51 protein-coding genes and 2 tRNA genes (2 of these 53 running past the window's edge) are annotated in these 57,671 nt (G+C 43.0%); 12 read left to right on the top strand and 41 right to left on the bottom strand.

Going from position 1 to position 57,671, the window contains the following annotated elements:
• From proB to B9A91_RS16855, 4 genes are all read right to left on the bottom strand, one after another.
• Positions 1 to 232: the 5' portion of a glutamate 5-kinase gene (proB, locus tag B9A91_RS16870; RefSeq protein WP_084240179.1), read on the bottom strand. Its footprint begins 803 nt before the window's first position; the window shows 232 of its 1,035 coding nt (coding positions 1-232); the start codon lies at positions 230 to 232; its stop codon lies off the left edge, out of view.
• 109 nt (positions 233 to 341) lie between these two features.
• Positions 342 to 752 (bottom strand): OsmC family protein, encoded by a 411-nt coding sequence (locus B9A91_RS16865; protein ID WP_084240178.1) that lies wholly within the window; start codon positions 750 to 752, stop codon positions 342 to 344.
• Positions 753 to 804: 52 nt separating this feature from the next.
• Positions 805 to 3,249, bottom strand: a complete 2,445-nt coding sequence (locus tag B9A91_RS16860; protein WP_235012586.1) for an AsmA family protein — start codon at positions 3,247 to 3,249, stop codon at positions 805 to 807.
• 174 nt (positions 3,250 to 3,423) lie between these two features.
• Positions 3,424 to 4,917 (bottom strand): malate:quinone oxidoreductase, encoded by a 1,494-nt coding sequence (locus tag B9A91_RS16855; protein ID WP_084240177.1) that lies wholly within the window; start codon positions 4,915 to 4,917, stop codon positions 3,424 to 3,426.
• Positions 4,918 to 5,157: 240 nt separating this feature from the next.
• Between B9A91_RS16855 and B9A91_RS16850 the strand changes: the two genes are divergently transcribed.
• The 4 genes from B9A91_RS16850 to B9A91_RS16835 all read left to right on the top strand — a co-directional run bounded on the left by B9A91_RS16850 (position 5,158) and on the right by B9A91_RS16835 (position 7,135).
• Complete coding sequence (locus B9A91_RS16850; RefSeq protein ID WP_084240176.1) at positions 5,158 to 5,787, top strand: M23 family metallopeptidase; 630 nt, start codon at positions 5,158 to 5,160, stop codon at positions 5,785 to 5,787.
• A gap of 74 nt (positions 5,788 to 5,861) precedes the next feature.
• Positions 5,862 to 6,353 carry a GNAT family N-acetyltransferase gene (locus tag B9A91_RS16845; protein ID WP_084240175.1) on the top strand — a complete coding sequence of 164 codons (492 nt, stop codon included), beginning with the start codon at positions 5,862 to 5,864 and terminating at the stop codon, positions 6,351 to 6,353.
• Positions 6,350 to 6,814 carry a MarR family transcriptional regulator gene (locus tag B9A91_RS16840; RefSeq protein WP_084240174.1) on the top strand — a complete coding sequence of 155 codons (465 nt, stop codon included), beginning with the start codon at positions 6,350 to 6,352 and terminating at the stop codon, positions 6,812 to 6,814. The genes B9A91_RS16845 and B9A91_RS16840 overlap by 4 nt, the downstream gene beginning before the upstream one ends.
• A gap of 248 nt (positions 6,815 to 7,062) precedes the next feature.
• A tRNA-Thr gene (locus tag B9A91_RS16835) sits at positions 7,063 to 7,135 on the top strand.
• Positions 7,136 to 7,196: 61 nt separating this feature from the next.
• Here B9A91_RS16835 and B9A91_RS16830 read toward each other — a convergent pair.
• The 12 genes from B9A91_RS16830 to B9A91_RS16775 form a co-directional block, all read right to left on the bottom strand.
• Positions 7,197 to 8,657, bottom strand: a complete 1,461-nt coding sequence (locus tag B9A91_RS16830) for a RagB/SusD family nutrient uptake outer membrane protein (RefSeq protein WP_084240173.1) — start codon at positions 8,655 to 8,657, stop codon at positions 7,197 to 7,199.
• A 17-nt stretch (positions 8,658 to 8,674) separates the two neighbouring features.
• Positions 8,675 to 11,848, bottom strand: a complete 3,174-nt coding sequence (locus B9A91_RS16825; RefSeq protein WP_084240172.1) for a SusC/RagA family TonB-linked outer membrane protein — start codon at positions 11,846 to 11,848, stop codon at positions 8,675 to 8,677.
• Between the two features lie 397 nt (positions 11,849 to 12,245).
• A tRNA-Glu gene (locus tag B9A91_RS16820) sits at positions 12,246 to 12,317 on the bottom strand.
• Between the two features lie 134 nt (positions 12,318 to 12,451).
• Positions 12,452 to 13,882: a chromosomal replication initiator protein DnaA gene (dnaA, locus tag B9A91_RS16815; RefSeq protein ID WP_084240171.1), complete on the bottom strand. Its 1,431-nt coding sequence runs from the start codon at positions 13,880 to 13,882 to the stop codon at positions 12,452 to 12,454.
• Positions 13,883 to 14,078: 196 nt separating this feature from the next.
• On the bottom strand, positions 14,079 to 14,756 hold the full coding sequence (locus tag B9A91_RS16810) for a pseudouridine synthase (protein WP_084240170.1): 678 nt from the start codon (positions 14,754 to 14,756) through the stop codon (positions 14,079 to 14,081).
• Positions 14,756 to 16,009 (bottom strand): murein hydrolase activator EnvC family protein, encoded by a 1,254-nt coding sequence (locus B9A91_RS16805; protein WP_084240169.1) that lies wholly within the window; start codon positions 16,007 to 16,009, stop codon positions 14,756 to 14,758. The genes B9A91_RS16810 and B9A91_RS16805 overlap by 1 nt, the downstream gene beginning before the upstream one ends.
• Positions 16,010 to 16,036: 27 nt before the next feature.
• Complete coding sequence (gene cysM, locus B9A91_RS16800; protein WP_084240168.1) at positions 16,037 to 16,909, bottom strand: cysteine synthase CysM; 873 nt, start codon at positions 16,907 to 16,909, stop codon at positions 16,037 to 16,039.
• A gap of 3 nt (positions 16,910 to 16,912) precedes the next feature.
• On the bottom strand, positions 16,913 to 17,725 hold the full coding sequence (gene epsC / locus B9A91_RS16795; RefSeq protein WP_084240167.1) for a serine O-acetyltransferase EpsC: 813 nt from the start codon (positions 17,723 to 17,725) through the stop codon (positions 16,913 to 16,915).
• Between the two features lie 55 nt (positions 17,726 to 17,780).
• Positions 17,781 to 19,235, bottom strand: coding sequence for an aminoacyl-histidine dipeptidase (locus B9A91_RS16790; RefSeq protein WP_084240166.1), 1,455 nt, complete (start codon positions 19,233 to 19,235; stop codon positions 17,781 to 17,783).
• A gap of 93 nt (positions 19,236 to 19,328) precedes the next feature.
• The gene (locus B9A91_RS16785; RefSeq protein WP_084240165.1) at positions 19,329 to 20,672 is read right to left on the bottom strand and encodes a deoxyguanosinetriphosphate triphosphohydrolase; all 1,344 of its coding nucleotides are present in this window, start codon (positions 20,670 to 20,672) and stop codon (positions 19,329 to 19,331) included.
• A 256-nt stretch (positions 20,673 to 20,928) separates the two neighbouring features.
• On the bottom strand, positions 20,929 to 21,531 hold the full coding sequence (locus B9A91_RS16780) for a phosphatase PAP2 family protein (protein ID WP_084240164.1): 603 nt from the start codon (positions 21,529 to 21,531) through the stop codon (positions 20,929 to 20,931).
• Positions 21,532 to 21,615: 84 nt separating this feature from the next.
• Positions 21,616 to 22,626, bottom strand: a complete 1,011-nt coding sequence (locus tag B9A91_RS16775; RefSeq protein WP_317043339.1) for an LLM class flavin-dependent oxidoreductase — start codon at positions 22,624 to 22,626, stop codon at positions 21,616 to 21,618.
• A 146-nt stretch (positions 22,627 to 22,772) separates the two neighbouring features.
• Between B9A91_RS16775 and B9A91_RS16770 the strand changes: the two genes are divergently transcribed.
• The 3 genes from B9A91_RS16770 (at position 22,773) to B9A91_RS16760 (ending at position 25,293) form a co-directional block, all read left to right on the top strand.
• Positions 22,773 to 23,816, top strand: a complete 1,044-nt coding sequence (locus tag B9A91_RS16770; protein ID WP_084240162.1) for a hypothetical protein — start codon at positions 22,773 to 22,775, stop codon at positions 23,814 to 23,816.
• A gap of 189 nt (positions 23,817 to 24,005) precedes the next feature.
• Complete coding sequence (locus B9A91_RS16765) at positions 24,006 to 24,365, top strand: hypothetical protein (RefSeq protein ID WP_144008974.1); 360 nt, start codon at positions 24,006 to 24,008, stop codon at positions 24,363 to 24,365.
• A 175-nt stretch (positions 24,366 to 24,540) separates the two neighbouring features.
• Complete coding sequence (locus B9A91_RS16760; RefSeq protein WP_084240160.1) at positions 24,541 to 25,293, top strand: murein L,D-transpeptidase catalytic domain family protein; 753 nt, start codon at positions 24,541 to 24,543, stop codon at positions 25,291 to 25,293.
• Positions 25,294 to 25,297: 4 nt separating this feature from the next.
• Here the strand turns inward: B9A91_RS16760 and B9A91_RS16755 are convergent, their stop codons facing one another.
• The 7 genes from B9A91_RS16755 to B9A91_RS16725 form a co-directional block, all read right to left on the bottom strand.
• Complete coding sequence (locus B9A91_RS16755) at positions 25,298 to 26,194, bottom strand: NAD(P)/FAD-dependent oxidoreductase (protein ID WP_084240159.1); 897 nt, start codon at positions 26,192 to 26,194, stop codon at positions 25,298 to 25,300.
• 101 nt (positions 26,195 to 26,295) lie between these two features.
• On the bottom strand, positions 26,296 to 26,535 hold the full coding sequence (locus tag B9A91_RS16750; RefSeq protein ID WP_084240158.1) for a hypothetical protein: 240 nt from the start codon (positions 26,533 to 26,535) through the stop codon (positions 26,296 to 26,298).
• Between the two features lie 89 nt (positions 26,536 to 26,624).
• Positions 26,625 to 27,437: a DUF4249 domain-containing protein gene (locus tag B9A91_RS16745; RefSeq protein WP_084240157.1), complete on the bottom strand. Its 813-nt coding sequence runs from the start codon at positions 27,435 to 27,437 to the stop codon at positions 26,625 to 26,627.
• Positions 27,438 to 27,442: 5 nt separating this feature from the next.
• Positions 27,443 to 29,767, bottom strand: a complete 2,325-nt coding sequence (locus B9A91_RS16740; RefSeq protein WP_084240156.1) for a TonB-dependent receptor — start codon at positions 29,765 to 29,767, stop codon at positions 27,443 to 27,445.
• Positions 29,768 to 29,937: 170 nt separating this feature from the next.
• Positions 29,938 to 30,669 (bottom strand): hypothetical protein, encoded by a 732-nt coding sequence (locus B9A91_RS16735; RefSeq protein WP_084240155.1) that lies wholly within the window; start codon positions 30,667 to 30,669, stop codon positions 29,938 to 29,940.
• A gap of 123 nt (positions 30,670 to 30,792) precedes the next feature.
• Positions 30,793 to 31,302 (bottom strand): DinB family protein, encoded by a 510-nt coding sequence (locus B9A91_RS16730; protein WP_084240154.1) that lies wholly within the window; start codon positions 31,300 to 31,302, stop codon positions 30,793 to 30,795.
• A gap of 71 nt (positions 31,303 to 31,373) precedes the next feature.
• Complete coding sequence (locus B9A91_RS16725; protein WP_084240153.1) at positions 31,374 to 31,931, bottom strand: NADPH-dependent FMN reductase; 558 nt, start codon at positions 31,929 to 31,931, stop codon at positions 31,374 to 31,376.
• A gap of 114 nt (positions 31,932 to 32,045) precedes the next feature.
• On the opposite strand from B9A91_RS16725, the gene B9A91_RS16720 reads away from it, so the two are divergent.
• A complete protein-coding gene (locus tag B9A91_RS16720; protein WP_084240152.1) occupies positions 32,046 to 32,237 on the top strand; it encodes a cold-shock protein in 192 nt (63 codons plus the stop codon).
• Between the two features lie 254 nt (positions 32,238 to 32,491).
• On the opposite strand, the gene B9A91_RS16715 is transcribed toward B9A91_RS16720, so the two are convergent.
• The 6 genes from B9A91_RS16715 to B9A91_RS16690 all read right to left on the bottom strand — a co-directional run bounded on the left by B9A91_RS16715 (position 32,492) and on the right by B9A91_RS16690 (position 42,009).
• A complete protein-coding gene (locus B9A91_RS16715) occupies positions 32,492 to 34,528 on the bottom strand; it encodes a BACON domain-containing protein (protein ID WP_084240151.1) in 2,037 nt (678 codons plus the stop codon).
• Positions 34,529 to 34,537: 9 nt separating this feature from the next.
• A complete protein-coding gene (locus B9A91_RS16710) occupies positions 34,538 to 35,368 on the bottom strand; it encodes an endonuclease/exonuclease/phosphatase family protein (protein ID WP_084240150.1) in 831 nt (276 codons plus the stop codon).
• Positions 35,369 to 35,383: 15 nt separating this feature from the next.
• Positions 35,384 to 36,889 carry a RagB/SusD family nutrient uptake outer membrane protein gene (locus tag B9A91_RS16705; RefSeq protein ID WP_084240149.1) on the bottom strand — a complete coding sequence of 502 codons (1,506 nt, stop codon included), beginning with the start codon at positions 36,887 to 36,889 and terminating at the stop codon, positions 35,384 to 35,386.
• A 22-nt stretch (positions 36,890 to 36,911) separates the two neighbouring features.
• Positions 36,912 to 40,310 carry a SusC/RagA family TonB-linked outer membrane protein gene (locus B9A91_RS16700; protein ID WP_084240148.1) on the bottom strand — a complete coding sequence of 1,133 codons (3,399 nt, stop codon included), beginning with the start codon at positions 40,308 to 40,310 and terminating at the stop codon, positions 36,912 to 36,914.
• Between the two features lie 48 nt (positions 40,311 to 40,358).
• Complete coding sequence (locus tag B9A91_RS16695; RefSeq protein WP_144008973.1) at positions 40,359 to 41,330, bottom strand: FecR family protein; 972 nt, start codon at positions 41,328 to 41,330, stop codon at positions 40,359 to 40,361.
• A gap of 97 nt (positions 41,331 to 41,427) precedes the next feature.
• Positions 41,428 to 42,009 carry an RNA polymerase sigma factor gene (locus B9A91_RS16690; RefSeq protein WP_084240146.1) on the bottom strand — a complete coding sequence of 194 codons (582 nt, stop codon included), beginning with the start codon at positions 42,007 to 42,009 and terminating at the stop codon, positions 41,428 to 41,430.
• A gap of 267 nt (positions 42,010 to 42,276) precedes the next feature.
• On the opposite strand from B9A91_RS16690, the gene B9A91_RS16685 reads away from it, so the two are divergent.
• The 3 genes from B9A91_RS16685 to B9A91_RS16675 are packed head-to-tail and all read left to right on the top strand — an operon-like array spanning position 42,277 to position 44,343.
• On the top strand, positions 42,277 to 42,657 hold the full coding sequence (locus tag B9A91_RS16685; RefSeq protein WP_084240145.1) for a hypothetical protein: 381 nt from the start codon (positions 42,277 to 42,279) through the stop codon (positions 42,655 to 42,657).
• A 26-nt stretch (positions 42,658 to 42,683) separates the two neighbouring features.
• Positions 42,684 to 44,099, top strand: a complete 1,416-nt coding sequence (locus tag B9A91_RS16680) for an aminotransferase-like domain-containing protein (protein ID WP_084240144.1) — start codon at positions 42,684 to 42,686, stop codon at positions 44,097 to 44,099.
• A gap of 25 nt (positions 44,100 to 44,124) precedes the next feature.
• Complete coding sequence (locus tag B9A91_RS16675) at positions 44,125 to 44,343, top strand: DUF6965 family protein (RefSeq protein ID WP_084240143.1); 219 nt, start codon at positions 44,125 to 44,127, stop codon at positions 44,341 to 44,343.
• Between the two features lie 5 nt (positions 44,344 to 44,348).
• Here the strand turns inward: B9A91_RS16675 and B9A91_RS16670 are convergent, their stop codons facing one another.
• The 6 genes from B9A91_RS16670 to B9A91_RS16645 form a co-directional block, all read right to left on the bottom strand.
• Entirely contained in the window at positions 44,349 to 44,672 is a 324-nt protein-coding gene (locus tag B9A91_RS16670; RefSeq protein WP_084240142.1) for a hypothetical protein, read from the bottom strand.
• Positions 44,673 to 44,754: 82 nt separating this feature from the next.
• On the bottom strand, positions 44,755 to 45,744 hold the full coding sequence (locus tag B9A91_RS16665) for a hypothetical protein (protein ID WP_084240141.1): 990 nt from the start codon (positions 45,742 to 45,744) through the stop codon (positions 44,755 to 44,757).
• Between the two features lie 5 nt (positions 45,745 to 45,749).
• Complete coding sequence (locus B9A91_RS16660; protein WP_084240140.1) at positions 45,750 to 46,907, bottom strand: hypothetical protein; 1,158 nt, start codon at positions 46,905 to 46,907, stop codon at positions 45,750 to 45,752.
• A 4-nt stretch (positions 46,908 to 46,911) separates the two neighbouring features.
• Positions 46,912 to 47,952 carry an NAD(P)-dependent alcohol dehydrogenase gene (locus tag B9A91_RS16655; protein WP_084240139.1) on the bottom strand — a complete coding sequence of 347 codons (1,041 nt, stop codon included), beginning with the start codon at positions 47,950 to 47,952 and terminating at the stop codon, positions 46,912 to 46,914.
• Positions 47,953 to 47,983: 31 nt separating this feature from the next.
• Positions 47,984 to 48,646, bottom strand: coding sequence for an NAD-dependent epimerase/dehydratase family protein (locus B9A91_RS16650; protein WP_084240138.1), 663 nt, complete (start codon positions 48,644 to 48,646; stop codon positions 47,984 to 47,986).
• Between the two features lie 41 nt (positions 48,647 to 48,687).
• On the bottom strand, positions 48,688 to 49,206 hold the full coding sequence (locus tag B9A91_RS16645) for a hypothetical protein (RefSeq protein ID WP_084240137.1): 519 nt from the start codon (positions 49,204 to 49,206) through the stop codon (positions 48,688 to 48,690).
• Between the two features lie 102 nt (positions 49,207 to 49,308).
• Here B9A91_RS16645 and B9A91_RS16640 point away from each other — a divergent pair, with 102 nt between their 5' ends.
• Positions 49,309 to 49,695, top strand: coding sequence for a VOC family protein (locus B9A91_RS16640; RefSeq protein ID WP_084240136.1), 387 nt, complete (start codon positions 49,309 to 49,311; stop codon positions 49,693 to 49,695).
• Between the two features lie 51 nt (positions 49,696 to 49,746).
• Here B9A91_RS16640 and B9A91_RS16635 read toward each other — a convergent pair whose 3' ends face one another.
• The 6 genes from B9A91_RS16635 to B9A91_RS16610 form a co-directional block, all read right to left on the bottom strand.
• Entirely contained in the window at positions 49,747 to 53,148 is a 3,402-nt protein-coding gene (locus B9A91_RS16635; protein ID WP_084240135.1) for an ATP-binding protein, read from the bottom strand.
• Positions 53,141 to 53,713 (bottom strand): DUF4194 domain-containing protein, encoded by a 573-nt coding sequence (locus B9A91_RS16630; protein ID WP_084240134.1) that lies wholly within the window; start codon positions 53,711 to 53,713, stop codon positions 53,141 to 53,143. Before B9A91_RS16630 ends, B9A91_RS16635 begins: the two co-directional genes overlap by 8 nt.
• Positions 53,710 to 55,170 carry a DUF3375 domain-containing protein gene (locus B9A91_RS16625; RefSeq protein ID WP_159451731.1) on the bottom strand — a complete coding sequence of 487 codons (1,461 nt, stop codon included), beginning with the start codon at positions 55,168 to 55,170 and terminating at the stop codon, positions 53,710 to 53,712. The genes B9A91_RS16630 and B9A91_RS16625 overlap by 4 nt, the downstream gene beginning before the upstream one ends.
• 162 nt (positions 55,171 to 55,332) lie before the next feature.
• Positions 55,333 to 56,424: an acyltransferase family protein gene (locus B9A91_RS16620; RefSeq protein ID WP_084240132.1), complete on the bottom strand. Its 1,092-nt coding sequence runs from the start codon at positions 56,422 to 56,424 to the stop codon at positions 55,333 to 55,335.
• A gap of 87 nt (positions 56,425 to 56,511) precedes the next feature.
• A complete protein-coding gene (locus B9A91_RS16615; RefSeq protein WP_084240131.1) occupies positions 56,512 to 57,477 on the bottom strand; it encodes an ABC transporter permease in 966 nt (321 codons plus the stop codon).
• A gap of 5 nt (positions 57,478 to 57,482) precedes the next feature.
• A protein-coding gene (locus tag B9A91_RS16610; RefSeq protein ID WP_084240130.1) for an ABC transporter ATP-binding protein crosses the window boundary here: on the bottom strand, positions 57,483 to 57,671 show its 3' end. It continues 759 nt past the right edge of the window; 189 of the gene's 948 nt are visible here — the last part of the coding sequence; its start codon lies off the right edge, out of view; it ends in the stop codon at positions 57,483 to 57,485.

Below are 57,671 nucleotides of genomic sequence, written 5' to 3'. Positions count from 1 at the left end.
AGGGGTTTCCTATCGAAGCAGCCGCTTTACGCTCAGCGATTTTGCCTTTATAGTTTTTAATATACTTCTTACCTGCGGCAACGGCTCCTGAAGAGACAATTATCAATCTGTAATCTTTTGCAATTTCAGCTACTTGTCGGGTAACATCAGCAATTACCTGTTCGTCCAGCTCTCCTTTTGTGGTGGTAATGGAAGCAGTACCTAATTTCAAAACAAGTATGGGCTTGTTCATTTATTTGTTCGGGTTATTAAGTCGGTTATGAAAACCCGAAAATAGGCAAAAATCCTCCTATCTATGAAATAAACAGGAGGATAATTGATAGATTTTGTATAATTTATGACTAAACCAGGGTGGCCTCCAGTGAAATCTCTACACTATAAGCCCGGCTAACCGGACAGGTAGCTTTTGCTCCCGCTGCTATTTCCTGGAACTGCGCATCACTGATGCCCGGAATACTGGCTTTCAATACCAGGTTAGAGCTGGTAATGGTACCATTGTCCAATGTAACAGTGCCTGTCGTTTCTAATGTTTCAGGGTTAAAGCCGGCTTCTGTTAAATCAAGACTCAGTTTCATGGTAAAACAGCCGGCATGTGCCGCTGCCATAAGCTCTTCGGGATTGGTACCTATACCATCAGCAAATCTGCTGTTAAAAGAGTACTGGGTCTGATCAAGTACTTTACTCCCTGTGGTAAGGTGACCTGAACCTTCTTTGATTGTGCCATTCCAAACGGCCGTTGCATTACGTTTCATGTTCTTGTTTTAAGATGGGTTAAGGGTTATTATTCTTATCAAATATAACTGTTTACTTGCTCTGTTCCCTATTCCGGTTTAGTTTAATCTTGATCTTCCCGTCCTCCCCGTCGGTTGCCAGCAGATGCAATACAATCCCTTTCATTCTCCTGGCCTTTTTCTCTTCTTTATCTGTAATGTCCGCATCCTTCTTAGGATTTCTTAAAGGGACATCCACCGCTATATTGGTGCCTTTCCCCATGGAATAGACCCCTGCCACGTCCATATTCAGCAAGCTGGTATTGATCTGCATAGGATTGATGGTTACCTTTTGACCGCGGACATCAAATTTGCCATTTAGATTGCTAAAAGTAATGTTGTTCAGGTCTCTGAAAGGAAAGGCGAACTTTCCAACACTAATGATCGGGTCAAAATTTAGCAAAGCCCCCTTCTTGAGATCAAAGGCCACACTTCCATTCAAAGAGTTGGCCACCAGTTTACCCTGATCAGTTATACCGCCTGAAATATTGGTTTTAGCAAATAAATAACCTTTCAGGTTCCTGGAAGTGAGACTGGTCAACCCGAAATTATTAAAAGAATAAAAGAAGTTTTTGATATCTACATTACTTAAAACCGTGTTCACTGCAAACCTGTTAAGCCCACTCCTTTGTGTGATATTTCCGTTTAATTTAAGCGTGCCGCCTGCATGTTTTACACTGACATTTTTAATGGCGATCCCTGCCTCTGAAAGCAGTAGCTCTGCAGTGGCGTTGGTAGCCAGAAAACGATTGTAATAAACCTTGTCAACGCTCAAATGCATATTCACATTACTTCTCTCAAACACCTCGTTCAGGTCCTCTGAAAAACTGGTCCTGTGATTATTTTTCTTTCTGGCTTTTGGCGCAGGCTTTCTGCTGCCCAGGAATCCAATAAACTCTCCCAAATGAATCTGAGGGCTCCTGATTTTCCAGTTCAGCAAAATCTTTTCCGGCGCCGTATAATAGAGATTTAAAAAATTACGGATGGTTCCATCCATAAACACAACACTTTTACCACTCTGTAAACGGATGTTCTGAATGAACAGGTCGTTATTGGTAAAATTAAGTAAAATAGCCGTATTGCTAAAGTTCAGTTTTCTGGGTACATAGCTGATGTCCGCATCCTTTATGTCAATATCGCCTGATACCAGGGGCTTGGTCAGTTTAAAATCTACAATATCTGCGGCATAGGCCAGGTTTACATTTGCAGTACCTTTCGTAAACTTCAAAGTTTCTGTGCCTATTGCATTGTTTAATTTAGTAATGTCAAACCGGGATTTGAAGATGCCCCGGGCAATTGGCCGCTCCAGGTTTTCTATTAAGGCAGTATCAATAGAGAAAGGAATCTCTTTATAGCTGCCGCTGAAGTTATACAATTTAATCACCGAGTTTGCATCGGTAAAGCCGCTGCCATTTAAATGATTGTTGGTAAAAACTCCATTGAAATTGCAGCTTTCTATTACTCCACCTGGTGTAGTAAGTACATTGTTTTTAATAAATGCTTCTACATATATTTCCGGCTCACCGCCTGGCCCCATATTTCCTTTAAGTCTGCATTTGGCATGGATGGGCCTGTCCAGATTAAACATGTTTAGCCTGGAACTGATGTTGGGTGCCAGCAGTGCCGATGCATTTCTCCAGCGTATTTCGGGGGCTTCTATATTAATGGTAAATTCCGTATTTTCTTTATCTGTATCAAACTTAGCGCCTATAATAAAAGGGTCATTTCCAATGTTGAGTTTATTTGGTGCCACTTCTACCAGCCCGGTTTCATCGTCATAACTCACTTTAAAAGGCCCCTCCAATAACTTATCCTTTATAAAACTTCCCTTACGTGTATTAAATGCCAGACTTTTGGCCAGGGTCTTTAGCTTAATATCTGCATCCCATCCTCCTAAAAGATGGTAATCCATTTTTGCTTTAAGCTCATCAACCACAAATTGGAATAATTTATGACCTTTTTTATTGTCGACCACAAAGTTTACGTTGTTTAAGGTTATTTTTCCAATCTCTGCCGGAGATGATCCTCCTTCCTTGCTCTTCTCCTGCTGTTTTTTCTTTTTAAACACCGCTGTGTTCGTATAGCCATTGCTATCGGTATATAAATAAATGGTGGCATTATTTATTCCTAATTTTTCAATGTCTATGGTACCTTTCAACAGGCCCATAATGTTTATGGCAATATCAAAATCTTTGGCTTCAATCAGGTTGTGCTGGTGATTACGCCATAAGCTATCGCGCAAAATCACATTCCTCAGATTCAAAGAAACACCAGGGAAACCTTTTAGAAAAGTTGGGTCCATACTTTCGATGGTCATTTTACCGTTCAGGTTTTTATTCAGTTTCTCAGTAACAGATGCAAGTAATTTCTTCTTATTAAAATGTACATAAGCCGCCAACCCAATATATATAATCAGAATCAAGGCAACAATTGACGCAAATATGATAAGGGTGATTTTAGACCAGCGAGCTATTTTCATCTGTTAAAGGGTTAATTCTGAATTGATTTCTGCGCAATTTGCATAAGTACATTTGTTCAATTATTATACCAAATGATTTCTACAAAATGGCTTCCCTTAAATGTACAAATAAAAGCCGCTTAAACGAAAAAAGGCCATTCCATTCAGAATAGCCCTTTAAATGTATTTTAACAATTACAAACCTAAAGCATGGCTGGTCTGCGTTCTGATATTCTCTGTCAACTGAGGATTACCATTTAAGGTCTGTCCATACGAAGGGATCATTTGTTTAAGCTTTTGCTGCCATTCAGCGGTCTTGAGCTGATTACTGAAGCAACGTTCCATTAAAGTAATCATAATAGAAACCGCAGTGGAAGCGCCCGGCGATGCGCCTAAAAGGGCGGCAATTGAACCATCTGCCGCTGTAACCACCTCGGTACCAAATTCCAGGATACCACCGTGTTCTTCATCTTTTTTAATCACCTGCACACGTTGTCCGGCCGTCTCCAGCTCCCAGTCTTCCATTTTTGCCGTTGGCAGATACTCTCTTAACGCGGCCATACGGTCTTCGGGCGACTGCCGTACCTGGTCAATCAGGTACTTTGTAAGCGGCAAATTATCCAGGCCCGCTGATATCATTGGCCGGATGTTGTTTATTTTGATTGATTTAGGTAAGTCGAGTAAAGAACCGTGCTTCAAAAACCGGGTAGAAAAACCTGCATAAGGACCAAACAACAAGGCCTTTTTACCATCTATCATTCTGGTATCCAAATGCGGTACCGACATTGGCGGTGCGCCTACAGAGGCTTTGCCGTAAACTTTTGCATTGTGCTGCTCAATAACTTCCGGATTTACACATTTCAGCCATTGTCCGCTCACGGGGAAACCACCAAAACCTCTTCCTTCAGGAATATCCGCTTTTTCCAATAGTGGTAAAGAGCCACCTCCTGCACCGATAAATACAAATTTGGCCTTTATTATTCTTTTCTGTCCTGTACTTTCGTCTTTAACCTTTACTTCCCATAAACCATTCTTTTGTTTCAGCTTTTTCACATCATGATGAAAATGAAGTTTCACCTCCGGTCTTGATTGAAGTTTATTAAACATCATTCTGGTTAAAGCACCAAAATTAACATCCGTTCCAAGTTCCATCCTGGTGGCGGCTACTTTATCGGCTGGGTTTCGGTCTCTCATCACCAAAGGCATCCAATCGGCCAGTTGTCCGGCATCCTCAGAATACACCATTCCTTTAAAAAGATCACTTTCCTGTAACTTGGAATATCTTTTTTTCAAAAAATCTACATTATCCTTTCCCCAAACAAAGCTCATGTGCGGAATTGCCTTTATAAAGGTTTCCGGGGCATCCACCAATTTGCTTTTAACCAGGAAAGACCAGAACTGCTTCGATACTTCGAAAGATTCAGCAATAGATATGGCTTTTTTAGTGTCAACAGATCCATCGGCTAACTGAGGCGTGTAATTTAACTCACAAAAGGCAGAATGTCCGGTTCCGGCATTATTCCATGCATCAGAACTTTCAGCAGCCGCCACGTCAAGCCTTTCAAAAATTTCAATGCTGATGTCTGGCTGAAGCTCTTTGAGCAGCATACCTAGGGTAGCACTCATAATACCTGCTCCAATTAACACAACATCTACATTTTTCTCTGGATTACTGTTTTTTCGGGTCATTTATTTTGAAATTTTCCGCAAAAGTACAACACAAAATTAAATTTTGCGTGTAATCTTAAAATATATTATGTGTTTTTATCATTTTAACCCCTTTTGTTGTCATATTTCAAAATTATACAGATGTACATTTCATTTTTATTACATAATAATGATTTTATGAACTTCTGTTTTTGGCTTGTGGATGCTTTCATATCCCTGAAAATTTTACTAGCTTGCTTATGCACTTAATGCATTTATGATATGAAATTAATCGTATTTGGTTTTTTGTTTCTATGGTTGGTTCCGGCAGAGCCCATTACTATTGAGCGCGACCGGGAAAGATGGAAACCTTATTATACAGATGAACTGCCGGTTTCAATAGCAGAAAGCTGGCTCCTGCCCTTCGATCTGGCAAACCGCAAAGATATCCGGCAAATGAAAGTCGTCAGCATTTTTGACGACCACCGTGAAAGTTACTTAAAGGGCCATATCCATACTGCTATCGACATCAATCCGGTCAAACCTAAAAGCAAGCATGTGGGCATTTATCCAATGGCCAAAGGAATTGTATGTTCACTACATCTTGGTGAAAATCAACGAACGGTAGTGATCAGGCATAAGTTGAAAAATGGAAAAACCATATTTACTTCTTATAAACACTTAAAAGAGGTGTATGTAAGCAATGGGCAGCAGGTAGATCAAACCACAAAGATCGCACGCCTTTTTACACGTACCGAATCAAAAAAATACGGAGGTGATTACCATCACCTGCACCTCGAAATCCGTAAGAGTTTTGACGATTACGGTTGCGCCAGCTGGCTTACCATGAATAAAAAACAATTGAACCTGCGCTTCTATAATCCCCTCGCCTTCATAAGTGAGAATATATAATTACATAAATATTGCATCTTCATATTGAATTAATGTAGTTAACTACGTATACTTGTACATAAAATGCAACGAACATGAGTATACCTATAATTATCAAACCTGTTAAGAACGATTATTGTGAGCAGATCATAAACCTCATCTTACCCATTCAGCAAATTGAATTTAATGTGCCGGTAACCCTGGAAGATCAGCCAGACCTGCTGGATATCGAAACAAATTATCATCAGGGCGGCGGAAATTTCTGGGCTGCATTACATGAAAATGAGCTTGTAGGTACGATAGCGATGATCAATACCGGACATCAGGCCAGTGCCCTCCGGAAGATGTTTGTAAAAAAGCAATACCGTGGAAAAGAATATGGCATTGCACAACGTTTACTGGAGACTTATATCCAGTTTTGTAAGGATAACGGAATCACCGATATCTATCTTGGCACAGTGGACCTGCTAAAAGCTGCGCATCGTTTCTATGAAAAGAATGGCTTTACCAGGATTGAGATGAATGCCCTGCCCCACTATTTTCCAAGGATGATGGCCGATAATATATTTTATCACCTTCACTTATGAATGCAATAGACGAATCGGGCATTCTTGCCTTATCAACCCGACTACAGCGACTTAGTGAGCAGCTCAGAAAAGAAGGTTTTGAGCTTTACAAAGCGCATAACATTGATTTTGAGCCTAAATGGTTCCCCGTAATTTATACACTTCATTTTAAACCATTGCTCAGTGTGGTGGAACTTGCAACCGAAATTGGCTATACCCACCCTTCCACCATCAGTTTGTTAAAAGAACTGGAAAAAGAAAAGCTGATCCGCTCTAAGAAAGACAAGAAGGATGAACGCAAGCGCTTGATCCTGCTTACAGAAAAAGGAAAAAAACTGCTGCTCCGTATGCAGCCGGTATGGCAAATCATGATTGAAGCCCTTACTGAGCTAACCAATACCAGCAATAACCTAATGAAAGCCATTACCGAAGTAGAGGCGCAGTTAAAAGCAAAAAGTTTTCTGGAAAGGGCAAAGCGATAACCACCCGGTTATCGCTTCAGGCAACCTGGCATCCTCATATTCGCTCTTTCCAGAGCATCATTTTAAATGCCCGCGGAAATCAGGTCATCAGTAAAAAAGGGCGCAAAACCGGTAGTGAAGATATTCAAAACCGGCTTAAGGGCGAAAGTTAGGCGCAACCGACTTTAAATTATCTTCCTTCTTAATCAGGTGCTTATAAAAAATGCTTTGGCAAAATACCGTAAAAGTCTAAATTTGCTGCCGCAATAGCCTCCTTAGCTCAGCTGGTAGAGCAACTGACTTGTAATCAGTAGGTCATTGGTTCGATTCCGATAGGAGGCTCAAAAAATGTAGAAAGACCTGTAAGTATTCACTTACAGGTCTTTCTACATTTTAACTATTTCTAATTATAACCTTGATTCTGTTGTGGTTTTAACCCGGGGTTTGCATTGATTTCTGCCTGCGGTATAGGCAACCTGGTTTTATAAAAGCTTCTGTCAATTGTTTTTGGTCTAGATGGCGGTGTAATGGCCCCGATCTCATCGTTAAATGTAATACTCCTGTTTAAACGGATCATATCAAAAAATCTCTGCCCTTCTCCTATCAGTTCCTTACTTTTTTCATCAATGATCATATCTAATGTCACAGTAAGCGCAGTAGCTGGCACCAAGCCTGGCGACCTTTTACGAATGGCGTTTAGATAAGTTGCCGCTTTGAGTTTATCGGTAGGCAAAGCCGCTTCCGCTGCGATCAGATAGATTTCAGATAAGCGAATGACTTTAATATTTACTGCAGTGGAACTATTTTTTCCATCGCCAGACAATGTCGTACTACCACTGTATTTATAAATAGCGCCTAAACGTGTAGCTGAAATTTCATCATAACTCATAATACCCAGCCGCACGTCATTCGGATCTTGTTTAATGCGGTTAATAAAATAATCGCTTGCCATAAAAAAGCCCAATACTGTACCCACGTCGTGCCCTTTCCGTCTGAGATAAAAACCCAGTGAAGCCGTACCCAGATCACCCTCAAGCGGTTGTATCGTCAATTCAAAGATAGACTCCTTGCCAAACTGACTTTTCCAGGAATCAACCCATTCTGTATTGCTGTATACTGCATTGTATGCGGAAGAGCCAATAATTTCTTCGGCGGCTTTCAGGGCATTCGGATAGTCTCCCATAGTCAGGTAAACCCTGGCCTGAATGGCAAGGTTCGCATAGTAGTTAATGTAGCCATTGTTTTTCGCTTTAGACAACAACTGCGCAGCAGCCTTCAGGTCAGCCAGGATTTGAACATAGTTCTGTTCTACAGTATTGCGCAGGGGCTGATCGTCCGGACCAATCTCTGTGATTACATTTGGCACACCAAATGAGGTCTTGTCGTCTGTATAAGATTTTCCGTAAAGACGAACCAGGTCAAAATACATCAGTGCCCTGGCAGTTAATGCCTGGCCCTTATAAATATCATATGCAGTAATGCTTCCAGCTGATTCAATTTTTGCTATTGCTGTCAACAAGTAATTGGTCTGTGCAATACAATAGTAAATCTGCGACCAGAAGCCCCCATAATTGTTATCCGTTGGGCTATGTGCAAAGGTATACATAGGGTCAAGTCCCCTGCCCTGCGAAACGATGGTGAGATCGCCTCCTTTTACATCTCCATATAAGATAAAATTCCTACCATAGTAACTGGAGCTGGTCATACTCCGCATTAATCCATTAATTACCACCTGTGCATCTGCCGGTGTCTTAATTGCTGTTGGAGCATCACCAAGATTGCTTGGTTTTTGATCCAGAAATTTCTTGCAGGAAGATAAGCCCGTTACAAGCAATACAGCCAGAAATATATGTGTTGTTTTCATCTGATAAGGTCTTAAAATTAGAAACTAAACTCTATTCCAAACGTGTAGGTTTTTCCATAAGGTGTTTCCCAACCCCTTGTTCCATACTGGTTCACTTCAGGATCGGCAATTCTATATTTGGAGAAAGTCAGCAGGTTTGAGCCATTAACATATAGCCTGGTATTGGAAACACCTATTTTATTGATCAGCCTTTTTGGCAGGTTATAAGCCAATGTAATATTCTTTAATCTGATAAAACTGGCGTTATGCATCTGCCTGCTGCTGTACTGTTGGGGATCGGTCAGGTCATTACCATCCAGTTTAGGCAAAGCTCCTTCTGTATTTTCCGGGGTCCACATCCTGTCGTAGTAGTACTGCGACCGTATTCTTTCCCAGTAATAACCATCATCCGCCACATCTTTATAGGCGCCATCATACAGTTTCCCTCCAAGCTTGTAATTGATGTTCAGTGCCAGGCTAAAATTCTTATAGCTCAAGTCGGTATTGATACCTCCGTATACATCTGGAGTGGCATCACCAATAATACCATAAGCTGCTTTGCTGAAATTGAAGGTAGCTGGTCTGCCATTGTATTCAAAATCGCCGACAAGGGTGCTATTCTTATCCGGACTCATATACCATACGTTTTTACCAGTATCCTTATGTACACCAGCCCATTCGTATCCATAGATACTCAATGCAGGTTGTCCTTCCCTGAATATGAATTGGGCCCTTCTGTCTTCACCTGCTCCCGCACCTCCTGTCGGATCATACCATATGATATCCTTTCCACCCTCTAGTTTCACTATTTTTGAACGGACAAAAGTTGCATTCACACTTGCGCTCCATCGAAAACCTTCTTTAACAATGATGTCACCACCCAATTCTATCTCAATCCCACGATTGTTCATCTGTCCAATATTCAAAAGCGCTGTAGAAAAGCCCGTTGTCATAGAGATGGGCACCTCCTGCAGCAGGTCTTTGGAATCCCGGTTAAAGTACTCTACGACACCCGTAATTCGGTTATTAAATAAACCAAATTCAACAGCGGCATTTGTAGTATAATTGGTTTCCCATTTTACGGGTCGGGCCACATTATTTTTCACCCCTCCAGGCAGGTTCATGTATTTAGAACTGTAGGCAACCTGTTGTCTCCAGCTATAGTCGCCCGGGGGCAAAGTGCCATTGATGCCATATGATGCCCTTAACCGTAAATTACTGATTGCCTCTACATCTTCGAGAAAGCCTTCATTCTTGAGTCTCCACGATCCCGCTACCGACCAGAAGTTACCCCATCGAATCTCCGGTGCGAGTTTTGAAGAAGCGTCCCGTCGAAATGAGGCAGAAGCGTAGTACTTATTGTTGAAATTGTATTCAGCACGCGAAAGAACCGATACCATAGAATTTCCAAAATCAAAGGCGTTTGAGCTGGTAGCCCCCGCAGTACCAACAGTATGTAATTGCCCAGACGGCAAATCTGTTCCGGTTGCCCTCATGTAATCCGTTTCATTCTTCTCCGCCTCAAAACCCGCAAGCAGATCCAGATTATGTAAGCCAAACTGTTTATTGTAATTCAGTGTGGTCGAAGATACCACTTTGCTGATATTGGTAGTTAACTCTTCAACAGATCCCTTGGTTGTAGTACCGCTAAAATGAAGCGCACTGTAATAGGTATGGTCCTTTATCTGTGCATTATCATAAGAGAAAATAGATTTCAAAGTCAGCTCAGGGAGGAATTTGATATTCAGTGTTTCATTTGCAGTAATCCGTCTGTTGATGGAACTGTTTTCCCATTCATTGTTATAAAATACAGCATTCTGTGCCAAACTGCCGTAGCGTGTAGTATAAGGCAGACCCGTCTTATAATCTGTAGGCCAATAAAAACCCCACAACAGGTTTCTGGACTGCATAAAATAGTTTGTACTGGTATTCCGGGTATCATTAAACCCCGACTGCTTGTTCCTGGCTATATTTACGTTGGATATAAATTCTACATATTTACCTACCTTTTGTGACAGATTGATGCGGCCAGACAAACGATCGAAATTATTTACTTTAATCCTGCTCTGGTCTTTGGTATACGATAACGAACTGTAATAAGTTGTATTGGCATCTCCACCACTTACCGACAAGTCATTGGTCTGGTATATTGCCGTCCTGAAAAGCGCATCCTCCCAATCAAAATAACGTCCGTCCCGGTTTTCAATGCCATCCGTCAGTCCCGAAATAACTACATTCTCGTTTAAACCAGTACCGGTTGTAGAAAAAGTATATCCATGCCTGTTGAATCTGGTTTTCAACCGGGCAAGTGCGTCTGCATTGGCAACAGCATCTGTTTTTTTTGCTGATGTATTCAGGTCATGAAATACCCGGTACAACATATTCGTTTGTTCCTGTATCCCGGCAGCTTCATAGTTGTCGGTTGCCCAGCTGGGTGTCAAACCTACAGATGATTTAAAATTAACCACGGCCTTACCCAGCTTACCGCGTTTTGTTGTAACCAGAATTACACCGTTTGCAGCCCTTGAACCGTATAAAGAAGATGCAGCAGCATCCTTTAATACCGTAATAGATTCAATATCGGCTGGGTTCAATGAGCTCATCACGTTGTTACTGGCATATAAAGGGTCCTGGCTTATGCCCGCATTACCCGAAATTGCAGGTACACCATCAATTACGTAAAGCGGTTCTTTTGAAGCGATCATAGAACCAATTCCCCTGATCCGGATACTGGGTACAGCGCCGGCCTGCCCCGAAGCGGTAGTCACCTGCACACCAGGCGCGCGGCCAATCATGGCATTCTCAAATGAGATTACCGGAACATCTTTATTCAGTTTCACTACAGAAGCTGCACCGGTATAAGTACTCTTCTTTGCTGTTCCATACGCAACCACCATTACCTCATCCAAAGACTGATCAGTAGATTGAAGCGCAATATTTACTAAAGAGCGACCATTTACCGGAACCTCGATTTTTTGGAAGCCTATAGAAGAAAAAACAAGTACAGCACCAGACTGCACATTATCCAGGGCATAGGTTCCTTTTCCCGTAGTAGATACGCCGTTACTTGTACCCTTAACAAGCACGTTTACGCCGGGTAAGGGCATTCCGTCATTCGCGGAAGTAACTGTCCCCGTTACCCGGGTCTGCGCCTGTGCATGCACCGATAAAAGTACCAGTGCATTACATAACATGAGTAGAATTTTTTTCATAATGAATTTGTTTGGTTATTTGATGAACGGTTAATTGCATTCTTTACTCCTGGCGGATTAAAGCTGTTGATCGGCTGAGTGTCTGGTTCGTATTAATGTGTTTAGTTAAACGATGCGTTATTTAATCAATTTACGGCATTTTGCAGGTTTTTGCCGGTTCTTATTCACTTACAATATAAAAATATATTGAACAATTACCAATAAGTGTTTAAAAATTATACACTTATAGAAAAGTAAAGCATTTTCCATACAGGATTCTTATGCATATACACGCAAAAACCCTCAAGTGTAACTGTTTTTATTGAAGCCTTGTAACTGCAGCGTTTGAAAAAAATGCTTCGTATAATGATAAAAAACAAAACCCGCTTAGGTTATTTAACCTAAGCGGGTTTTCCAGTAGCCCGTAGGGGAATCGAACCCCTGTTTCCAGAATGAAAATCTGGCGTCCTAACCCCTAGACGAACGGGCCATTATTGGCCTTTTTTGCGCTGCAAAGGTAATATTCATTTTTAATCGTCCAAACTTTTTTTGAAAGATTTTTTTCAGTAAAATGGACTCTTTTTGAATCTCCTTGATTCTGTTGTATTTACGCCAGAGCAGCTATTAGCTCATTTTTAATTTTTTCTCAATATCATTCACATACGCCCTAAACTTTTTGTCCGTCTGGATCAAATCCTCAACCGTCTGGCAGGCATAAATTACGGTCGAATGATCCCGGCCACCAAAAAATGCCCCAATGGTTTTAAGCGAACTTTTGGTCATTCCTTTAGCCAGGTACATAGAGATCTGGCGGGCCTGCACCACTTCACGTTTACGGGTAGGCGCTTTAAGTAGATGCACTGGCACTTCAAAATAATCACAAACCAGCTTCTGAATGTAGTCGATAGAAACCTCTTTGGTTGTGTTTTTAATGAAGTTCTTTAGCATAGACTTGGCCAGTTGTAAATCTATCTCCTTCCTGTTCATCGTACTCTGGGCCAGCAAAGAAACCATTGCGCCTTCCAGTTCCCTCACGTTGTTATCAATATTGTGCGCCACATACTCTACCACCTCATCAGGCAGGTCAATTCCGTCGGCATACATTTTCTTTCTCAGAATGGCAATTCGTGTCTCCAGTTCCGGCACCTGCAGATCTGCTGACAAGCCCCATTTAAAACGGCTTAGGAGCCTTTCTTCTAAACCCGAAAGGTCTTTTGGCGCTTTATCGGAAGTAATGATGATCTGCTTGCCCGACTGGTGCAAGTGGTTAAAAATATGGAAGAAGATGTCCTGCGTTTTCTCTTTACCGGCAAAATTATGCACATCATCCATAATGATCACATCCATTGCCTGGTAAAAATTCACAAAATCATTAATGGTGTTGTTCTTTAGCGACTCCACAAACTGCTGACAAAACTTCTCACAGGATACATAGATCACTAGCTTATCGGGCAAATTTCTTCTGATCTCGTTACCTATCGCCTGCGCCAGGTGGGTCTTACCTAAACCTGAAGCGCCATAAATCATTAAAGGATTGAAAGAGGTAGCGCCTGGTTTTGCCGCTACAGCGTGTCCGGCCGATCGTGCCAGACGATTACAGTCGCCCTCCACATAGGCCTCAAACGTATAGCTTGGGTTCAGCTGAGGGTCTACATTCATCTTTTTTAAACCAGGGATTACAAAAGGATTTTTGATGTCCCTGTTGATGTTTACCGGAACCGGCATGGACTGTTTCTTGCCGGTAGACCCGTTTCCGTTAGATGGCATATTCGTCGTATAAGGTAAAGCACCATTGGTCGACTTGTCTACGACTATATTGTACTCCAGTCTCCCTTCATCGCCCAGCTGTTGTTTTACTGTTTTACGCAGTAAGCCCACATAATGCTCTTCCAGCCACTCATAAAAGAATAAGCTTGGCACCTGCACAGTTAAAACCCTGTCTTCCAGTTTAAGGGCTGATATCGGTTCGAACCAGGTTTTAAAGCTCTGGGCGGGGATATTATCCTTAATAATTTGGAGACAGTTATTCCATACTTGTGTACAAGTGATTTGCATATTACTCTTTAATGTTTTACGGTTTACAATAATTAAAACAACAGATTGACCCGTCGTTTGGGGTTGCGAAGATGATAAAATTTACTAACATTAAGATGGAAAATCTGAGCTTTTTTGTAACTCCCTAACTAGCAAAAGAATAAAATTATGGTTAGTCAGGATTGCTGTGGATAACTCTTTTTAAGGTGTAAAAGTTCTACCATTGCATTAACTGCATCACTCGCAAAAATTCATTTTGCACAGCCGCTTTTAGATGTACCTGCTGTTGACTAACTGGATGAATAAAGCTTAATTCTGATGCGTGAAGCAGCATTGTGGTCATTTCCCACTGCTCCTTAAAAAATCGGTTCTGTTTATTACAGCCATGTTTCCTGTCGCCTATTATCGGGTAAAATATATGTGCAAAGTGCTTGCGCAGCTGGTGCATCCGGCCTGTGCTTGGTGTAGCTTCAACCAGTGAGTACCTGGAAGTTGGGTGTTTTCCGAAGGCCACATCCAGTTCCGCCCTCTTCAGAGTAACAAACGACGTAAAAGCTTCCTGTATGGTGCCGTTCTCTTTGGCCAGCGGGTAATCAATATCCATCTCATCTGGTGCATAGCCACGCAGTACGGCAAGGTACTTTTTTTCTACTTCACCATTCATAAACTGCTGTTGCATGGCAACCTCTACTTCCTTATCAAAAGCAAACAGCAACAATCCCCCTGTCTTCCTGTCTAAACGGTGTACCGGACTAACGTGACGGCCAACCTGGTCCCTGAGCATTTGCAAAGCAAACTCTTTTGCGTCGTTGGCTATGGATGAACGATGGACCAGCAGCCCATGCGGTTTATTGATCGCTATGAGATGATCATCCTGGTAGACAATTTCCAGCATTATTTGGCGATCCAGGCTTCAGGATTCAGTTTGGTCTGCCCCCTCATAATTTCAAAATGCAGTATTGGTCCATCTTCTTTAGAGGCTATCACACCCAGCGTTTGCCGGGTCTCTACTTTATTGCCTTTAGCTACGTTTACGGTTTTCAGGTTCTGGTAAATGGTAAAGTATTCGCCATGACGTAAAGCCACGATATATGTGCCATAGAGTTCTCTTACAAACAAAACTTCCCCTTCAAATACGGCTTTAACAGCTGCTCCCTGTTCCGTTAAAATATTGATGCCGTCATTGGTATAGTTTGCCTGACCTTCGGTATGGTTACCAAAACGCTCCACAATAGAGTAACTGCCTACTGGCCACGGCAAGCGTCCCCGGTTATTTTCAAATCCGGCCGATAATTTTGCGGATTCCGGGGAAGCGGTTAAATAATTGCTGGTGGTTTTCTCCTTGGCTACAGGTGCCGGCCGTCCTTCTGCTATAGCTTTCTGTGCTGCCAGGCGCTCTTCCTCCTCTGCCTTTTTACGTGCCAGTTCAATTTCCCGTTGTATCGCATTTCTGATGGCCCGGTCTATTTCAGCCTGCTTACGCTTACGCGCTGCGATGTCCTGTCTGAATTGTTTCTCCTGCCTGCTGATCTGGTTCAGCATCTGGGCTTGCTCCACTTTGTTTTTGCCCAACTTAACTTTTTCCTGCTGCTGCTCAGTCAAGAGGTTATTTTTCTCTTTCAGGTTTTTATCCAGCACCACAATTTTGTACTCAATCTTCTTTTGGGTTCCCTGTATGTAATCGGCCTGTTTTTTACGGTACTGTCCAAACTGTTGGAAGTATTTGATGCGCTTATAGGCCTGGTTAAAGTTATCAGATGCAAAAATGAACATCATTTTATCATATGCGTTCTTGTTGCGCTGTGCAAACCTTACCATTCCGGCATATTCGTTTTTTAACTGGCCAAGCTGACTTTTAAGGGAATGCACCTCATTGGTATTCTCATGAATCTGGTTGTCCAGGTTTTTCACTTCAGAATTGATGACCGAGATTTTGTTCTGCATCAACCTGATCTTACTGTTGATAGCCCTGATCTGACCCAAGGTCAGTTTTTTGCTGCTCGAAGTTTCGTTAAGGTTTCGCTGAAGTAAATCAATCTCCCGCTGTATGGCCTCTTTGTTTCTTTTCAGTTCCGCACTGGTCTGGGCAAAAGCCACACCGCTCGCAAAAATTAAAAGGCATAGTAAAAGTAATCGCTGTAGTCTCATTGTATAACCAAAAATAACGGATTACCCCTATCCAAACAAATCGCTGCTCAAATACCGGTCCCCACGGTCGCATGCAATAAATACAATCAGGCCTGATTTCAGTTCCATGGCTAACCTTAAAGCGCAAGCCAACGCACCGCCGCTGCTCATTCCTGCAAAAATCCCTTCTGCTTTGGCCATCGCCCTTGCTTTTTCTGTAGCCTCCTGCTGTGAAACGTCCATTACCCGGTCTACCCTGCTGGCATCAAAGATTTTAGGCAGGTAAGCAGCAGGCCATCGTCGAATTCCAGGGATAGAAGATTCTTCCGTAGGCTGACATCCAATAATCTGTATTTCTGGGTTTTGCTCCTTCAAAAACATGGAATTGCCCATAATACTTCCGGTAGTGCCCATAGAACTCACAAAATGAGTGATTTTATGCTCCGTATCGCGCCATATTTCTGGTCCTGTAGTTTTATAATGTGCAAGGTAATTGTCGGGATTGGCAAACTGGTCCAATAAAAAATATCCGTGTTTATCGCGCTGCTCTTCCGCATAATCCCGGCAAACCTCTATTGATTCCAAAAGCGTTACTTTAGCGCCATATGCTTCCATGGTAAGGGTCCGCTCTCTTGTAGAGCTTGCCGGCATCACTAATTCTATCTCAAGATCGTAAATACTGGCAATCATGGCCAGGGCTATCCCTGTATTTCCACTTGTGGCCTCAATTAAGCGGGTACCCTTTTTGATTTCCCCGCGCTCCATCGCACTGCGGATCATATTTAAGGCAGCCCTGTCCTTTACGCTCCCGCCTGGGTTGTTCCCTTCCAGTTTTGCAAAAATCCTGACCTCAGGATTTGGGTTTAATTTCATGATCTCTGCCAGTGGGGTATTGCCTACAAATTCTACTATGCCTGCCATTTTCTATTTAGGATCTTTTGTTTCTATAACTTTTATGGACGACTGGTGGTATACGGTTGACCCCGCAGGAACACTTTTAGTAAGCCATACGTTTCCCCCGATCACCGAACCTGTGCCAATATACGTTTCGCCACCAAGTATGGTAGCCCCCGAATAAATGATCACATGATCTTCAATCGTAGGATGGCGCTTAATGTCTGCCATATATTTCTCTACACTTAAAGCCCCCAGGGTTACCCCCTGGTAAAGTTTTACATGATTGCCTATCACTGTCGTTTCTCCAATAACAACACCGGTACCATGGTCTATATAAAAATACTCGCCAACCAATGCGCCTGGATGAATGTCAATACCGGTAATCGAATGTGCATACTCGGTAATGATCCTTGGAATGAGCGGTACATTGGCCTTTAACAACACGTGTGCAATCCGGTATATCGCAATCGCCAGAAAGCCCGGATAACACCTGATCACTTCAAACTCGCTTTTTGCTGCCGGATCTCCATTCAAAATCGCGGTAATATCCGTATTCATCTTCCTGTAAAGCTCCGGAAGTCCGTCAAAAAACTCAGCAACGATAGCCTCATTGTCAAAATTTTCACAAGCCTTGGTCGCATTCAGTATTTTAATGAGTTCTTTTTCCTGCCGTGCAAACCTGCGTTTAATCTCATTTACAGAATAATCGGGCGTGGTTAACCGTTCAGGATACAGCAGGTTCATCAGATTGATTACCCACTCAGCTATTTCCTGATTAGAGGGTACCGGCTCAATGCTGTTCTGCTTGTTAAAAATATGAAGATAAAGTTCCTCGTTCATTGCATCATGATTTAAGCGTTACCAGATAATACAAAGAAATGAAATTAATAATTAATTAACGAGCAGGGATTTCTTCAAGTACCTTTAAAAGATAATTCCAGAATTTATTTACAGATGAGATCTGTACACGTTCGTCCGGCGAGTGGGCACCATGAATGGTTGGCCCAAATGAAATCATATCCATACCAGGTAGATGTGCGCCTAAAATGCCACATTCCAAACCTGCATGACAGGCATTCACATTGGGCTCTGCATTAAAGCTCAGTTTGTACAGGCTCCGCATCAGCGCCAGTATTTTGGAATCCGAATTGGGTTTCCATCCCGGATAGTCACCACTGGTGCTTACACTGCAGCCCATATTTTCAAACCCTGAACCTACAGCAATCGCTACATCTTCTTTTGTGCTTTCCACACTGCTGCGCTGCAAAGATTTTGTAATGAACTCACCATCTTTAATGCTCACCTTCGCCAGGTTAGATGATGCTTCTACCAGGTTGGCAATATCCGGACTCATTCTGAATACCCCGTTCGGAACTGCATATAAAGCGTTTACGATTTTAAGGTAGTCCGATTTTTCCAAAACCCTTTCCGGCAATTCAGTCTCAGCTACACTGATGCTTAATGCCGGTTCTATAGATTGATATTCAGCTTGGATGACTTTAGAAAAATCTGCTGCAAAAGAAAGAAATGCTTCTTTTTGCCCTGCTGATACGGTAACTACAGCGGAAGATTCTCTGGGTATGGCATTTCTCAAACTACCACCTTCTAAACTACTGAGTTGCAATTCCAATACCTTATTCCCGTTGTACAAGAGACGGTTCATGAGCTTATTTGCATTTGCACGTCCTTTATGGATATCCATTCCTGAATGGCCGCCAAGCAAACCTTTTATAGTAATGCTGAATGCGGTACTGTCTTTGCCTACCGGTTGCTCCTGGTAGTTGTACTGCGTTGTGGTATCTACGCCACCTGCGCAGCCAATGGTCAGTTCATCATCCTCTTCCGTATCCAGGTTCAATAAAATTGTACCCGACAAGTTAGAAGGGTCCAGTTCCTTTGCTCCCGTCATGCCGGTTTCCTCGTCTATGGTAAATAGTGCTTCCAATTCCGGATGGGCAATATCAGTTGCCGCAAGTATAGCCATAATTGTGGCTACGCCAATTCCATTATCTGCGCCCAATGTTGTACCATCGGCTTTTACCCAGTCGCCGTCAACATACATGCTGATGCCTTGTGTATCAAAATCAAAATTGCTATCACCATTTTTCTGGTGTACCATATCCAGATGGGATTGTAAAATCACAGTCTGCCTGTCTTCCATCCCATTGGTAGCCGGTTTTTTGATTACCACGTTACCAATATGGTCTTTGATAGTCTCCAGTCCCAGCTGTTTACCATAAGCTACTATAAACTCAATAATGCGTTCTTCTTTTTTTGAAGCACGGGGTATGGCATTCAACGCTGCAAAATTACTCCATAATGCAGCAGGCTGTAAGTTTTCTACATTCATCAGTATACATTCAATTTAAAGCAAAGCTAAAATTTATATGAGTTTAAGAATTAATCTTTCCCAAACATGTTATTCATATGGCAAAATCTGTTGTTAGCTCATAGAAGGAAATGAGATTCCTTTAATCTTTCTAAACAATTCAACAGCGTAGATATCTGTCATACCAGATACAAAATCGAGAACGGTCTGAATTTTACTGTAGACATCTGTCTTTTCTGTAAGAAACTGCTTAGGAATCAGTTCTATCAGCTTTTTGTGGTATTTAGAACTGTTCTGCAGGTAGGCCGGAATAAATTCCTCCAGCAAACCGCCCATTACTTTATAACCCGCCACTTCAATCTGCACAACAGAATTGTAATTGTAGATTTTCTGAATTGAAACGCGTTCAATTTCTTTCATTACCGATAAAAACGGTTCAGCTATGGCATCCATCAGGCTTTTATTGAAATCGCCGTTCAATATCGTTTCCTGCTCGTGGTAAAACAGATCGGAACATAAACCAATCAGTGTGCTGATGGACTTTGCCCGCATTAAGGTAATTTTGGCATCGTCATCTTCTATCTCGGCCAAACGTGCGGGCATTCTTTCATCCCTGCATAAAGGCAGCATCAAGGCCTCTACCTCGTTATAGCTCAGTATTTTTAAGCGGTGTGCATCTTCCAGATCAATAATATTATAGCAGATGTCATCCGCTGCCTCCACCAGATAAGCCAATGGATGCCGCTTATAAATTGACGGTGATTCCTGTACTTTGTGCAAACCCATTTCGGCGGCAATCTTTTCAAAGCCCTGTTGCTCGGACTGGAAAAACCCATATTTTTTGGTATAGATGTGCTTTTTGTTATGCCCTGCTACAGATGAACAAGGATATTTTGCAATTGCAGCCAGGGTAGCATAGGTTAAGGCGAAGCCACCTGTGCCCTTACCTGCAAAGGGATGGGTAAGTATCCGGAGCGCATTTGCATTTCCTTCAAAATGGATCAGGTCTTCCCATTGGGCATCAGTTACATGAGACTGGTAGATTTTACCCTCACCAGTGGTAAAATAATGTGAGATGGCAGATTCACCGGAATGCCCGAATGCAGGATTTCCAAGATCATGTGCCAGGCATGCCGAAGCAATGATATTTCCTATCTCACACAATAGTGGGCAGGAATCGTCTATTCCAGGGTCTGTGTCCTTTACCTTATTGTAAAATATGGTGCCCAAAGACCGGCCTACACTGGCCACTTCGAGGCTATGCGTTAACCTGTTGTGCACAAATACGCTGCCTGGCAGGGGAAAAACCTGTGTTTTGTTCTGCAGTCTCCTGAACGGTGAAGAAAAGATAATCCTGTCGTAATCGCGTTGAAATTCAGACCTCGCCTCTTTCTGGTTGCCCATAAACCTGTCTTCATTTCCCCAGCGTTTGGATGATAATAACTTTTCCCAGATCATATAATAAATCTTCTGATTCGTTTGTTAAAATAAACGCGAATGTAAGTATTTATAGCTTAAAGGCAGAGAAGCCCGGGGTTTTTACCATGAAATTTATATACCCTTTGTTTCCTGCGTGGCTGAGTTTTGAATAAACTCAACATTACCCGGGTTTTACCAAAGCATTAGAAGAGCTTGTTAAGGCAAATGGCCCCTGTAAAGTTCCTTTAATATAAAGCGCAGATCGGACGGTCCCAAAGGCTGCTTTACCATTCTGTTAATCAGGACGCATGGAGCGCAGAGAAAAAGCTGTTCCAGTTCCCAGCAAGGCACCAGCTGCCACATCTGTTGGATAGTGTACCCCTAGGTACAAACGGGAGAAACTAACAGAACCTGCCCATAAATAAGAAGGGACAACAACATACCACTTTGGATAAGCCTGTGAAAGCGCTGTAGCTGTAGTAAAGGAAGTAGAAGTGTGCCCGGAAGGAAATGAGTAATGGCTTGGCTGATAAACTGCCTGAATTTTAAAATTGGCCAGAAAAGGTCTCGGTCTTTTTACTACTTTCTTGATCAGCATGGTAACCAGGGCATTCACAGCCGAACTGCTGGCTACATATAAAGCATTCTGGCGCATCTTTTTGTCGTCTGCAATTATACCGCCGGCAAGGAGGCCAAGCGGAACCCCTACGTTTACCACGTCATTGTGCTTTGACAAGAACATGAAGAAACCGGTCTTTGCCGGGGTCCGGCTTCCAGCAAGATCAATCAGGATCTGATCGTCCAGCCGTTGCAACCCTGATTGTGCTGATACCTGTCCGAACGGGAGTAACAGTGAAAAATGCAAGACAAAAAAATATTTATAGTAAATGCGCTTCATGAGTAGCAAATTATCTGAGCTTCTTCTGCTAATCAAGATAAACAAATTATATGCAGAAACAGAACAAAAATAAAAACCTGCAGTTTAATCTGTTTTAAAAACTTCAGCGAGTATTTCGTAAGAACGCAGACGGGCACTGTGTTCAAAGATATGGGCCGTTGCCATAAGCTCATCTACGCCGGTTTTATCCAGAAATTGCTGCAGCTCTTGTTTAATGGTTGCTTTACTGCCTACAAAGGTACAAGCCAGCATCTGGCTTGCCTGTTCCTCTTCATATACATCCCAGATCTCGTTCATATTGTCAACCGGTGGCTGCAGCAAACGGCGTCGGCCGGTTACAATCCCCATAAACAATTGATAAAGAGAGGTTACGAGTCTGTTAGCTTCTGCATCCGTATCAGCTGCCACAACATTTACACAGGCCAATACATAAGGTTCTTTCAGGTGGTCAGAAGGTTTAAAATTCTGTCTGTAAATATGAATGGCAGTCATGAATTGTGCAGGGGCAAAATGACTTGCGAAAGCGTACGGAAGTCCTAAGGCAGCGGCCAGGTGTGCACTGTCGGTGCTGGAACCCAATATCCAGATGGGAATATCCAATCCTTCACCCGGTATGGCCCTTACGCTACTGTTATTGTTCTCTGCAGAAAAATAGGCCTGCAGCTTCAGCACATCCTGCGGAAAGTTATTGGCAGCACTAAACCTTTCCCCCCTGATGGCCATTGCTGTAACCTGGTCTGTGCCGGGTGCCCTCCCTAAACCCAAGTCTATACGTCCGGGAAATAAAGATTCAAGGGTTCCGAATTGTTCTGCAATAATGAGTGGGGAATGGTTGGGCAGCATGATCCCGCCAGAACCTATCCTCATGGTTTTTGTGGCTGCTGCAATATGTCCAATAACTACAGCTGTTGCTGAACTGGCCACGCTGATCATATTGTGGTGTTCGGCAAGCCAATAGCGGTTATAACCCCATTTTTCGGCATGCTGAGCAAGATCGGCGCTATTTTTAAAAGTATCTGCAGGGGTCTTCCCTTCTATAACGGTTGCAAGATCGAGTACTGAAAACGGTGTGTTATGGAGTAGTTTCTTCATCATATTTACAAAGACGCAAAACTACGGCATGGGCCGATAAATTTTTCTAACCGGGATACGATATGACTTTAAATCTACACCCTTATGAAATTCAAATGAAACTAGGCATTTACCATTTTATATGGTAAATTGAACTGAAATTAGTAACAATGGAACAGCACGATGTAAGGATATCTAAAAAGAAGCCTATTTTTCCAGTATCGCCAGCCTTGCAAAAATACCTTAAAAGCTACCAGCGTGAATCGAGATTGCCCATTAGTTACAATGATTTGCTGATGTTTACCGAGGCCTACCCCATTATGGATAAATATGGCAAAGATTCGCTTTGGGAAGGACCGATTTATGCGGCAGACCGGCTGGAGGAACTGCAAAACGGGTTAAAAATTATTTATGCCAACCTGAAAGCATCGGGTAACCTACGTATAGTACAGCATAAATATATTGATAAAATAGAATACTGCACATTTGGCAATACCCATCCATTCCGGATCAGGATTGTAAACAGGCTGAATGATGTTTATGATTATTTCTATATTAAAAAGGCCGATGCATCGAGAATTTACGGCCTGGAGCTGGAAGAGATCCTATCCCCTAACCAGGTCAATTACCTGGTTGACCGGGAAACGCTGGTTGAAGAGCACATTGCAGGGATTCCCGGCGATGTATTTGCAAAAAACTATCTGCATAACCCCGAATACAATCCAACCCGGATAGCCAAGGAATTTGTGAAGTTTAACGAGCGCTGCCTGGTGATGCTGCTTGGCGACATGAGGGCTTATAATTTTGTGATGCAGATTACCCCTGATTTTGACGATATCCAGTTCAGAATAAGGGCTATAGACTTTGATCAGCAGTTCTATGAAGGGAACATCAAGGTGTACCTTCCGCAGTTCTTTAAGGAAAATTTTCCTTATGTAAAGCTAGGCATGGAACAACTGACCGATAAGACCTATCTGCAATACCAGCAGGAAGAGAAATCTGCCATTTTACACAGGGTAAGAAGTGAAAGACATCGGTTAACTGACTTGCGTGATGTATCTAATGCCGAGACGCTTACCACAACTAAAAACATTGAACAGCTGAAGACAGGAATGGCCGAATATTTTTCTGATCGCCAGTATCTTGACTGCCGCAACATGACCGATATCATTGAACTGAACATCAAAAACATTATCAGGCAGGTAAAACTTTAAGGACAAAAAAGCGGAGACAGGTCTGAATAGACTTTGCCCCCGCAAATTAACGCTCTCGGGGTAAAATTAAAAAAATATTATAAATATCCTGCATTTTTTTATCATAAATTTTTTGAGCATAAATCAAAAAAAGATGAAGTTTGTAAAAAATTTTACGACAAATTATTACTTTGCAATAAAAAGAAAGATATGGCCTTAAAAGCAACAATAGATAAAATCCTGAAAGATAAAAATAGATCTTTAAGCTGGCTTGCACATGGTATAGGGAAGACATTTGATGGACTGAGACTAGGCCTGCTCAATGAATCTGTTAAATATAAAGACATCCTTCTGATCGCTGAAAAGCTTGAAATATCGCCCTGTGTACTTTTTAATGAGGGCAAAGGTGCTCAGCAAAACTACCAGGACAATATACTTGCAGAGCCTGTAGCAGAGTATGGCGACCTGAAGGCCAATCTGAGGACCTGCAAGGAACTGATCAGTACTTTAAAAGACCAGGTGAAAGACAAAGAGCGGATTATAAACCTGATGCAGGAAGATAAGCGTTAACGGTCTGTTTTAAAATATTCATTACGACTGGCAATACTAATACTCCCGTAACCACGTTAAGTCGTATTAGCGTAACCACTTAAAAATGAGTATTATTATAAAATATATTTTTATTTTTGTAGAAGTTTAAACAAATAAGGATAAATAAAACAGAAAAGAGAGCAAAACAATAACTATGAGGGGAAGTTTTTTTGGAGGGGCGGGATCAGTTATCCTTATGCTTGCATTTATTACCATCAGCTGGAAACCGATCGACAGAAAGGTTGTAAAAAACAATATCGTTACAGACAGCAATACCATTCATTATACAAGTGCCAGGACGCTTTATGAGACAGCAGAGCTTGCAGCAAGCGGTTTATCATTTGTTGTTTTCGAAAAAGCACTCACCGGGTACTTCAATCTGAAGAATACCGGCAGGCTCTCTGAAAACAAGTCTATTTTGAGCATCGCTGATTTTGATAAGAACAGCACCAGTAAACGCTTATGGATTGTTGATCTGGAACAAAAAAAGTTAGTTTTAAATACATGGGTCGCCCACGGGGAGCGCAGCGGAGCCGACAAGGCTACTTTCTTTTCCAATACCAGCGAATCCCTGAAAAGCAGTATGGGCTTTTTTATAACGGGAGAAAGTTACTATGGTAAACATGGACTTTCGTTAAGGCTGGATGGAATGGATGAAGGTTTTAACTCCAATGCCAGAAAAAGGTCCATTGTACTTCACGGAGCAGATTATGTAAGCCAGGCAACTATAAATGCACTGGGACGTTTGGGGCGCAGCCAGGGTTGCCCGGCAGTGCCTCAGGAACTGGCTGGCACTGTAGTCCGCACGCTTGAAGAAGGGACGGTATTGTTTATCCATGTAAGCGACCAGAATTATACTTCAAGGTACCTGGTTCAGGATGCTGATCCGGTACTTGCCAGTAAATAAAGCATTACCACACCTTTTCGGCCACAAGTTCGTGGTTAACTGCAGCGCCGGCTTTACTGCCTGCTGCTACTGCAGCTGCGACCGATCTGAAGGGTGTTACATTATCCCCTGCTGCAAATACACCGGCAACACTTGTCTTTTGCAAATCATTCACTTGTATGAAGCCCATATCGGTAAAATTGCATCCCAACGTTTCTGGTATGCTGCAATGCTGTTCAAAAGGAAGCCTGGCGTACAAGGCATCCAGCATAAAAGTACCGTCTTTAAATACCAGTTTGCCGATGTTGCCATTGTTGTGCAGTATCTGTTCTATCTTCCTTTCGTCTATCTTAACGTCCATTTTACCAAGCCGCTGCTGGTTTTCCTTGCTGATTAAGGCTATTCCGTCAGTAAAAACTGTGAGTTTATCGGTCAGGTTCCTGATCATTCCGGCAAAGTCAGCTACCATATCGCTGTTTATCAAAATACCGGTTTGCTGCGTTTTATACTCGTACCCATGGCAATACGGACAATGGATCACCGATATGCCCCAGCAATCTGAAAAGCCGGGAATGCCTGGCATTATATCTTTTATTCCTGTAGCAAAGATCAGTTTGCCAGCATAAAACTGTTCGCCTGCAGCAGTTGAGACCTCAAAATTACCATCTGTTCCCTTTACGCCAATGGCCCTGCCTTCCTGAATAGCTACAGTTGGATATTTCAATACCTGTTCCCTGCCCAAGGCAGCAATAGCAGCCGGAGTACTTCCATCCTGGGTTAAAAAATTATGCGAATGGGGTGTTTGTTGGTTACAGGGTTTATCTTCGTCTATTACCAGTACTTTTCTGATCGTCCTGCCCAATGACATGGCAGCAGATAAACCAGCATAGCTTCCCCCAATAATGATCACATCGTATTTCATATTTCCAGGTATTAATCAATTTTCAGTAAATTATTTAATACATCAAAAGTATGAAGATGCAACTATATTGCATTGTTTTCGATTGCTGTTTTTTTGTCAATTTATACCGATGCCTCAAACTGATCTTCGTCGATCAAATACAGGCTGGTACCTTTTTCAAATTTAAACACCTGTTTCTGTGTCATCCGGTAAATAATCACAGTATATATTTCATCGCTTTCTTCTATTTCAAGTACCTCGCCAAGGTTCAGTAATTTATCGCCCGGCTTAAGTGCTGAAATGGGTTTGATCTGAATTAGCTCCGGGTTAAATTTTAAATGTGGCATAGAGTCGTCAATCATACTATTGTTATTGAATCTTTAATAAAAAAGACCACAAATATATCAAATAGAAATTGTGAAACACGACTGACGACTCTTTTTTAGGCAACTTACTTCACTACCATTTGTTTTTTATTGACGGTATGGGCGCTAAAATAACCAAGTGCACCATTACTGACATTGGAAGGCGGATTTCCGGGTATTGTACCTCCCCCAGGGCCATTTTGGCTTTGCTGACTAAGGGTAAACCAATAATTAAAGACATTTTTATCGATACATTGCATCTCAATATCCACTTTGTCTCCGCTCCTAAGCTCGTCATCGTCATCATTGTTTCCATTGAAAAACAAAACTGTGGGAACTGCGTTACCGTTGGTAAAGCGGTCGTTTTCGGCGTACACTTGTTTGGATTGTACACCGTTTACCTTCATGACAAACCTATACTGGTTTGCTACGCCTGCCGGATCGGTATAATGTACCTGCGCCTGCTTGATATCCTCGCCTCCAAAATTAAAGACTTTCACGTCCAAAGAATCTATGTTTACCGAATCTGGCATAGTAGATATAGCCTTATAAACCGTATTGTTTACATTTACGGTAAGCGTATAGGTATGACCTGGTTCTCCCTTTAAAGGGCCAAAGGTATAATTTCCCGGACTGCTTTCTGTAAATGCCCATGAATGCCCCTGGTTATCGGTTACATTTACCGTTGCACCGGTAACTGCCGGAAAAGTATTGTTGTTGGTATAAGGTACCGATTGGCTGAGTTTCACCAATTGCTGACCGTTCTGATTTGTGATGGTTCCCTCTATAACCATTTGGGTTGCAGAAGTATTTAATTTCACGTCGATTACTTTTTCGCATGAAGTGATGCAAAATGCCAGGGCAATAAGCAGGCTAAGCAGTTTAATATGTTTTAGCATGTCTCTTAAAATTTAAAGTTATAGGTGATGGAAGGGATAATACCAAAGAGGCTGGTTTGTACAGCTTCTGTGCGTGTCGGGTCATTTTCTTTGTCCCGGAATTGAATAGCATAGGGGTTTTTACGGTTCAGGGCGTTGTAAACACTGAATGTCCAGCTAGACTGGAAGCGCTTTGTTTCTTTAGCCTTCAGGGTAGCACCAATGTCCAGACGGGAAGTGTGTGGCATGCGATTGGCATTCCTTTCTGTATAATAATAGGTGTTCAGACCACCGATATTATATTTTCCTGCCGGATAAGTAACAGCGTTCCCTGTGCTGTAGATATAGTTGGCAGATACCGACCATCTCCGGCCAAGGTTATACATACCAACCAGGGCCAGGTCGTGCGTACGGTCTTGCCGGGCGTTAAAATACTTCCCGTTATTGATCTGGTCGAACTGGCGCTCCGTTTTGGATAGGGTATAGCTGATCCATCCGGTAAATTTCCCCTTTGTTTTTTTTCCATAGAGTTCCAGACCATAGGCTCTGCCCTTTCCATAAAGCAATTCCACCTCTACATCTGCATTTGCGGTAAGCTCTGCCCCATCCTTATAGTCGATCTGGTTCTGCATCCATTTGTAATAGATCTCAGCAGAGAATTCAAATCCGTTATCCTCTGTATTTCGAAAATACCCCAGGGCTGCCTGATCTGCAATTTCCGGTTTAATGTTATTGCTGCTCATCACGTACTGATCTGTTGGTGAAGCGGTACCTGAATTGCTCAGGATATGTATGTTCTGCGTATTGCGGTTATACGATGCTTTGATTGAATTTTTATTGTTCAGGCTATAACTTGCGGAGAAGCGTGGCTCCAAGTTAAAATAGTTTTTCACAAACTCACCTTTTTTATAGCTGGCTGAGGAAGTAACTTCACCGGAGGTGTTATAGGTAGGCATTGTTCCGGGGCCAAGCAGCGAAAACTGGCTTAACCGCAGTCCGTACAATAAATTTAAACGGTCGGTAACCGTCCATTCGTCGGATATATAGGCAGAAAACTCCAGGCCATAACGGTTTTCTATAGAGAGCGGGTTAAAGCTGGAATTGGCCGATACCCTGATATCTGAGGGCGCAATCCTGTGGTGCGTGGCATGTAAGCCAAATCTTAAGATGTGATTGTCGGCATAGTATTGCAGGTCTTCCTTAAAATTGTAATCCCTGATCAGCGAATTTACTTTCGCATTGCTGTTCTCATCGAGAAGTTCGATGGCATAGCTGTATTTGTTATAGATAAATGACGTGTTGGAGAATAACCTGCTGTTGAAGACATGGTTAAAGCGTACAGTTGCCGTAGTATTGCCCCAATCGTTGGCAAACAGGTCTTTTATTCCAATGTTGTCCTGTCCGAAATAACCGGAAAGGAACAGGGTGTTCTTATCGTCAAACTTATAGTTTATTTTGGCGTTGATGTCGTAGAAGTTTAGTGTATTATTTTTAAGGGCTGAATCGCCTGAAGCTTTCAGTAACAGATCGATATAAGTACGCCTGGCACTTACCATAAATGAACTTTTATTTTTAACAATAGGTCCTTCGGCCTTTATTCTTGATGCGATGAGGCCCAGTCCGCCCTCTACCTTAAACTCTTTATCGTTACCATCCTGCATCTTCACATCCAGTACAGAAGACAAACGTCCGCCGTATTGAGCGGGCATTCCTCCCTTATATAAACTAACGTCCTTTATAGCATCGGCATTAAAGGTAGAAAAGAAGCCCAGCAGGTGTGAAGAATTGTAAACCGTTGCTTCGTCGAGCAAGATCAGGTTTTGATCTGAGGCACCTCCACGCACAAAAAAACCGGTATTTCCCTCTCCACCGGCTTTAACACCTGGCAATAGCTGTACGGTTTTTAACACATCCTTTTCGCCAAGCAATACCGGCACATTGTCGAGCGTTTTCATGTCTATTTTAGAGAGGCCCATCTGCGGGCTTTTTACATTTTCATTCTTCTTGTCACCGGCGCTGATTACCACCTCCTGCAAATCAGCAGCGGCGCTGAGCTCTATGTTGACTTTGAGTACTTTATTTAATGTAATCTTTTGAGTAAAACTGCGGTAGCCACTGTAGCTCACCAGCAGGTCGTATGTATCTTCGGCAGCAGTGAGCGAATAGAACCCGTAGGCATTAGTGGCAATACCAGCTTTATGAGTAGTAGACTGCAGTTTAACGGTTGCCCCGATCAATGTTTCTCCAGATGAAGCATCACGTACGGTACCGCTTATCGTAAAGCGTTGCTGTGCCAGCAAAGCAAACGGTGCGGCCACAACGAATAATAAAAAAATAAGGATTCTTTTCATGTATGTATGAGGTGTTTTAAACGGCCCAAAATTAGCTGTTCAAACCCAGTGTACATAAAAAAAAGTGTGAAGTGTTTAAATAGAATTTGAATTGTCGGAAAAGGGCCTTCAACTGTAATTTGACAGGGAATCCGTGCCTTTATAAAAGAGGCACGGATTGAATTTTAAGTTTAGCGGTTATAGGCCTCGATCGCATCTTCCAGATGCCTGTTTGCTTTTGCAGACACTGCATACCCGCCAAATGCCAGGCCTGCCCCGGCCCCTATCAGGGCAAAACCTGCTGTATAGCCCCTTTCTGTAGCCGCCATACTGCTTTTTTCGGTACCCACTAAAAAGGAAACAATGCCGGCTGCAATAGCTGCGCCCGCCGCTACATACATCAATTTGCCCGTACTCATGCTTCTTCTGTAACCCGCCAGCAGGTCCATGCTTTCGGGATGATCGGCCATATCCAGCTTCAGGTTATGGTAATTTACTTTCTGCAGATCGCTAAAACCCTTATTGTAATACATCCTGATATCAACGGGTTGCCTGCTGCTGTAATGCTGATGGTGCGGGTGATGGTAATCGTTGTACAAGCCGGGCTCGTAACTGGTTTGCTGATACAGATTGATCCGGCCTTCAATAACACGTTCAGAAAACGCCGTTATCCCGGCAAAGTTCAATCGCCTTGTATTGGCAAAAAAACCATTCCTATTGCTGAAAAATTTTACCTGCTGAGGTGGAATACGCCTGGAATCCACCCTCAGCTGCCAGGAACCGAAGGCATCGGGCCGTAAGGTGATATTTCTGGCATGAATGACAGAATCTGAATAGAGGTAAATAAAATTTTTGGATTCGCCGGATTGTGCGCGGGCGCTCAGGCCATAGCAAGCGATGGCGATGATGATTAGTTTTTTCATATCGGTTTCTATTTGTGTGTACCCAATATTACACAAATAGCATCCCAAAAATTGCTTTGTAAGCAACAAAATACAATCATAAAAAAGGGGCTATGCGCCCCTCTTTATATAGGTTTCAGAAATTTAGTCCCTGTTGTAAAAAGCTGGTGGTTCAATACCCAGGCTACGCAGATATACCGTACCTTGTGCGCGGTGATGGATTTCATTGTCAATAAAATAAAGAATAAGGTCGAAGACAATACCTTCATACATACCAAAAGCTCTTTCAGTTTGTTGAAACCGCTCCGCCGAAATTGTAGGCAGGTAGCTGGCAATGGCGTCCGTACTTTCATCAAACAGATTCAGCAGTGCAGCCTTTGATGTGATTCCTTTCGTTGAATGTTCGTCGAAGCCAGAACTGTTGCTCCAGTCTGAAGTGGCAATCCCCTGGACCCCTGGACCCGACACATCAATCAGTTCTTTAACCATGGTAGCGAATGGGCGCATTCCACCAATGCTGTGATCAAACAATTTATCATCAGGAAAAGCTTCAATTACACGTCTTGTAAGCCTTCTGTGGCCAAGCCAGTGACTTAATAGATCCTGGGCAGAGATAAACAATGTGTTTTCGGTAGTGATTTCTGTTGTTGTCATAATCTGTTTCTTTTTGTTTTATGAAACAAAGAAAACAGGGGCGACTGACAACCCTATGGCAGGGTGTTTTTTTATTCCATTCTTTTTTTCGCCTCCACGCACCAAAGCAATTCATTGATAAATATGGTTGCCCTTTTATGGGTTCCGGCTTCGTCGGCAGGCGCGCCATTTTCGTCAAACGCTTCCTGCACTTTTGGTACCGGAAACATTGCCGGAACTGTCCAGGCCCCAATTTTCCATAAGGAGAATTGCAGTGAGGTAATGACCTGGGTACCTCCAAAAGGTCCGGCAGAATTGGTAGCAATGGCAACCGGTTTCTTTCTCCATTCGTCGTAAAGCAGGTCAACCACATTCTTTAAACTACTGGGGTAGCCGCCATTGTATTCAGGCGTTACAATCAGTACACCATCCGCATGCTTCACTTTTGATGCAAATTCCAGCATCAGCAAAGTAGGATTTTCAAAAAAACGTAGCCTTTCCTCGAATATGGGGAAATCGTAGTTTTTCAGGTCCAGGATCTCTACCGAGGCCAGCGCATTTGAACTTATAAAATTTTGAAAAAATAATGCGGTTCTGTGGCTGTTTCTGCCCTTTCTAACGCTGGAAGATATGATGACAATGTGTGGCATAAAAAATCTGTTTAGTTATTTAAAGATAAACCTAATAAATGTGCTAATAATTTGCTAGATTTATTTTATGGTTAATACCTTAATTCATCCATAATCAAAACTTAATTAAAAACAATGCCACAAGGAACAGTAAAATTTTTCAATGACTCAAAAGGATTTGGCTTTATCGTACCCGATAACGGAGAGCCCGAAATCTTTGTACACGTAAGCGGACTTATTGACCAGATCAAAGAGAAGGACCAGGTAACTTATGAAGTAGAAAACGGTAAAAAAGGCCTTAACGCAACTAAGGTTAAGTTACTGTAATTTAAACAGTCGGTACCGACTTGAGCCAAAGCATCTCTTACAGGGATGCTTTTGTATTTTATAGGATATGCCCCGCCGAAAGGCTTAATTGGAAATAAAATGTGGGTTAATGCGTCAGAAAAAAGGGGTAAAAAGAAAGCGGGAATAAAAACCACGAATGGCTATCCCCGCTTAAATTAACGCTCTCGATGTAAAGGTACAACAAAATATTTTTGTTCCAAATAAATTAGAATTTTTTTTTGTAAAAGCCCTGATTACTTGTTGTACTTTATAGATATATGCCCCAAACGGGTTATGCCGGCAGCCGCAAGCGTTCCTCCTGTAGGGCTTGTTGCTGTACCTACAAGTTTATTTTTAACCCGAATCCGGATGTATAAATTGGTAAGGCCCAGTGCTGCCGTCGGGAACTGAAAATTCAAGACTTTGAGTCCGGGCACCTGGGTGAGGAGGGTATTGGAAAAATTCACCACATCTTCAAAGGTAAACTCCCCTACCTGGTTCCACGTGCCCGTTTCTGCACCGGTAGCAGACCATTCCACGATAAAATTCCTTGCACCGCCAATATCGCTGTTGCCTTCAATCTGCAACGATATAGGTTTAGTAATACCAGCAGTTGAAACCGTGATGTTCCAGGAACTGCCCCGGCCTTTGGCATCGCTCCACCAGTTTTTACTGATCCAGGCCCCGTTCGTAATCGCACCTTTTACGGTTGTAGGTTCCTGTATCAACCCATTAAAATCTGTGGCGCCAGAAATGCCGTTTGCGCTAAAATCCAGTGAGCCCTTTTCGCTTTGTTTTAAAGTACCACTGCCAGTATCTGGCGTCATCGGGTTCTTTGCTTCTGTAGCGCCTGTAACATCTTCAGATTTAAACCTGCTCCATTCCACCAAAACATTTGAGAAACCATCTTCACGGTTTTCTCTTAAGGCAATGTCTTCTCTTTTGAGATGCCTGATGGCATATTTACCGATATCATTACCATATCTGGCCAGCTTTTCATGGACCAAAACACCGGTAATATCGCCCGATCCTTGTGGAACACGTTTGCCGTCCCTGCGGTAAGGCACATCGATATTGGTGAGCATGTACATACTGCTTCCATTAATGTCCCTGATGTTTGTCGGGTATACATCTGTTCTTAAATTGTAGCCTTCATTGATGTTGAAGAAGCTGCCGGAAGGTACACTTATCTCTACTTCTTTCAATTTTACATAAGTATAAAGATCATTGTCAGTCAGGTCTTTCATGTACACTTCCCGGGGCTGCAGGGAACTGCCGGCAACTTTTGAAATGATGTTTACCGACTGCACCTGCTCTAAAACTGTTCTGGAAGGATTGATTTCCTTTCTTAACGTAGTGCCCTTCAGCCAGAGTTTTACCACTTCCCCATTTCCGTAAATGTTATCTCCGCCGGTCTTTGTCCGGATCATCAGGCCCGACTTTCCGTCCATGCTCTGTATATAGGCGGTGATGGCATTTTCGGTCTTATCTACTTCATGTTTGTTGGTAGCTTTATTTGCATTGAGCGCAATATTCGGATTGCCTTTGTCGCTGACCACAACGCCCTCGATATAAATATCTTCCGTTACCTCACCGGTGGCCAGCATAGCTTTTACGTAGGCAAAATCTTTAAGCACCGCCCGATCGTAATTTCCCTTCGGGTTTTGGGTAACCAGGATGGAGTCTTTTACCGTAGTACCCAGCGCATCTTTATACGATAGCCGGATGAGGGCTTCCCGGGCTTCAGCCTGAGTGTTCTGCCCCAGGCTAAAATTCAGGTCTTTGCCGTTAATGGTTAAACCAGTGATCCAGTTTGTGCCGCCGGAAGCATAGACCTCTTCATGCTTCATGACATCAAATGGCACATTTGTGCTTATGGCGGTTTTCATCAGGCCACCTGCCGCAATCCCATTGGCGTTGGCATCGGTAATATTGATGGCGGCAACAATACCTCTTTGCTGCAAACTGATGGTGTCTGTTTTGTTACCGGCGCTGATCAGAATGTTGACAGACCTGGGCAGGTTTCCGGCATTGCTTTCCACTGTGGCCAAAAATTCCCCTTTTCCGGTCCCCCCTTCTTTATCCAGTTTAATCCAGGATGCATTGCCTTCTGTCTGCACTTTCCAGCTGTCATCAGCGTATACGAGCACACGGGTACTTGCAGCACTATCTGCCAGACGGATAATTTTATTGTTGATAGCCAGGTCGGTACCAAACCTGACCAGCTCATCCTTTTTACAGCTGCTTATCCCGGTAAGCAGCAATAGCGCATAAAACAAAATTCTTTTCATGACTCAATTTTATCTTTTAAGTTCCATTATAACCGGCACATGATCTGAATGCGTAGCGGTAAAGTCATCCTTGATGAACTGGGATTTTGTTACGAATGGCATGAGGTCTTTGCTTACATAGATATAGTCTATCCTATTGGCTTTGGGCTCATTTCCCTTTGCCTTTTCTTTTGCTGTGTCGTGCAGGCCGAATTCAAGTATCCGCTTCTGCACTTCAAAATCAAGGTATTTACCCTCTACCAGGTTTTCGTGAAAGCTGTATTTCTTTGCCGCCTCTTTCAAGCGTTCGGTATATTTCCCATCTGCATAATTGTCTTTATCCAATGGCGACAATGAATTGAAATCGCCCATAACTACCCATTTGTCTTGCTGCCGGGCAGCAGCAATTGTAGCCAGGATCACATCAATTTCTTCTCTTCTTTTCCAGTATTTATGCGGCGATAAGTGCAAAACGATGATGTTCAGGTCTTTGATTTTAGCCTGGATAAAACCATGATGCATGTTGTCTGTTACCTTTTCTACATTCACTATCGGGTATTTGGAGGTAAGGGCCACTGGATATCCCTGCTCACGAAGCAGCACAGCATAAGGATGCCCATAACTGCGTGCAAGTTCTTCCAGCGATTTTTGCGTAAATTTATTGCATTCCTGCAGGGCAAGGATATCCGGGTTTTCAGACTTTAGCCATTTCACAAAATCCTGTTTTCCTTTAGTGGTATCTGTTTTCATCCCTTCCAGGATATTGTAGCTGATGATCCTGGTTTTATTTTGTGCCTGTCCTGAGAGATGGCAGATGGCTAGCAGCAGGATCAGGGCGCTGTATTTAGTTAATGTTTTCATTCTATTTTGATTTAATTACTGACCGGTATAAGCGGGGTTTGAAAGGTGTCCTGATGAGCGCATCACTTCGCTGTCTGAAATTGGGTAATACTCATGATAGCGTCTGATGTTGTTGTTAATTTCCACGTATTCTGTGGCGGAAGTTGCTTTTACAGCATCATAAAAAATGCCCCAGCGTACCAGGTCCCATTTGCGGGTATATTCTCCCATAAGTTCCCTTGCCCTCTCCTTTTTTAGCTCTTCAAAGAATTCATCTTTGCCAGGGTAACTGGTCATTTTAAAATCAGCAGATGCCCTGCCCTTCACCTCATTGATGCTGTTTAATGCCAGCTGGGTATCCCCGGTTTCGTTGGCACACTCGGCCATCAGCAATAATGCATCTGCATACCTGAACACTTTCTGATTGTTGCCGTCAGCTGCATTGTCCATTCCCGGGCACCAGAATTTGGCGCCCATCCATGGTTTCCCGGTTCCGTTTGCGCTTTGAGGCCGGGTAAACCACTTGTCTTCATAGGTATAGGCCAGAATGATGTTACGGCGCGGATCGTCCAGTTCATATAAAGAAACGAAATAGGCAGAGGGCGTAATTGATGCATACGGGTTGGCTTTGGCACCAAGTTCGGGGATGGAAACTCCATCGTAAATATCTGTCGAAGCCTTTTTGGTGGGCGTGAAAAAACAGGCAACATTGGTCGTTTTTTTAAGCCCGGAGGCAGACCAGGTGAACTGTACCTCAAATATGGATTCGGGGGTGTTTTTATTTCTGAAATAGGTATCGGTAAGTGGATACTGGTTCAACAGGCCGTATACCTTTTGAATTTCCTTCAGGGCGCTCAATGCTACCGTGTAATCCTTATTCCACATCGCCATTTTTGCAATGAGCAGATATGCCATTGGGCCGGATACTCTATTGTCCGGCACATCGGATGTTCTTTTTGATGGCAGGCTGGCTGCATACTGTTGCAATTCGGCAATTAAGGTCTTCCTGATCTCTGTAGCGCTGGTTCTGCCCAAAGCTGTAACTTTTTCCAGGACCTCCAGGGTAGCGACATCTTCTGTATAAAAAGGAACGTCGCCAAATGTGCTGGTCAGGATATAATAATACATTGCCCTTAAGGTTGCACCTTCTGCCAGAAGCAATTTTTTTCGGTCTTGGTTAACCGGCGACCTTTCAATTCCAGAAATTGTGGAATTACAGAACATTACCCCTTTGTAAGCCTGCGTCCATACGGCCTGCCCCATTCCGGGGTTGGCCGGTGAGATTTCGAATTTGGCATCCAGCTGCGCAGAATTCAGGTAGGCGAGGTCTGTAGTGGCTTCATTGGCAATAATTAATCCAGAATTATAGATGCTGGTAAAGGGAACGTAACACCCATTCAGGGCTGCTATGCATTGATTTTCATTGTTAAAGAACTGCTTGGGTGATACAAAGCTGCCCGGCTCTTCCAGAAGAGCATCCTTACATGAGCCTAAGAAGACCAGCAGTGCAAGCACGATTAAGGTATATTTTTTCTTCATCATTTTATACTTTAAATGTTGTGTATTAGAATTTTAATTCAGCGCTAAAAGTCAGGGTACGGCTATTTGGATAGGCACCATTATCCATCCTTCTGATGGTGGAGCCTTCACTTTCGGTAGAAACTTCAGGGTCGTAGCCATTGTAGTATTTCCACAGATAGATATTGTTGCCGTTTGCGGTAAGCGTAAGCGACTTTAGCAGGTTATTGGTAGGCCGCGCAAGGTTAAAGGTATACCCTATCGAAGCATTTTTTAACCTCAGGAAACTGGCGCTATGTACAAAACGGTCGTTAGGAATATCGTCTTTAGAATCTGCTCTTGGATAATCTGAATTAGGGTTACGCACCGGGTGCCAGGCATTTACCATATACCTGAACTGATTTGAGAGGTAAGTACCCGTACCCATAAAGAGCTCAACAGGATTATAGATTTTTCCACCGATTGAATAGTTCAGGAAAAACCCAACATTAAAACCATATATATTAAAATTGTTCTGGATTCCCCCATAAAGTTTTGGATCTGCATTTCCCAGGTAAACCAGGTCGCTATTGTCCAGTATTCCATCGTTGTTTTGGTCTATATAACGCTGGCGGCCAGGTTGATAAAAATTGACAGCCGAGGATGCGTATTTTTTATCAGTAAGGTTTTGGGTTATTTCTGCCTGCGATTTCCATACACCCGCATACTGCATTCCCCATAGTGCATTTAGAGGTTTACCTTTTACATATCCGTACATCATATATTGGGCACCAAAGCCATTATTATAGGCCGATATTTTATCCAGCCCCCCAATATCTTCAACCATCTGTTTGTTGTGTGCAAATGTTATCGTTGTAGACCAGCTAAAATTTTTACGGGTAATGTTTTTAGCATCTATGGCCAATTCGAGTCCCTTGTTGGACGTTTTGCCGATATTGGTTAGCCTGCTGGTGTAGCCTACATGCGTAGGCAATTGCACGGTAAGCAACAGATCGGTAGTGTTGCTGGTATAAGCGTCGAGGGTGAAGGCCAGGCGGTTCTTTAAAATGGCGACATCCAGGCCTGCATTATAGGAAGTTGTCTTCTCCCAGGTCAGGCCCTCATTGGTGATGCGTGTTGGGTAATAGGCCACTGGTGTAACTCCGCCGAATATATACCCATTGGCATTTGAGGACATGCGCGCCAGAGATTGATATTTGGAAATGGCATCGTTACCGGAAACCCCTCCGCTCAGCCGGAGCGCCAGCTCACTGAAACCTTTTAAAGGTTTCATAAAATCTTCTTTGAGCACATTCCATTTTATAGCAGCTGATGGAAAATAACCCCATTTATGATCTGTAGCAAAGTTTGAAGCTGCATCTGCCCTGGCCGTAAGGGTTAGGTAATATTTACCATTGTAATTGTAGTTTACCCTGGCCAGATTGGAAATCTTGTTCTGGCGCTCCAGGCTCGACCCCGCATTCAGGGTTTCTTTGGTTGGCGCTGCTGCCAGATCATTCGTTTCAATGTCATCTATAAAATAACCATCGCCGCTGGCATACAGATCGGTTGTCCAGAAGGTCTGAAATGTAATGCCATATACGGCGTCCAGGTTGTGGCGTTTATTCCATACCTTTTTGTAACTGATTGTGTTTTCATTCAGGATGTTGTTGTCCTTAAACCCTCTTTTGTAACCATAAGCTCCGGTATTCTTGCTCATCCTTGTGGGCAATGTAGATGGATAAAAGGTATCATCGAACCTGTTGTAATCGTAAAATGATACCGAACTTTTTAATTTAAGCGATTTCAGGGGGCTTACCTCCACATAAAGCATAGCTGACAGTGTTTTCTTCACCTGATCTTTCTTTTGCAGCAGGGAATTGGCAAGCGGGGAATCGAATAAAGTTCCGGTATACCATTGCGTATTGAAATCGTTTAAAGTACCATCGGGCTTATAGGCAGCGATGGTTGGTGCCAGAAACACGGTTGAGCGGTACCAGAGTGTGCTCGTTCCCACATCTACTTTGTTTACATCCTGGTTGATGTAGGAGTAGTTTAGCCTCAGGCCCGACTTAACGAATTTATTAAAAGTTTTATCCAGATTAAGACGGGACTGTATGCGTTTCATACCACTGCTCAGAATGATCCCCTCGGTATCGTTATAATTGGCAGAGAAGTAGTAATTGGTAGATTTATCGCCTCCGGCCATTGAGAAAGTATGGTTCTGATAAGGTGCAGTCCTTGTAATTTCTTTGGTCCAATTGGTACCCTCGCCCAGAGCAGCCGGGTTTTTATAAGGGTATTCTTCGAGGGGTTTGCTTTGATTTGCGGTACTGCTGAAGTAAAAGCGATCGTTTTGCAATTCAGCAAATTCCCTGGCATTCATCAGGTCGAGAAATCGGGGCAAAACAGACTGCCCCAGATCTGAACGGAAGGTGAAATTGGTTTTTCCATCAGTACCACCGGTTTTGGTGGTGATTAAAATTACACCATTGCTTCCTCTCGATCCATAGATAGCTGTAGATGAAGCATCTTTAAGCACTTGGATAGATTCGATGTCACCAGGGTTCAGATCGTTCAGACTGCTCACCGCGTCCAATACACCATCAACAACATACAGCGGTTCGTTTGTAGCCGATATGGAACGTGTACCCCTGATGCGTATGGAGGTTCCGGCGCCGGGTTCACCGCTTGTGCTTACAATCTCTGCTCCTGCTATGCGCCCCTGCAGCATCTGATCTACCCTTACTACAGGTACATTTTCTATATCCTTCATCTTCAATACAGTAACGGCCCCGGTAAGGTCACTTTTTTTAACTGTTCCATAGCCAATTACCACTACCTCATCAAGGTTGCCGGCCTGTGCAATCATGACTACATTTAGCGTGGTGGTTACCGACTCCTGAACCTGGACATTGGTAAAACGTTGTGTTTTAAAGGAAATATAGCTGACTTCGACCGTATATCGTCCGGGTGCCGCTGTTATCGAATAATTGCCTGCCGAATCGGTGGTAAAGCTACGGTTCAGTTCCGGCACCCTGATCCCCACTCCTGGAAGGCTTTCACCCTTATCGTCAGTCACTTTTCCACTGATTTTTCCCGGTTTCTGCTTTTTAAAAAAGCGGATGCTGGAGCCACCCTCGGCTTTAAAAGCGATGTTTGTTCCGGCAAACAGTTTCTCCAGTATGTCAGCCAGGCGTGTTTGTTTAAATGCCAGGGGGGCTACATTGAACTTCTCCAGGCTCAGGACTGCATTGTCAAATGCAAATTCTATTTTCCCTGCTTTTTCCAGCTTTTTGACTGCCTGATACAGGTTTCCTTTGTCTATTGAAATGTTTAATCGCTGTTCAAGAACCTGCGCCCGGCCGTTGACTGCAAACAGCAGTTGTGAGGCCGAAAACACAAGTGCAAATATTAATAATGTAATACGCATTGCCTTCTGCATTTGCAGTAAGTTTTGTTTCATATGTGTAAGATTGGTTTAAAACTTGTTAACGTTTGAATTGTTGGCGGCTCAATAGATCAGTATTTCCTTACCTGATTTCTTGTAATGATGACCATTGATGGCGCAGATCAGCCTCATGGTTTCCTCAAGAGAACGATCCGACCGTAGCGTTAAATTGTATTGATATTTTACCTTATTGACGGTTTCATTTTTTAAACTTACCCCATACATGTTATTCATGGTTAAAGCGAGTTCTTCAAATCCTGCCTTTTCCAGATAAACCTTTCCATTAATCCAGGCCTGGTTATCTGAGGGGCGGACTTCCGAGAGCTGTACCGCCTTGTTCGCCTTATGGTAAGTAAGCTGCTGGCCGGGAATTAATGTTCCGTAAATCAATCCGTTGCCACTAACACGTACTTTGCCAGTTGTAACCGCTACTTTTATATCTGAAAGCCGCCTGTAAGAACGGACATTAAATGAAGTACCCAGCACCCTCACATTCAGCTGTCCGCTATGGATAATAAAAGGCCTGGTTTTGTCTTTTGTGACCTCAAAAAAGGCTTCACCTTCTTCCAGATAAAACTGTCTGTCTTTTAGTGAAAAACGATGCGGAACCCTGATTCTCGAATTGGCATTCAAATGCACAACCGAACTATCTGGAAGGATCAGTTTTTTCATTTGTCCTGAAATTGTGGTGATGACCTGAAATTGATTTACAGCTGTTTTAGGCTCCTGAGCTGATTTGGCTATAAAAAACCAGGTGGCAAACCCGGCTCCGGCAACCAGCACAATTGAGGCAGCAATATTTCTGAAGGAGATTAACCGGTATACAGGCTTTTCCGGCTGGTTCAACTGAACTTGTATACGGTTCAGTAAATCATCCCTCAGCAGCTGTTCTTCACGCTGGTTTCCTAAGCCTGGTACTCCTGCTTCCGATTCGCCAAAAGCATCGTACCAATTCTGGACTAGGTTTTTGTCTGTCTTGTTTAGCTTATTCTTCAAATAAGCAGTAAGCAGTTTTTTAAATTGGCTTGCCTTCATTTCTATATCGCAGTTTTGGGATATATTTCCCCTTTTACATATAGAGTAGAACTGCTGCTTTGTTTGTCCCGAAAAAAAATAAAAAAATAGCGCCGGGCTATTTTGCCCCCAGCATGAGGTAAAGCGCAAGGCAGATTGCAGAAAAGTCTTCCGGAAAATCCCTGGAAATGGCTTTCCTGATGCGGACCAGACCCATAGAAATGTTATTTCTGACCGTTTTTTCGGCCAGCCCCAGGTTTTCGGAAATTTCCTGTACAGAATGATCTTTAAAGCGCAGGTTGAAGATTTCCTTCATGGTTTGGGGCATCTCTTTAACCTCTGAATTAACGGTATTGGCAAAATCCTGTTCCGTTAAAATATCGCGGATATTGATTTCCACTTCGTTCATCTTCTCCAGCAAAAAGCCCAGGGCCCTGGAATGAATGGTATGTTTTCTAAAATGGGCGATGATCTGATATTGAACTGACCTTCTTAAATAGGCTTCCAAAGAACCATTTATTTCAATTTTGTGCCTTTCCTTCCAGAAATAAACAAACACATCCTGCACAATATCTTTTGCAAGGTCTTCATCCCGTAAGCGTCTGTAGGCAATTGCATACAGCTTTTTCCAGTAGGCGTTAAAAATGCTTGTAAAATGATCAGCTTGTCCGCAAATTACATCAGAAGGTGTGGTACTCATTGAACTGGATTGTTATACTCCGCAAAACTAGATATTCAAGTATTTGCGCTGGGTTAAGTTTTTGTTAAGGAATATTGGCTTAGCTTATCAATTGGGTATGGTGTTTGGTTGATGTAATTTATACTTTTTGTAATTAAATTAAAATAAATAAAAGAAAATAAAACAGGAAACTGCCTGCAAAGCCAACTGTACCCATAAAAAATAACGTTTTTGTATCTGTATACTACACATAAGGCTGTCTAATTTTGTGGCATAAAGTCTTTAGATATGGAAACAACAGCAATAAAAAACACAGGAATCAAAGTTCGTGAGGTATACTTATCTGATCTGACAGCGGTTATGAATCTTTATTTAAATGGCTCAGCCGACGAACTGACTGCCGATTTCGGCTTACCCATTGGCCTGGCAGAGCAGAATGGACGTATCATCGCCTGTTCGTTTGTAAACATCAATAGCAACGGACAACTCACTTTCAGGATCAATATGGACAGCTGCGTTGAAACCTGTTGCCTTGGTGAAGACCTGAATGACTTTACAGTAAACCGCTTTACGCGTATCTGGGGACCGGCAGCTGGTACTGTATCGGCAACCCAACCACTAAAAAACGCAGTCAAAAAGCTGGTAGACTGGCTTAATCACTGCAGCTAATTACATTTAATTAGAATCAGCTGAGCATGGCAAAAGAAATACTGTACCGGAAAATTGCAAGCGCGGTGGAGCAGCAAATTGTCGCACAAACCCTTAAAACCGGGGATAAGCTTCCTTCTATCCGCACTGTACAAAAAATATACGATGTAAGCCTGAATACCGTAAAGCAGGCATTCCTGGAACTGGAAGGTAAATCGCTGATTGAATCCAGGCCTAAATCCGGATATTATGTCAGTAAGTCTACAGGAAGAAGGCTTTTGCTGCCGGAGACCAGTAAGCCAGTTTTGAAAGACAAGGGAAATCATCCCGAAGACCTTATCATCAGGGTTTTCGATACCATGAAGGACAAGACCATTACCCAGTTTTCACTAGGTGTTCCAGACCAGAGCCTGTTACCTATCCCCAAGCTGAATAAAGGGGTACTTAAAGTTATCCATAGTATGGACGACAGCGGAACGGGTTATGAACCTATACAAGGGAACCTCAACCTCAGAAGAAATATTTCAAGATGGTCGTTTACCTGGGGAGGTAAACTCGGCGAGCAGGACATCGTCACAACTTCCGGAGCCATGAATGCAATCTATAATTGTTTTATTGCAGTAACCAAGCCTGGCGATACCATTGCACTGGAAAGCCCGGTTTACTTTGGGATACTGCAAATAGCGACAGAACTGGGCCTCAAAATTATTGAGCTTCCAACTAACCCGGTAACGGGAATAGAAATTGACGCATTAAAAAAAGTTCTGCCCCGTATTAAGGCCTGCTGCCTGATCAGCAACTTTAACAACCCTCTTGGCAGCTGCATGCCGGATGAGCATAAAAAGGAAGTGGTAAAAATGCTTACCAATTACACTATCCCACTGATCGAGGACGATCTGTATGGAGATATCTTTTTTGGTAAAAAACGTCCAGCTCCCTGTAAATTATATGACGAAGCGGGTATCGTGATGTGGTGCGGTTCATTCTCCAAATCATTGGCCCCTGGTTATCGTGTGGGCTGGGTAGCACCGGGCAGGTATAAAGACAAAATCATCAGGCAAAAATTGTTGCACACAATATCAACGCCGCCACTATACCAGGAGGTGATTGCCGACTTTATGGAGTACGGGCGCTACGATCATCACCTGCGCACCCTAAGGCAAAAGCTGTATACCAACTGCCTGCAATACCAGAGGGCAATTGAAGACTATTTTCCTGAAAACACCAAAATCACGCAGCCCCAGGGCGGTTTTGTATTGTGGCTGGAATTGGAAAAGAAAATAGACACGGCGAAACTATTCGACCTGGCAATAGCACAGAAAATAAGCTTTGCACCGGGCAGGATGTTTACACAGCACGACCAGTTTCACAATTGCCTGCGTTTAAATTTTGCTTTAAAATGGGACAATGAATTGGATTTTCATTTAAAACGTTTAGGCAGTATGGTTAAGCTTTTTGTATAAAATAATTTGTTAGTACCTTTGCGCCATGACACCTGAACAAGTAGAAGATCTGGCCAACAGGCTCCATGGCTTACAATTACCTGAAGCTCCTTTTGAACTTTATCCAGGTACGACTATCATAGATATAGAGCGGTTTATAGCTACACAGCTAACGGCCCTGAGGCATGCTCCTGAAGCCAGAACCTCCCAACCTGCTGCCTGGCGATTGGAGAGATTTTTAGAACTGGTAGAAGCTGCTCAATAGACTGTTTACTTTTTCGGAAACTTTTCGGCTATTTTGATGTGCTCATGAGTAGTACTGATAAAATTAGCAGAATCGATATTCTTGCAGGCAATATTACCTAATTCCGCCACAGTTATTCCTTTACCACTATCGGCTTTATAAACCTGCCTGATCGTAAATTCTGTGGGCGAAAGCCATTCGGGCATTTCATATTCATCAAGATTAACCTTACAGCTGATCAGTTTTATATTTTCGTTATTATCCTCGTTAATGATGGAATAAGAGACCGGTATCCTTACAATTTCACCGTAATTAGAAAGTTTAGTGTGTATGACTATGTTTTTCTGCATCAATAATTGCGTTAAAGTATACTATACACTAAACTACAAATTATTCTTAGAGTTTAAAAAGAATTGTAAACTGAACCAGTAATTAGAGCTGAAAATTGTACCGTAAAGCCAGGCTTTGCTGGCTGTCTATCACGCCTTCCAGAAAATGGAAGGACAAGGTAAACTTACCTTCTATGCCCTTGTAAATTCTGGGGCGCCAGCTCAAATCGGTTCTGTTGTATCTTTTGGCAGTATAAAACTGATCGCCATATCTAATGTTATGGCCCTCACCTGCATAAAAAGAGTTGGTTATCCCAATCCTGTGGTATTCCATCTGCATCTCCAGCAGCATCCCTTTGGGTGTTTTCCATCCCCCAAGCCGGCGTATACGCTCAAAAGACATCAGGCCTCCGGTATTGATGGTCAGTGAATCAAGAAATGTTCTCTTTGAAAGGTCTACCCCTACTTTTAGAGTAGCGGCACCATTATCTTCTACGTAATCGTCTGGAACAGCAATAGCCGCGCCGGCATTGTGCAGCATCATTGCATAGTGAGAAATAAAAAACAGGTCCTTTTTAAAGCTGCCTGAAAGCCCGAAAATAAAATTCTCTCTGTCTGTAGCAGTCTGCCTGCTGGTCCAGTCAATAAACAACAATTGTTTCCAGTTGCTGTTTTCATACTTTAACAGCATGCCTTCTACATTTGGCCGGTAGTAATTAAGTGTATCTGTAAGCAGTGCCCGAGGAAAATCGGAAATCAGGTTATGCCTTGGAAACATACCCATGTAAAAATTCCATTCTTTTTTATCAAACTTATAATACAGCACCGGATCAATCTTATTCACAAATTTTGGCGAGCCAAATTCGTGCAAGGCATTAAAGCCCCCCCTGATGTGATGAACACTATCCAGTACCAAACCTATTTCCGGAGAAAACCTCAATCCGAGTATACTTTGTGAGAACCGGTTTGACTTGGAATATTCCCGGTTGTCCGCAAAGGCGTGAACATCAATACCGCCTTCGAGTTTCTGGGCATTCGAGTTATATATAACAAGGAACAACAGCGCTGCTGTTATTGAAATTTTAATCCGCATAAAATTTATTTTACTCTTATAAATGAGTTGTGAGTGTCTCCTACCCATCTGTATTTAAAAACAGTGGTTTGTTGTTGATTGTCTTTGGTCTTTTCATTGTGCGAGATGTAAAACAGCCCCTTACCCAAAGGGCATAAACCTGTAGCTCCCCATTGAAAATTCCACCCTCTGATACCTGTTTTTGGATCTTGTGGTCCTGCCTGTAATAAAGAAAGTGTTTTAACTTTTATTTTTTTGTTCTCTGATACGATCTGGCTGTTTACCGGTTTCCGGTGCCCGTCAATTACAAACAAATCGTAATTCGGAAATTGTGTTTTTGCACCGCGGTATACTGCAGCGAAAAAATTCCCGGTATGGCTATCGTAGGCCAGGTTCTGGATACCATAGCGTGTGCTGCCGGTCTTTACAAAATATTTTTCAAGGGGTTTTGCAGGTCCCGAATGGTGCAGCTGGTCCTGCGATAGATGTTGTGCATACTTGTCCCAGTTGGCAACATCATATTTTAATAAGACCTGATGATCATTGTCATCCCTGTCAGTATCGCCATAAACACCGTAGGCCACATACAGGTATTTTTTACCACCATTTGCAGCTCCTATTTCAGGGGCAAAAGCAACCCCATCTATCCCCGAACAGGCAAAACGATGAGGCTTTATTTCTGTTCCTGCCGTTACGCTGGCCTCATAATCTTTTACCGGTTCCGCTAAATAAACTGTACGCAGCAAATCTTCCTTTTCTGCGTCCATGTTGGGGCGTACAATACGGGAGCCATCAAATATGGCGATATAAAAACCAGTCTCATTTTTATTTTTTAGTCCCAGTTCCTTTCTGATCCCTTTACCGATGGCATCATTTTTATATTCCAGAGAACCGTATATCTTTCCGTTCTTCGCATCAAAATCCAGGTCGCCAAGGTGCCCTGCAAAGCCAATCACACTTCCTATGAGCTTGCCTGTAAGATCCATTTTAACCAGCCTGTCGGTAAAAGAAAAATAGACATATCCATTTACTTCATCTACCACAACGCCCTGCACATGTAATCCTCCTTGTTTTCCGGAATAGATAGAATCAGGTAAACCCACAGGAAGCTCTGCCTTTTGCTGGGCCAGGGCATTCCATGTCATTACAGTAAAAAAGAGGGGCAGCAAAATTAATTTCTTCATCTTACTATAAGGTTGCCATATCAATAACAAAGCGATACCTTACATCCCCTTTCAACATACGGTCGTAAGCCGCGGTAATGTCCTTAATGTCGATGAGTTCTATGTCTGAAACGATCTGATGTTCTGCGCAAAAATCGAGCATTTCCTGAGTTTCTTTAATGCCGCCTATACCCGATCCGGCAACACTTTTCCTGCCCCCAAGTAAAGCAAAGGGATGAATGGCATAAGGAACCGAAGGAACACCTACACAGATGTGCGTACCATTGGTTCTCAACAGCGACAAGTAAAGGTTCATGTCATGCTCGGCCGAAACTGTATCCAGAATGAAATCGAAACTACCCCTTACGGCTTTGAGTTGTGCCGGATCAGAAGTCACTACAAAATGATGCGCCCCTAAAGCCTTTGCAGCAGCTTCTTTTGAAGGGGATGTGCTCAATACCGTTACTTCGGCGCCAAAAGCCACGCCAAATTTAACACCCATGTGGCCAAGGCCACCAAGACCTAAAACGGCCAGTTTGTGTCCCTTTCCTACTTTCCAATGCCTTAATGGCGAATAAGTGGTAATGCCAGCACAAAGCAATGGCGCTGTAGCAGCCAGTGGGAGTTTGTCGGATACGTGCAATACAAATTCCTCGCGCACCACGATGGTGTTGGAATAACCGCCGTAGGTAGGCACCCCACTCCTGTCCAGGTTATTGTAGGTTTGTGTATTTCCTTCCAGGCAATATTGCTCCAGGCCTTCATTACAATTTTCGCAAACCTGGCAGGAGTCTACCATACAACCCACACCTGCAAGCTCACCGGTCTTGAAATTTTTCACATGTGCACCTACCTTTATTACCCGGCCTACAATTTCGTGGCCCGGAACCATCGGGAAGACACCTGGGAACCAGTCATTTTTAATCTGGTGCAAATCTGAGTGGCAAACGCCACAGTATAATATTTCCAGTTGAACATCGTGCGCACCAACATCCCTGCGTTCAAAATTCCAGGGAGCCAGATCAGTTTCCGGGCTTTGGGCTGCATATCCTTTTGTTTGTATCATAACTATCTGTTTTATCGTATAAAGGTATCATTTATTTTTTCATGGAGTTGATGTCACTCACTTCCAGAATGGGTTTTCTAATGTCTGTAGTTGCGCAAATGATCATTGCCTGAGCAACCTGTCGGAGCGTACTTGCCGAATTGGGGAACAGGGTCTTTACAATGGGGTACATCCATGCAAAATATTTGTAGAGTTTTAACAGGTGCTGCTGCCCGGGAACAGCTTTCATCATGCCCGGCCGGAAATTATGGACATTCCCGAAAGGCAGCTTTTGAAGGTCATTTTCAGTACGGCCTTTTACACGTGCCCACATTACCCTGCCTTTTTCTGTACTGTCTGTACTTGCTCCGCTTACATATATAAAAGTCATCTTTGGATTTAATCCGGATACTACCTTTGCAAAATGTAGCGTAGTATCGTAGGTGATCCGGGTATAATCAGCTTCAGACATTCCGATACTGCTGATACCCGCGCAAAAGAAACAAGCATCGTAACCCCTGAGTTCAGGATCTTCTGTTTGCAAGCCCAGAAAATCGGCCACAATATATTCTTTCAGTTTTGGGTGTTTAACCCCTGAAGGTTTGCGGCTTACGCTAAGTACTGCTTCAATTTCCGGGCTTGAAAGGCATTCCAGCAAGACACCCTCGCCAACCATACCGGTGGTTCCTGTAATGATGATTTTGATTGGTACCATAAGGTAAAAATAAGATTGTTGAACGGAACAACAAAATTACATTATCCAAAAGCCCCCTCATATAACATCAGCTCCAGATCGAACTGGTCGCCATAACGCGCACCCAACTGGTAAAAGCCGTATTTTTCAAGGATATGTTTCATTGCGGGCTTTCTGGTAGTTGCGAACATATTCAGGTGGCTGATTTTAAGGAAAAACTCTTTTAACAGCTGCTGGCAATGCTTTCCACCCTCAAAATCGGGATGGGTAGTAATGTAACCCAGCTCTACATTGTACAAGTCCGGACTTCTGGTAGCCTGTGCCTTTTTAAAGACCTGTTGTTTGTAGTCGTAAAGCGGATTTTTTAAACAACAGGTAGCAATTACCCGCGCCTGATAAACTGTTAATCCTATTAATTGTGCATTTTCTATTCCGGGTTCAGCCCGTTCCCGCTTGACTTGACCGCCCAAATCTACCAGATCCAGCATCTGGCGTTTATACACTGCAGCAATATTCCCGGGAGTATCTATTACAAAATGCGTGTCCCTCCCCACGATGATCCCTTTGGGTGTTGTTAACATGGTCTTCTTTTTAGTAGGTTGAATTTAGCAGTACAGATGAAACAGAATGTTAGGCTAACATTAATTCTTTTGTTCGTATATTCATAGTAAAACGTAAAACTGATGAAAAAAGTAACCGGACTTGGCGGCGTATTTTTTAAATGCGAGAATCCGCAGGCAATGAACGATTGGTATGCCAAAAACCTTGGGATGGCCACCAGTGAATATGGAACAATGTTTGAATGGCGACAAGCCGATGATCCATCAAAAAAAGGCTCGACCATTTGGTCTACATTTCCGAAGGATACCAAGTATTTTGATCCTTCTGCCAAACCCTTTATGATTAATTACCGCGTAGAAAATATTGCTGCCCTGGTAGAGGAATTGAAAAGGGACAACGTGACCATTATTGATAAGATTGTGGAATATGAATATGGGAAATTTGTTCATGTACTCGATCCTGAAGGAAATGTCATTGAACTTTGGGAGCCTGCAGACGAACCGGAATAGCCATAAAAAAGCAGCGCAATCTGCGCTGCTTTTTTATGGCTTGCAGCCTGCTTATGCAGCACCAAACTGTTCACGTTCCTCCAGGAACTGTTCAATAGGCATATCGTATAACCATGAGTTCCGTTCATTTCTGCGCTCCGCAAAGTGAACGAATGAAATATCATTTTCTACGATATGGATATTGTCACTTGGTGTTACAACCAGCAGTTGCAGGTGCAACTGTTTACACAAAGTAATCAGGAACCTTGCTTTCTCTTCGTCCTGGGCCTTAAAGGCTTCGTCGATGGCAATAAACCGGAAAGAATTGGTTTGCAGTCCTTCTTTGGTTAAGCCAAACTGATAGGCAATTGCCGATCCCAGAATGGTATAGGTTAACTGGGCTTTCTCCCCTCCCGACAGCTGACCCATATTTTCGTAGGTTTTGAATTTGGTGCCTGTTTCCTTATAAAACTCTTCGGCTTTATAAGAGAACCAGCCCCTTACGTCCATAACCTTTTTGCGCCATTCTTCCTTCTCCAATCTGTGGATCAGTGGCTCAATATGTTCTTCAAAATGCTGCCGCTTGCCGTCTGCCAGATTTTCAATTGCTTTAACATTTGGAATTGCTTTTTGCAGCAAGCCCCTGAATTCCCTGACATCCTCGTTAATCCTTGGCGGAATAACCAACTGGATATAAGTTTTAGGGCTGGTTTTAAAGTCAATTCCCTGCAAAGCATCATTCAATACATTGATGTTCTCTTTAATGGCATCTGACCAGTTCTCAAAAAACAACCTGAAATCGGCAATCTTGTTGGTGATGGTTTCCTGCAGGTATTCATCAAATTTTTTCTCGTGCTTGGGAAGGTTATCCTCCTGCAGGCGTTTTAAAAAGTTCGTATACTCTCCAATAAACTCCAGGTTTGAAGCCTCCGGCAGCATATTTACATCGGCACGCCAGCTTTTAAACTTCTGGGTAATCTCTTCAGACGGATGTTTGAAGGCATTGATTTTGATGGCTACAGCATGCTCTTTGCTGTTCCTTTCCCTTTCCAGGCGGGTGGTCTCATTTCGGTTGTGTTCCCTGAAAGCATCGTTCGCAATAGTGAAACCGGCGTAATCAACTTCCTTAAGATGTGGGTGTGCCTCCTCAAAGCCTGAAATATCCACTTCTTTCTCGCGGAATATACCTAGTGTTGCCCTATGCCTGTCCAACTCATGCTGCAGGTCTTCCATCCGGTCTTCCTGCTTATATTTCTGCCTGTTCTTAACTTCCAGTTCTTGTGTATTTGCCCCAAGCAATACTTTTACAGATTTGAACTGCTCTTTTAAAACCCTGTTTTTATTGTTGGCTTTCTCCAGGTTTTGTTTCATGGCAGCTTTCTGCTGAATCTCATTGGCAAAAACAGCCCAGTTGATTTCGTCAAAACTGTTGTATTGTGATAAGAATGTAGACAATCTGTCTTTTGTCAGGTCAATATCAGACAGCCCCTTAACAAAACGTTTGATCTGCTCCTTATTTTTTTCCTGTTGCTGTTGCAGGAGCTCCAGTTCCTTTTTAAGCAAGCCTATTTTTTCTTTATTATCCCATCCCAGTACAAAATTTTCCCTGCGGGATACATGTGCCCTGTCATCCTTTTCGTGCTTACCTTTTACTCCTTTAATCAGCCCTTCTATGGTTAACGCCTTTTCAGAAAACTGGTTAAACTCGTCCAGGCTTTCAGCACAGGCATAATCAAATTGTCCGGCAATCATCTCTTCCAGCCATTCGGCATAATTGCTCGATTCTTTAAATTCGAGCTTATTTACCAGCTGGTTGTCTTCATAAACCTGCCGACGTAAACTGCCCATAGAAGTATAGCCCTGGTAGCGCTGATAAGTGATACGGCCACGCAGATTGGTCCTGTTTACGTAGGCGTTCACTTCCCGGTAATATTTTTCGGGTACAATAATGCGTAACGCAAAATTATGGAGTACTTTTTCAATTGCAGGCTCCCATTGGTTGTCTTCTTCACGCACCTTTATCAGCTCACCAATAAAAGGCAGTTCGTCGGCAGTTGCCCCAATGTGGGCTAGTATGTCTTCCCTGATGTCTGCCTCGCGGCCCGAAATGTTGTTTTTGTTCTTTTGGAGTGACTGCACCGTAGTTATCAATTCCTCTACCTGGTTATTAAGCTGGTCTTCTTCATTACGGGCAGCCCTTACCAGCTCATCCTCGGCCTGGCGTTGTGCATCACAGTCTTTTTTCTTCTGCCCTGCCAGCAACCTCGATTCATCAAATACAGACCGGCTCGGATCTTTGGGTAAGCCAAGTCCGAAAGCAAGTGCATTATAACTATCGGCCCGGAATTTAGACTGTTCACGACTGCGTTCCAGTTTGGCAATGTCTTCAACCAGCTTTTCAATCTGCATTTCCACTTCATCATTGGCTATTGCAATTGCCAGGTCGCGTTCCTGGATCTTCAGGTTTTCTTCCTTGGCCTTTAAGGCTGTAATTTCATCATTCAATACAGTCATTCTGGCCTTCAGTGCTTCCAACTCTTTGGCGGTAAGTTCCGTTCCTTTTGCGGTAAACCAGTATACAGCTATTTCCTTGTCTGCCTCGAGTGTCTTCAGTTTTTTTCCGGTTTCTTCCAGTTGCAGGGCCAATTCGTTGATTGGCACCAATTGGGCAATCTGCTCTTTGGCTTTTTCAATATTTACCTTAGCCTCCATGAGCGTCATGAAATTATCTTTCAGCTGCAGAAATTCGTACTCGGCATCCAGCTGCTCCAACATGTTTACCCTGATGAAATCATCAAGATCGTCCAGAACCTTTACACCAACCACCTGGTTAAACAAACTCGATGCTTTTACAGAACGCATCCCTAACAACTGGGCCATACGCTCACCATATTTCACCGGTCCGTCCTGGAACTCTATACGTTTCTTCTGGATCCCGGTGTTGTATAACTTTTCCAAACGCTTTTTCCAGTTTCCTTTGCCATCAAAAGGAGTAAAATCCTTTTCAATTTCCAGAGGCATACGGGCAATCCCGAATGAACGTTTCAGCTCATTATTGCTGAACCAGCGCAGCTGGAACAAGGTTACCACCTGTCCGTCTGTATTTTCGAAACAGGCCAGCAAAACCGAATATGCGGTATGGTCGCGCAGCTTTTGGGTTGTGGTGCTGTTTTCTCCTTCCTTTTGGATATTGCCATAATGGCCGTACACATAACTTTCTTCGGTACGGTCGCCCTTCTTCTCTGCACCCGAGGACTGGTTGTAGAACCGGTCGTTTTTAACGGGTACCAGCAAGGTTAGCAATGCATCAATAAAAGTACTTTTACCCGAGGCGTTTGCCCCTGTAAGTAAAGAGTTGTTCCCTTTAGGCGAAATGCGAAAAATTTCTCCATCAAAAGTACCCCAGTTATATACTTCCATGTATTGCAGTCTGAAACCTGCTTTATCAGAACTGGTGCTAAACAGACTATACATATTCCTCCAGCTTCAATTTAAAATCTTTCAATATATCTATGGTTACTTTGTCTTTAATTACCCGCTGTATCTGGTACAAAGGATCGGCCTCCTGTTTCACAATTTTCAGGTAGCCAAGCTCGGTTAGCCTTTTGATACAAGTGTCCAGTTCCTGCAATAATTTTACGCGGTTGTATTTCTCGGGCAGAAAGAGCTCAACTTCTTCCCTTATACCGGTGTGGCTAATAAATTTCTCTGTAGCCTGAACCTGGGTAGGATTGTTATCAAATTCTTCCAGCAGCTGTCTCAGTACCACCAGAACTATAGAGGCCTCAAAGCCAATCTGTCGCCTGCTTACCAGGCCCAGGGTATTCCCATCCTCGTCTTCAAACTGGGTTACAAAGGCCAGTCCATCGTCTTTTCTTACGATCAGTTCCAGGCCCATTACATTGATGTATTCCTGTATTTCTTCCTGGTAGTGCAGCAATTCCTCCCATACAGACGAACTGCTGTAAACTGTACCATTCTTGAGCAGTTTAACCACTGCTTTGGAATAGGGTTTCAGCCTATTTTGCAAATTGCTCATTTAGTTAATATTACTTCGGGTATATGAATAGATTTGCGGGCCTCACGATCAAATAAGATCCGCTCTACTTTGTCTTTATTAATGGTATGCTTAAAATCTTTGCTTACCGACAGGTAGCCAAACAACTCGGGCAGTCCTTCAGCAAGTCCTCCGGTCATTTCAATCACTTCTGCCAGGCTTGCCTGTGTTTTATCGGCCAGTATCTTTTTGATATTGGTTCTGATCAATTCCCTGTCTACGCGCTTCTGTCCGAACAGTTTTACCAGGTGCGTGGCCTGCAGGATATCAGTATCGGCCCTTTTCGGACGGTTTTTATACATGATCTCTTCAGTTTGCTCCAGCGTAAGCTTACGGTCGAATGGTAAACTGATCTCCGGTTCCGCCTCGAGCATAAAGCCGGCGTCCGGCTTTTTCTTTTTCTTCCCGAGTTCGATGAGGAGTGTTTTGATTTCGTGGATCAGGTTTCGCGTAGCGTGTACTTTGGAGTGCTCGGTTTCCCTGATTACCCTGCTCAGCTTTTCGGCCATCTTATCGTTAGCCTTATATACTTTCTGTCCGGAGGCGTGCAGGAATTTCTTCATGTCTTTCAGAAAGAAGTCTCCGGCTACAATATCTTTATCTTCCAGGCGGTTAAACAACGACTTGCTCAGTTCCCCCCATTCTTCCTGTAAGTCTGGGTTAAGCAAAAAAGACCAAAAGGCATAAAAACTTTTACCCTGCTGGCTCTCCTTAAGCTCATCCAGTGCATCAAATGTAAATTCAAGGATATGGTCTTTTGTAAGGTTTCCTTCAGCGTGCTTCAGGTAAATATGACGGGTAATTTCCCTGAAATTGTCTTCTACTTCCTTAAAATCGGAGAGTAGCTCCTTTGCCGATTGGTTAAGCTGGTTAAAACGTGGAATGATTTCAAAGTCTTCATAAACCTTTACAGTTTCGCCGCTGCGTAAGCCATTGAGCTGCTGCTCAATTTCCTGTTTCTTCTGCTCTAAAATGTCTATGCGCTTTTGCAGATCGTCGTTCGTAAATTCAACCAGGTCCCTTAGCTGACTAAAAATATCCTTAAATCTGGATTCGGCCCCAACAAACTCTTTTTTCTCCAGGCTCGTTAGCCAGTCTATCGTTTTGCTGGCATGGGCAGAGAGTTCGTAAAACACCTCGCCTTTGTCGTCCTGGTAATTCGTCAGATAACCACTATCTGTCCACTTCCGTATATATTTCCTGGCTTTTACTTCATAAGTATCAAATACCTCAATATCGATATCTTCGTCAAGTTCTACCTGTTTATAATCCAGGTAATCGGCCAATTGGTTATGGATCTGATCCGACGATACAACAGCTTGCCCATTGATAAAAGTCTCAATTAAAAATTCGATTACTATTTCCCTGTTGCGCAGCTTCAGCATCCCTACGCTGGGTGAGGAATTTAAAACTTCTATTATTTTTTCATTGTTCACCATAGGCATCAAAATCATAAAACACAATGCTCCAAAACTAAAGAATTTCGATGGCTGATGTTAAATAATTATTAAATTCAATACGCAATCTGATTAAGCAGCTATTTTACAAACCTTTAGTAAAATATTTGGGGTGCTGAACATAGCCTTCCTGCCCATAAATTTTCATTTTTTCCATTGCAGGCGTTTATTGTTTAGATATTTCCTCAGGGGGATATCGTAAAGCACCATTACCAGGTAAGCTGCCCCGGTAAGCAAGATCATGCCGGCAATAATAATTAACGTCAGCTGTATCGTGCCAGGCTTATGATTGGTGTAATAATTGCCAAACATCCATAAAACTGCATAATGCGTCATATACAAGGGGTAAGATACCTTTCCCGAAAAGACACAAAGCTTTTGTAAGCCGGGTGTTAAAGTAGCGCCCGCTCCCAAAGCGATGAGCAAAGGAAAGTAAAACAGTACTACCAAAGGTTCAGTTACCCAGTTCCATTTAGAAAATGGCATAACAAAAGCCAGGGACAGCAATACAGACAAGCCAATAAATCCAAGTTTGTTTTTGATGATCCAGTTTGAACGGTAAACCAGAAGCCCAGCTAAAAAAGAGTAAGAAATCCGGGCCCCTCCATCCCAAAACGTTGGGCCACTCCAGCCACCCAGCAAATTACCGGAACGGTAAGCTACCACACAAAGCGCCCCTGACGAAATGATGACCAATAGCCACAGGTACCTGCGGCTGAGCTTACAGAGTATCAATGCATAAACTATATTGGCCATATACTCCCAAAACAAGGACCATGAGGGGGCGTTTAAGCCAAACAGGTTAAACCCACGGTCGGCCATTAAGGGTAAAGGAATAAGGAATGCCGAGCACAAAAATAAGAGGGCAATCTTACCTGTGTTGTAAGCTTCGGGGCTTCCGGCAAATGGGTCAAACAACAATGCCAGGAGGCCCAATACTGATCCGGCTATCACCAAGGGGTGCAGCCGTATGATCCTCGATTTAAAAAATTCCAGAACGCCCATCTGTGCTATCCGGTCGTCATAAGCATATCCGATCACAAATCCCGAAAGGCAAAAGAAGAAATCAACCGCAAGGAAGCCATGCGCAATAAAATTTGTGCTGAAATCGGAATAGGCCCATTCCATAAAATGAAATACCACAACGGCCAGGGCAGCAACGCCCCTTAAACCGTCCAGAATATTAAAATGTGGTTTTGTCTGCAGAATTGCGGTGCTGGGTTTATTCGTATCCATTTAAAATTGCTGTTACGGCAAGGTATTTAAAATTAACAATCCCGGCAAATTTATAAATGCATATGAAATTATCAGAGCTAATTTGACTTAACTCCTGATTTCCCGGCGCATAAACAGATAGTAGGCAAGTGCAAAACAGCCAACCGTTGCCCCTATCAAACCACTCACCTGTGGCCAAACAATCATTAAGCTTTCCCTGAATGGCAAAGGAGCAGGTATTGCTCCCGCCATCTGCTCCATGGTCATTGGCCCCAGGCTTCGAACCGAGGGCATCAGCATAGTGGTACTGGCATCTGTATAAAGCTGGTTAGGTGCAATGCGCAATACATCCAATATCAACTCATTGTAATGCAGAATCTGATCCTGGCTCAAAAAAGCAGGGTCAGGCAAAAAAGACCGGATCACAAGATTAACAACAATTTGGTAGAATACCGTAAAAAACAGCCATAAACCAATGGCAGTTAGCGCAGAGGTTGCTGCCTGCCTGAACCTGACCGATAATACAATGGATAAGCTCAGCCAAAACCCGACATAAACAATCGTGATTACGATGAGTCCCAATATCCGTAGAAATTCCTGGGGTTCCATTCTTACCCCTGTCAGGAGTAGCCCCCCGCCTATCATTAGCAGGGCAAGAACCAGGAATAGGGCACCCACCATCATAAGGGAACTCACAAATTTGGCCAATAGGATATTATCCCTGTAAACAGGTTGTGCCATAAGTCTGGTAAGTGTTCCGGTATTCTGTTCGGCATTGATGGCATCAAAACCCAGACTAATGCCCAATAAAGGGGCAAGAAAGCTCAGGAAAACGTGAAATGGCGGTATGGAATTATCTGTAGTGGTCAGTAGTTTCAGGTATAAATAAGTACGATCCGGATCATTGGCATTGCTCAGGGCAGACCTGATGTTGCCCAGAGATACATACATTGATGCAACAAACGTAAGTATGATCAAACCAATAAGCACGATAAAACGCCAGCTTCGGATATGGTCTGCCATTTCTTTTTGAAGCATCACACTAAAAGGACGGGAAAGTGATTGACTCTTCATTGTCTTCAATTAATATCTTCAAAATATTTTTCGTAGATGTCATCCAGGCCGTATTTTTTCTGGTGTACTCCAAGGATGTCATAACCTTTTTCAACAAAAAAACGAACCAGTGCCGGCGTGATGTCTTGTTTACACTCAAAGTCTACGGTGCTGTCATTTACCCTGATCTGCTTAATGCTCTCCCATTGTTCCAG

Source organism: Pedobacter africanus (assembly GCF_900176535.1).
GTDB lineage: Bacteria > Bacteroidota > Bacteroidia > Sphingobacteriales > Sphingobacteriaceae > Pedobacter > Pedobacter africanus.
This window is presented reverse-complemented; position numbering and strand designations above follow the sequence as displayed.

Excerpts from the sequence above, each read along its gene's own strand:
- B9A91_RS16860 (WP_235012586.1), bottom strand. The coding sequence starts at position 3,249 with ATGAAAATAGCTCGCTGGTCTAAAATCACCCTTATCATATTTGCGTCA.
- B9A91_RS16805 (WP_084240169.1), bottom strand. The coding sequence starts at position 16,009 with ATGAGACTACAGCGATTACTTTTACTATGCCTTTTAATTTTTGCGAGC.
- B9A91_RS16765 (WP_144008974.1), top strand. The coding sequence starts at position 24,006 with ATGGCCTTAAAAGCAACAATAGATAAAATCCTGAAAGATAAAAATAGA.
- B9A91_RS16865 (WP_084240178.1), bottom strand. The coding sequence starts at position 752 with ATGAAACGTAATGCAACGGCCGTTTGGAATGGCACAATCAAAGAAGGT.
- B9A91_RS16845 (WP_084240175.1), top strand. The coding sequence starts at position 5,862 with ATGAGTATACCTATAATTATCAAACCTGTTAAGAACGATTATTGTGAG.
- B9A91_RS16850 (WP_084240176.1), top strand. The coding sequence starts at position 5,158 with ATGAAATTAATCGTATTTGGTTTTTTGTTTCTATGGTTGGTTCCGGCA.
- B9A91_RS16635 (WP_084240135.1), bottom strand. The coding sequence starts at position 53,148 with ATGTATAGTCTGTTTAGCACCAGTTCTGATAAAGCAGGTTTCAGACTG.
- B9A91_RS16670 (WP_084240142.1), bottom strand. The coding sequence starts at position 44,672 with ATGCAGAAAAACATAGTCATACACACTAAACTTTCTAATTACGGTGAA.
- B9A91_RS16690 (WP_084240146.1), bottom strand. The coding sequence starts at position 42,009 with ATGAGTACCACACCTTCTGATGTAATTTGCGGACAAGCTGATCATTTT.
- B9A91_RS16745 (WP_084240157.1), bottom strand. The coding sequence starts at position 27,437 with ATGCTAAAACATATTAAACTGCTTAGCCTGCTTATTGCCCTGGCATTT.
- B9A91_RS16770 (WP_084240162.1), top strand. The coding sequence starts at position 22,773 with ATGGAACAGCACGATGTAAGGATATCTAAAAAGAAGCCTATTTTTCCA.
- B9A91_RS16630 (WP_084240134.1), bottom strand. The coding sequence starts at position 53,713 with ATGAGCAATTTGCAAAATAGGCTGAAACCCTATTCCAAAGCAGTGGTT.
- B9A91_RS16710 (WP_084240150.1), bottom strand. The coding sequence starts at position 35,368 with ATGAAAACATTAACTAAATACAGCGCCCTGATCCTGCTGCTAGCCATC.
- B9A91_RS16785 (WP_084240165.1), bottom strand. The coding sequence starts at position 20,672 with ATGATCTGGGAAAAGTTATTATCATCCAAACGCTGGGGAAATGAAGAC.
- B9A91_RS16640 (WP_084240136.1), top strand. The coding sequence starts at position 49,309 with ATGAAAAAAGTAACCGGACTTGGCGGCGTATTTTTTAAATGCGAGAAT.
- B9A91_RS16810 (WP_084240170.1), bottom strand. The coding sequence starts at position 14,756 with ATGCTGGAAATTGTCTACCAGGATGATCATCTCATAGCGATCAATAAA.
- B9A91_RS16615 (WP_084240131.1), bottom strand. The coding sequence starts at position 57,477 with ATGAAGAGTCAATCACTTTCCCGTCCTTTTAGTGTGATGCTTCAAAAA.
- dnaA (WP_084240171.1), bottom strand. The coding sequence starts at position 13,882 with ATGCAAATCACTTGTACACAAGTATGGAATAACTGTCTCCAAATTATT.
- B9A91_RS16780 (WP_084240164.1), bottom strand. The coding sequence starts at position 21,531 with ATGAAGCGCATTTACTATAAATATTTTTTTGTCTTGCATTTTTCACTG.
- B9A91_RS16650 (WP_084240138.1), bottom strand. The coding sequence starts at position 48,646 with ATGGTACCAATCAAAATCATCATTACAGGAACCACCGGTATGGTTGGC.
- B9A91_RS16625 (WP_159451731.1), bottom strand. The coding sequence starts at position 55,170 with ATGGTGAACAATGAAAAAATAATAGAAGTTTTAAATTCCTCACCCAGC.
- B9A91_RS16655 (WP_084240139.1), bottom strand. The coding sequence starts at position 47,952 with ATGATACAAACAAAAGGATATGCAGCCCAAAGCCCGGAAACTGATCTG.
- B9A91_RS16830 (WP_084240173.1), bottom strand. The coding sequence starts at position 8,657 with ATGAAAACAACACATATATTTCTGGCTGTATTGCTTGTAACGGGCTTA.
- B9A91_RS16685 (WP_084240145.1), top strand. The coding sequence starts at position 42,277 with ATGGAAACAACAGCAATAAAAAACACAGGAATCAAAGTTCGTGAGGTA.
- B9A91_RS16705 (WP_084240149.1), bottom strand. The coding sequence starts at position 36,889 with ATGATGAAGAAAAAATATACCTTAATCGTGCTTGCACTGCTGGTCTTC.
- B9A91_RS16750 (WP_084240158.1), bottom strand. The coding sequence starts at position 26,535 with ATGATTGACGACTCTATGCCACATTTAAAATTTAACCCGGAGCTAATT.
- B9A91_RS16665 (WP_084240141.1), bottom strand. The coding sequence starts at position 45,744 with ATGCGGATTAAAATTTCAATAACAGCAGCGCTGTTGTTCCTTGTTATA.
- B9A91_RS16695 (WP_144008973.1), bottom strand. The coding sequence starts at position 41,330 with ATGAAGGCAAGCCAATTTAAAAAACTGCTTACTGCTTATTTGAAGAAT.
- epsC (WP_084240167.1), bottom strand. The coding sequence starts at position 17,725 with ATGAACGAGGAACTTTATCTTCATATTTTTAACAAGCAGAACAGCATT.
- B9A91_RS16735 (WP_084240155.1), bottom strand. The coding sequence starts at position 30,669 with ATGAAAAAACTAATCATCATCGCCATCGCTTGCTATGGCCTGAGCGCC.
- B9A91_RS16720 (WP_084240152.1), top strand. The coding sequence starts at position 32,046 with ATGCCACAAGGAACAGTAAAATTTTTCAATGACTCAAAAGGATTTGGC.
- B9A91_RS16840 (WP_084240174.1), top strand. The coding sequence starts at position 6,350 with ATGAATGCAATAGACGAATCGGGCATTCTTGCCTTATCAACCCGACTA.
- B9A91_RS16775 (WP_317043339.1), bottom strand. The coding sequence starts at position 22,626 with ATGATGAAGAAACTACTCCATAACACACCGTTTTCAGTACTCGATCTT.
- B9A91_RS16825 (WP_084240172.1), bottom strand. The coding sequence starts at position 11,848 with ATGAAAAAAATTCTACTCATGTTATGTAATGCACTGGTACTTTTATCG.
- B9A91_RS16730 (WP_084240154.1), bottom strand. The coding sequence starts at position 31,302 with ATGACAACAACAGAAATCACTACCGAAAACACATTGTTTATCTCTGCC.
- cysM (WP_084240168.1), bottom strand. The coding sequence starts at position 16,909 with ATGGCAGGCATAGTAGAATTTGTAGGCAATACCCCACTGGCAGAGATC.
- B9A91_RS16645 (WP_084240137.1), bottom strand. The coding sequence starts at position 49,206 with ATGTTAACAACACCCAAAGGGATCATCGTGGGGAGGGACACGCATTTT.
- B9A91_RS16855 (WP_084240177.1), bottom strand. The coding sequence starts at position 4,917 with ATGACCCGAAAAAACAGTAATCCAGAGAAAAATGTAGATGTTGTGTTA.
- B9A91_RS16675 (WP_084240143.1), top strand. The coding sequence starts at position 44,125 with ATGACACCTGAACAAGTAGAAGATCTGGCCAACAGGCTCCATGGCTTA.
- B9A91_RS16725 (WP_084240153.1), bottom strand. The coding sequence starts at position 31,931 with ATGCCACACATTGTCATCATATCTTCCAGCGTTAGAAAGGGCAGAAAC.
- B9A91_RS16680 (WP_084240144.1), top strand. The coding sequence starts at position 42,684 with ATGGCAAAAGAAATACTGTACCGGAAAATTGCAAGCGCGGTGGAGCAG.
- B9A91_RS16620 (WP_084240132.1), bottom strand. The coding sequence starts at position 56,424 with ATGGATACGAATAAACCCAGCACCGCAATTCTGCAGACAAAACCACAT.
- B9A91_RS16660 (WP_084240140.1), bottom strand. The coding sequence starts at position 46,907 with ATGAAGAAATTAATTTTGCTGCCCCTCTTTTTTACTGTAATGACATGG.
- B9A91_RS16715 (WP_084240151.1), bottom strand. The coding sequence starts at position 34,528 with ATGAAAAGAATTTTGTTTTATGCGCTATTGCTGCTTACCGGGATAAGC.
- B9A91_RS16700 (WP_084240148.1), bottom strand. The coding sequence starts at position 40,310 with ATGAAACAAAACTTACTGCAAATGCAGAAGGCAATGCGTATTACATTA.
- B9A91_RS16740 (WP_084240156.1), bottom strand. The coding sequence starts at position 29,767 with ATGAAAAGAATCCTTATTTTTTTATTATTCGTTGTGGCCGCACCGTTT.
- B9A91_RS16755 (WP_084240159.1), bottom strand. The coding sequence starts at position 26,194 with ATGAAATACGATGTGATCATTATTGGGGGAAGCTATGCTGGTTTATCT.
- B9A91_RS16790 (WP_084240166.1), bottom strand. The coding sequence starts at position 19,235 with ATGAATGTAGAAAACTTACAGCCTGCTGCATTATGGAGTAATTTTGCA.
- B9A91_RS16760 (WP_084240160.1), top strand. The coding sequence starts at position 24,541 with ATGAGGGGAAGTTTTTTTGGAGGGGCGGGATCAGTTATCCTTATGCTT.